The sequence below is a fragment of the Pseudomonas botevensis genome, assembly GCF_019145475.1.
GTDB classification, from domain to species: domain Bacteria; phylum Pseudomonadota; class Gammaproteobacteria; order Pseudomonadales; family Pseudomonadaceae; genus Aquipseudomonas; species Aquipseudomonas botevensis.
This window is the reverse complement of record NZ_JAHTKI010000008.1, coordinates 113,166-166,098: the sequence shown is the minus strand read 5'-3', so window position 1 is coordinate 166,098 and position 52,933 is coordinate 113,166. Positions and strand designations below refer to the sequence as shown.

Annotated in this window: 60 protein-coding genes and 2 tRNA genes (2 of these 62 only partly in view); 36 read left to right on the top strand and 26 right to left on the bottom strand. The window is 60.2% G+C overall.

Annotated features, from left to right (window positions below):
* Nucleotides 1-1,328 carry the 3' portion of a right-handed parallel beta-helix repeat-containing protein gene (locus KVQ74_RS12900; RefSeq protein ID WP_217831460.1) on the top strand. 532 nt of this gene lie to the left of the window's left edge, so 1,328 of the gene's 1,860 nt are visible here — the last part of the coding sequence; its start codon lies beyond the left edge, outside the window; its stop codon occupies nt 1,326-1,328.
* 10 nt (nt 1,329-1,338) lie between these two features.
* Here the strand turns inward: KVQ74_RS12900 and KVQ74_RS12895 are convergent, their stop codons facing one another.
* Nucleotides 1,339-2,358 (bottom strand): DUF4917 family protein, encoded by a 1,020-nt coding sequence (locus KVQ74_RS12895; protein WP_217831459.1) that lies wholly within the window; start codon nt 2,356-2,358, stop codon nt 1,339-1,341.
* 155 nt (nt 2,359-2,513) lie between these two features.
* Between KVQ74_RS12895 and yiaY the strand changes: the two genes are divergently transcribed.
* The 5 genes from yiaY (at nt 2,514) to KVQ74_RS12870 (ending at nt 8,358) form a co-directional block, all read left to right on the top strand.
* Nucleotides 2,514-3,662, top strand: a complete 1,149-nt coding sequence (gene yiaY, locus KVQ74_RS12890) for an L-threonine dehydrogenase (RefSeq protein ID WP_217831458.1) — start codon at nt 2,514-2,516, stop codon at nt 3,660-3,662.
* 68 nt (nt 3,663-3,730) lie between these two features.
* Entirely contained in the window at nt 3,731-4,639 is a 909-nt protein-coding gene (locus tag KVQ74_RS12885; RefSeq protein WP_217831457.1) for a LysR family transcriptional regulator, read from the top strand.
* Nucleotides 4,640-4,824: 185 nt separating this feature from the next.
* Nucleotides 4,825-6,018 carry a CaiB/BaiF CoA transferase family protein gene (locus KVQ74_RS12880; protein WP_217831456.1) on the top strand — a complete coding sequence of 398 codons (1,194 nt, stop codon included), beginning with the start codon at nt 4,825-4,827 and terminating at the stop codon, nt 6,016-6,018.
* Nucleotides 6,015-6,941, top strand: a complete 927-nt coding sequence (locus KVQ74_RS12875) for a hydroxymethylglutaryl-CoA lyase (protein WP_217831455.1) — start codon at nt 6,015-6,017, stop codon at nt 6,939-6,941. Before KVQ74_RS12880 ends, KVQ74_RS12875 begins: the two co-directional genes overlap by 4 nt.
* An 85-nt stretch (nt 6,942-7,026) precedes the next feature.
* A complete protein-coding gene (locus KVQ74_RS12870) occupies nt 7,027-8,358 on the top strand; it encodes an MFS transporter (RefSeq protein WP_217831454.1) in 1,332 nt (443 codons plus the stop codon).
* 67 nt (nt 8,359-8,425) lie between these two features.
* Here KVQ74_RS12870 and KVQ74_RS12865 read toward each other — a convergent pair whose 3' ends face one another.
* The gene (locus KVQ74_RS12865; protein ID WP_217831453.1) at nt 8,426-8,911 is read right to left on the bottom strand and encodes a DMT family transporter; all 486 of its coding nucleotides are present in this window, start codon (nt 8,909-8,911) and stop codon (nt 8,426-8,428) included.
* Nucleotides 8,912-8,989: 78 nt separating this feature from the next.
* Here KVQ74_RS12865 and KVQ74_RS12860 point away from each other — a divergent pair, with 78 nt between their 5' ends.
* The 8 genes from KVQ74_RS12860 to KVQ74_RS12825 all read left to right on the top strand — a co-directional run bounded on the left by KVQ74_RS12860 (nt 8,990) and on the right by KVQ74_RS12825 (nt 14,789).
* Nucleotides 8,990-9,901, top strand: a complete 912-nt coding sequence (locus tag KVQ74_RS12860; protein ID WP_217831452.1) for a LysR substrate-binding domain-containing protein — start codon at nt 8,990-8,992, stop codon at nt 9,899-9,901.
* 20 nt (nt 9,902-9,921) lie between these two features.
* Entirely contained in the window at nt 9,922-10,632 is a 711-nt protein-coding gene (locus KVQ74_RS12855; protein WP_217831451.1) for a PA3715 family protein, read from the top strand.
* 36 nt (nt 10,633-10,668) lie between these two features.
* Complete coding sequence (locus tag KVQ74_RS12850; protein WP_217831450.1) at nt 10,669-11,385, top strand: PA3715 family protein; 717 nt, start codon at nt 10,669-10,671, stop codon at nt 11,383-11,385.
* Nucleotides 11,386-11,389: 4 nt separating this feature from the next.
* Entirely contained in the window at nt 11,390-11,806 is a 417-nt protein-coding gene (gene fos, locus KVQ74_RS12845) for a fosfomycin resistance glutathione transferase (RefSeq protein ID WP_217831449.1), read from the top strand.
* Between the two features lie 61 nt (nt 11,807-11,867).
* Entirely contained in the window at nt 11,868-12,506 is a 639-nt protein-coding gene (locus KVQ74_RS12840) for a LysE family translocator (protein WP_217831448.1), read from the top strand.
* A 78-nt stretch (nt 12,507-12,584) separates the two neighbouring features.
* Nucleotides 12,585-13,934: a sensor domain-containing protein gene (locus KVQ74_RS12835; RefSeq protein ID WP_217831447.1), complete on the top strand. Its 1,350-nt coding sequence runs from the start codon at nt 12,585-12,587 to the stop codon at nt 13,932-13,934.
* Between the two features lie 117 nt (nt 13,935-14,051).
* A complete protein-coding gene (locus KVQ74_RS12830) occupies nt 14,052-14,210 on the top strand; it encodes a KGG domain-containing protein (protein ID WP_108590648.1) in 159 nt (52 codons plus the stop codon).
* 75 nt (nt 14,211-14,285) lie between these two features.
* Nucleotides 14,286-14,789: a DUF4142 domain-containing protein gene (locus tag KVQ74_RS12825; RefSeq protein ID WP_217831446.1), complete on the top strand. Its 504-nt coding sequence runs from the start codon at nt 14,286-14,288 to the stop codon at nt 14,787-14,789.
* A 59-nt stretch (nt 14,790-14,848) separates the two neighbouring features.
* Here the strand turns inward: KVQ74_RS12825 and KVQ74_RS12820 are convergent, their stop codons facing one another.
* The 3 genes from KVQ74_RS12820 to KVQ74_RS12810 all read right to left on the bottom strand — a co-directional run bounded on the left by KVQ74_RS12820 (nt 14,849) and on the right by KVQ74_RS12810 (nt 16,565).
* Nucleotides 14,849-15,259, bottom strand: coding sequence for a low affinity iron permease family protein (locus tag KVQ74_RS12820; RefSeq protein ID WP_217831445.1), 411 nt, complete (start codon nt 15,257-15,259; stop codon nt 14,849-14,851).
* A 138-nt stretch (nt 15,260-15,397) separates the two neighbouring features.
* Nucleotides 15,398-15,937, bottom strand: a complete 540-nt coding sequence (locus tag KVQ74_RS12815) for an AidA/PixA family protein (protein ID WP_217831444.1) — start codon at nt 15,935-15,937, stop codon at nt 15,398-15,400.
* Nucleotides 15,938-16,061: 124 nt separating this feature from the next.
* Nucleotides 16,062-16,565, bottom strand: a complete 504-nt coding sequence (locus KVQ74_RS12810) for an inclusion body family protein (RefSeq protein ID WP_217831443.1) — start codon at nt 16,563-16,565, stop codon at nt 16,062-16,064.
* A gap of 369 nt (nt 16,566-16,934) precedes the next feature.
* On the opposite strand from KVQ74_RS12810, the gene tam reads away from it, so the two are divergent.
* Nucleotides 16,935-17,705, top strand: coding sequence for a trans-aconitate 2-methyltransferase (gene tam, locus KVQ74_RS12805; protein WP_217831442.1), 771 nt, complete (start codon nt 16,935-16,937; stop codon nt 17,703-17,705).
* A 546-nt stretch (nt 17,706-18,251) separates the two neighbouring features.
* On the top strand, nt 18,252-18,620 hold the full coding sequence (locus tag KVQ74_RS12800) for a DUF6124 family protein (RefSeq protein WP_217831441.1): 369 nt from the start codon (nt 18,252-18,254) through the stop codon (nt 18,618-18,620).
* Between the two features lie 55 nt (nt 18,621-18,675).
* Here the strand turns inward: KVQ74_RS12800 and KVQ74_RS12795 are convergent, their stop codons facing one another.
* The 7 genes from KVQ74_RS12795 to KVQ74_RS12765 form a co-directional block, all read right to left on the bottom strand.
* Nucleotides 18,676-19,083 (bottom strand): type II toxin-antitoxin system HicB family antitoxin, encoded by a 408-nt coding sequence (locus KVQ74_RS12795; RefSeq protein WP_217831440.1) that lies wholly within the window; start codon nt 19,081-19,083, stop codon nt 18,676-18,678.
* A 32-nt stretch (nt 19,084-19,115) separates the two neighbouring features.
* Complete coding sequence (locus KVQ74_RS12790) at nt 19,116-19,295, bottom strand: type II toxin-antitoxin system HicA family toxin (protein WP_085710214.1); 180 nt, start codon at nt 19,293-19,295, stop codon at nt 19,116-19,118.
* A gap of 281 nt (nt 19,296-19,576) precedes the next feature.
* Nucleotides 19,577-19,650, bottom strand: a tRNA-Gly gene (locus tag KVQ74_RS12785).
* A gap of 170 nt (nt 19,651-19,820) precedes the next feature.
* On the bottom strand, nt 19,821-20,705 hold the full coding sequence (locus KVQ74_RS12780) for an alpha/beta fold hydrolase (RefSeq protein ID WP_217831439.1): 885 nt from the start codon (nt 20,703-20,705) through the stop codon (nt 19,821-19,823).
* A 310-nt stretch (nt 20,706-21,015) separates the two neighbouring features.
* Nucleotides 21,016-21,708, bottom strand: a complete 693-nt coding sequence (locus KVQ74_RS12775; RefSeq protein WP_217831438.1) for a pseudouridine synthase — start codon at nt 21,706-21,708, stop codon at nt 21,016-21,018.
* 33 nt (nt 21,709-21,741) lie between these two features.
* Nucleotides 21,742-21,960 carry a cysteine-rich CWC family protein gene (locus KVQ74_RS12770; RefSeq protein ID WP_217831437.1) on the bottom strand — a complete coding sequence of 73 codons (219 nt, stop codon included), beginning with the start codon at nt 21,958-21,960 and terminating at the stop codon, nt 21,742-21,744.
* Nucleotide 21,961: 1 nt separating this feature from the next.
* Nucleotides 21,962-23,449 carry a sensor domain-containing diguanylate cyclase gene (locus tag KVQ74_RS12765; protein ID WP_217831436.1) on the bottom strand — a complete coding sequence of 496 codons (1,488 nt, stop codon included), beginning with the start codon at nt 23,447-23,449 and terminating at the stop codon, nt 21,962-21,964.
* A 272-nt stretch (nt 23,450-23,721) separates the two neighbouring features.
* On the opposite strand from KVQ74_RS12765, the gene KVQ74_RS12760 reads away from it, so the two are divergent.
* Nucleotides 23,722-23,988 carry a hypothetical protein gene (locus tag KVQ74_RS12760; protein ID WP_217831435.1) on the top strand — a complete coding sequence of 89 codons (267 nt, stop codon included), beginning with the start codon at nt 23,722-23,724 and terminating at the stop codon, nt 23,986-23,988.
* Nucleotides 23,989-24,166: 178 nt separating this feature from the next.
* Nucleotides 24,167-24,568, top strand: coding sequence for a hypothetical protein (locus KVQ74_RS12755; protein ID WP_217831434.1), 402 nt, complete (start codon nt 24,167-24,169; stop codon nt 24,566-24,568).
* A 64-nt stretch (nt 24,569-24,632) separates the two neighbouring features.
* On the opposite strand, the gene KVQ74_RS12750 is transcribed toward KVQ74_RS12755, so the two are convergent.
* Complete coding sequence (locus KVQ74_RS12750) at nt 24,633-25,745, bottom strand: enoyl-CoA hydratase/isomerase family protein (protein WP_217831433.1); 1,113 nt, start codon at nt 25,743-25,745, stop codon at nt 24,633-24,635.
* 132 nt (nt 25,746-25,877) lie between these two features.
* Between KVQ74_RS12750 and ung the strand changes: the two genes are divergently transcribed.
* Nucleotides 25,878-26,570, top strand: a complete 693-nt coding sequence (gene ung / locus KVQ74_RS12745; RefSeq protein WP_217831432.1) for a uracil-DNA glycosylase — start codon at nt 25,878-25,880, stop codon at nt 26,568-26,570.
* Between the two features lie 100 nt (nt 26,571-26,670).
* Here the strand turns inward: ung and KVQ74_RS12740 are convergent, their stop codons facing one another.
* The 5 genes from KVQ74_RS12740 to KVQ74_RS12720 are packed head-to-tail and all read right to left on the bottom strand — an operon-like array spanning nt 26,671 to nt 32,043.
* Nucleotides 26,671-27,708 carry an AbrB family transcriptional regulator gene (locus tag KVQ74_RS12740; protein ID WP_217831431.1) on the bottom strand — a complete coding sequence of 346 codons (1,038 nt, stop codon included), beginning with the start codon at nt 27,706-27,708 and terminating at the stop codon, nt 26,671-26,673.
* Nucleotides 27,701-29,215: a tripartite tricarboxylate transporter permease gene (locus KVQ74_RS12735; protein ID WP_217831430.1), complete on the bottom strand. Its 1,515-nt coding sequence runs from the start codon at nt 29,213-29,215 to the stop codon at nt 27,701-27,703. The genes KVQ74_RS12740 and KVQ74_RS12735 overlap by 8 nt, the downstream gene beginning before the upstream one ends.
* 1 nt (nt 29,216) lies before the next feature.
* Nucleotides 29,217-29,675, bottom strand: coding sequence for a tripartite tricarboxylate transporter TctB family protein (locus KVQ74_RS12730; protein ID WP_217831429.1), 459 nt, complete (start codon nt 29,673-29,675; stop codon nt 29,217-29,219).
* A 58-nt stretch (nt 29,676-29,733) separates the two neighbouring features.
* Nucleotides 29,734-30,711 carry a Bug family tripartite tricarboxylate transporter substrate binding protein gene (locus KVQ74_RS12725; protein WP_217831428.1) on the bottom strand — a complete coding sequence of 326 codons (978 nt, stop codon included), beginning with the start codon at nt 30,709-30,711 and terminating at the stop codon, nt 29,734-29,736.
* 39 nt (nt 30,712-30,750) lie between these two features.
* Nucleotides 30,751-32,043: an OprD family porin gene (locus KVQ74_RS12720; protein ID WP_217831427.1), complete on the bottom strand. Its 1,293-nt coding sequence runs from the start codon at nt 32,041-32,043 to the stop codon at nt 30,751-30,753.
* A 236-nt stretch (nt 32,044-32,279) separates the two neighbouring features.
* Between KVQ74_RS12720 and KVQ74_RS12715 the strand changes: the two genes are divergently transcribed.
* Both KVQ74_RS12715 and KVQ74_RS12710 read left to right on the top strand, forming a co-directional pair.
* Nucleotides 32,280-32,951, top strand: a complete 672-nt coding sequence (locus KVQ74_RS12715; protein WP_217831426.1) for a response regulator — start codon at nt 32,280-32,282, stop codon at nt 32,949-32,951.
* On the top strand, nt 32,944-34,329 hold the full coding sequence (locus KVQ74_RS12710) for a sensor histidine kinase (RefSeq protein ID WP_217831425.1): 1,386 nt from the start codon (nt 32,944-32,946) through the stop codon (nt 34,327-34,329). Before KVQ74_RS12715 ends, KVQ74_RS12710 begins: the two co-directional genes overlap by 8 nt.
* 45 nt (nt 34,330-34,374) lie before the next feature.
* Here the strand turns inward: KVQ74_RS12710 and KVQ74_RS12705 are convergent, their stop codons facing one another.
* Complete coding sequence (locus KVQ74_RS12705) at nt 34,375-35,196, bottom strand: HDOD domain-containing protein (RefSeq protein WP_217831424.1); 822 nt, start codon at nt 35,194-35,196, stop codon at nt 34,375-34,377.
* Nucleotides 35,197-35,231: 35 nt separating this feature from the next.
* On the bottom strand, nt 35,232-36,173 hold the full coding sequence (gene ygfZ / locus KVQ74_RS12700; RefSeq protein ID WP_217831423.1) for a CAF17-like 4Fe-4S cluster assembly/insertion protein YgfZ: 942 nt from the start codon (nt 36,171-36,173) through the stop codon (nt 35,232-35,234).
* Between the two features lie 150 nt (nt 36,174-36,323).
* Between ygfZ and KVQ74_RS12695 the strand changes: the two genes are divergently transcribed.
* A complete protein-coding gene (locus KVQ74_RS12695) occupies nt 36,324-36,578 on the top strand; it encodes an FAD assembly factor SdhE (RefSeq protein WP_217831422.1) in 255 nt (84 codons plus the stop codon).
* The gene (locus KVQ74_RS12690) at nt 36,562-37,014 is read left to right on the top strand and encodes a protein YgfX (protein WP_217831421.1); all 453 of its coding nucleotides are present in this window, start codon (nt 36,562-36,564) and stop codon (nt 37,012-37,014) included. Before KVQ74_RS12695 ends, KVQ74_RS12690 begins: the two co-directional genes overlap by 17 nt.
* On the opposite strand, the gene nadB is transcribed toward KVQ74_RS12690, so the two are convergent.
* Nucleotides 36,983-38,599 carry an L-aspartate oxidase gene (gene nadB / locus KVQ74_RS12685; RefSeq protein WP_217831420.1) on the bottom strand — a complete coding sequence of 539 codons (1,617 nt, stop codon included), beginning with the start codon at nt 38,597-38,599 and terminating at the stop codon, nt 36,983-36,985. The two genes, KVQ74_RS12690 and nadB, sit on opposite strands and share 32 nt — an antisense overlap.
* Nucleotides 38,600-39,157: 558 nt before the next feature.
* Here nadB and rpoE point away from each other — a divergent pair.
* The 4 genes from rpoE to KVQ74_RS12665 all read left to right on the top strand — a co-directional run bounded on the left by rpoE (nt 39,158) and on the right by KVQ74_RS12665 (nt 42,967).
* Nucleotides 39,158-39,739 carry an RNA polymerase sigma factor RpoE gene (rpoE, locus tag KVQ74_RS12680; RefSeq protein WP_003172477.1) on the top strand — a complete coding sequence of 194 codons (582 nt, stop codon included), beginning with the start codon at nt 39,158-39,160 and terminating at the stop codon, nt 39,737-39,739.
* A 31-nt stretch (nt 39,740-39,770) separates the two neighbouring features.
* Nucleotides 39,771-40,358, top strand: a complete 588-nt coding sequence (locus KVQ74_RS12675) for a sigma-E factor negative regulatory protein (RefSeq protein WP_217831419.1) — start codon at nt 39,771-39,773, stop codon at nt 40,356-40,358.
* Nucleotides 40,359-40,366: 8 nt separating this feature from the next.
* The gene (locus tag KVQ74_RS12670; protein WP_217831418.1) at nt 40,367-41,329 is read left to right on the top strand and encodes a MucB/RseB C-terminal domain-containing protein; all 963 of its coding nucleotides are present in this window, start codon (nt 40,367-40,369) and stop codon (nt 41,327-41,329) included.
* 207 nt (nt 41,330-41,536) lie between these two features.
* Nucleotides 41,537-42,967, top strand: a complete 1,431-nt coding sequence (locus KVQ74_RS12665) for a DegQ family serine endoprotease (protein WP_217831417.1) — start codon at nt 41,537-41,539, stop codon at nt 42,965-42,967.
* An 82-nt stretch (nt 42,968-43,049) separates the two neighbouring features.
* Here KVQ74_RS12665 and KVQ74_RS12660 read toward each other — a convergent pair whose 3' ends face one another.
* Complete coding sequence (locus KVQ74_RS12660; protein ID WP_217831416.1) at nt 43,050-44,483, bottom strand: M48 family metalloprotease; 1,434 nt, start codon at nt 44,481-44,483, stop codon at nt 43,050-43,052.
* A 98-nt stretch (nt 44,484-44,581) separates the two neighbouring features.
* On the opposite strand from KVQ74_RS12660, the gene KVQ74_RS12655 reads away from it, so the two are divergent.
* Nucleotides 44,582-44,821, top strand: coding sequence for a sulfurtransferase TusA family protein (locus KVQ74_RS12655; protein WP_007963279.1), 240 nt, complete (start codon nt 44,582-44,584; stop codon nt 44,819-44,821).
* A 33-nt stretch (nt 44,822-44,854) separates the two neighbouring features.
* The gene (locus KVQ74_RS12650; protein ID WP_217831415.1) at nt 44,855-45,925 is read left to right on the top strand and encodes an AI-2E family transporter; all 1,071 of its coding nucleotides are present in this window, start codon (nt 44,855-44,857) and stop codon (nt 45,923-45,925) included.
* Between the two features lie 34 nt (nt 45,926-45,959).
* Here KVQ74_RS12650 and KVQ74_RS12645 read toward each other — a convergent pair whose 3' ends face one another.
* Together KVQ74_RS12645 and KVQ74_RS12640 are read right to left on the bottom strand one after the other, a co-directional pair.
* Nucleotides 45,960-46,433: a peroxiredoxin gene (locus KVQ74_RS12645; RefSeq protein ID WP_217831414.1), complete on the bottom strand. Its 474-nt coding sequence runs from the start codon at nt 46,431-46,433 to the stop codon at nt 45,960-45,962.
* 10 nt (nt 46,434-46,443) lie between these two features.
* Complete coding sequence (locus tag KVQ74_RS12640; protein WP_217831413.1) at nt 46,444-47,004, bottom strand: glycine cleavage system protein R; 561 nt, start codon at nt 47,002-47,004, stop codon at nt 46,444-46,446.
* Between the two features lie 328 nt (nt 47,005-47,332).
* Here KVQ74_RS12640 and dapA point away from each other — a divergent pair, with 328 nt between their 5' ends.
* From dapA to KVQ74_RS12615, 5 genes are all read left to right on the top strand, one after another.
* Nucleotides 47,333-48,211 (top strand): 4-hydroxy-tetrahydrodipicolinate synthase, encoded by an 879-nt coding sequence (gene dapA, locus KVQ74_RS12635; protein ID WP_217831412.1) that lies wholly within the window; start codon nt 47,333-47,335, stop codon nt 48,209-48,211.
* 17 nt (nt 48,212-48,228) lie between these two features.
* The gene (gene bamC, locus KVQ74_RS12630) at nt 48,229-49,344 is read left to right on the top strand and encodes an outer membrane protein assembly factor BamC (protein WP_217831411.1); all 1,116 of its coding nucleotides are present in this window, start codon (nt 48,229-48,231) and stop codon (nt 49,342-49,344) included.
* A 4-nt stretch (nt 49,345-49,348) separates the two neighbouring features.
* Nucleotides 49,349-50,110: an MBL fold metallo-hydrolase gene (locus tag KVQ74_RS12625; RefSeq protein WP_217831410.1), complete on the top strand. Its 762-nt coding sequence runs from the start codon at nt 49,349-49,351 to the stop codon at nt 50,108-50,110.
* Between the two features lie 28 nt (nt 50,111-50,138).
* Nucleotides 50,139-50,852: a phosphoribosylaminoimidazolesuccinocarboxamide synthase gene (gene purC, locus KVQ74_RS12620; RefSeq protein ID WP_007958019.1), complete on the top strand. Its 714-nt coding sequence runs from the start codon at nt 50,139-50,141 to the stop codon at nt 50,850-50,852.
* An 84-nt stretch (nt 50,853-50,936) separates the two neighbouring features.
* Nucleotides 50,937-51,026 (top strand) — tRNA-Ser (locus KVQ74_RS12615).
* Nucleotides 51,027-51,097: 71 nt separating this feature from the next.
* Here KVQ74_RS12615 and KVQ74_RS12610 read toward each other — a convergent pair.
* The gene (locus tag KVQ74_RS12610; protein ID WP_217831409.1) at nt 51,098-51,388 is read right to left on the bottom strand and encodes a DUF3077 domain-containing protein; all 291 of its coding nucleotides are present in this window, start codon (nt 51,386-51,388) and stop codon (nt 51,098-51,100) included.
* A 517-nt stretch (nt 51,389-51,905) separates the two neighbouring features.
* On the opposite strand from KVQ74_RS12610, the gene KVQ74_RS12605 reads away from it, so the two are divergent.
* Both KVQ74_RS12605 and KVQ74_RS12600 read left to right on the top strand, forming a co-directional pair.
* The gene (locus KVQ74_RS12605; RefSeq protein WP_217831408.1) at nt 51,906-52,160 is read left to right on the top strand and encodes a type II toxin-antitoxin system HicA family toxin; all 255 of its coding nucleotides are present in this window, start codon (nt 51,906-51,908) and stop codon (nt 52,158-52,160) included.
* Complete coding sequence (locus KVQ74_RS12600; protein ID WP_217831407.1) at nt 52,157-52,489, top strand: type II toxin-antitoxin system HicB family antitoxin; 333 nt, start codon at nt 52,157-52,159, stop codon at nt 52,487-52,489. Before KVQ74_RS12605 ends, KVQ74_RS12600 begins: the two co-directional genes overlap by 4 nt.
* A gap of 144 nt (nt 52,490-52,633) precedes the next feature.
* On the opposite strand, the gene KVQ74_RS12595 is transcribed toward KVQ74_RS12600, so the two are convergent.
* Nucleotides 52,634-52,933, bottom strand: partial view of a DUF2950 domain-containing protein gene (locus KVQ74_RS12595; protein ID WP_217831406.1) — the 3' portion only. It continues 597 nt past the right edge of the window; only the last 300 of its 897 coding nucleotides appear in the window; its start codon lies beyond the right edge, outside the window; its stop codon occupies nt 52,634-52,636.

Genomic DNA, 52,933 nt, shown 5'->3' with positions numbered 1-52,933 from the left:
CTGCTGTAAATGAAGTAGGTACGCAGGTTCCTCCTGAGCCAGTCAGTGAAGCAAGCGGGGCTCAAATCGCTCAGAGGAATCAGGTCCGATCATTATCAGCTCCCAGAAGTCATGTTGTTGATTCATTTCACCGCGGCGATTTCCTCAGCATTAGCGAAGCCGTTTGCGCTGCATCGCCGGGTGATCGGGTTTTGGTCCGTCCCGGCCTGTATCGTGAAGGGTTAGTAATAGAGAAGCCGATCGAGATCATTGGCGAAGGTGCGATGGGCGAGGTTGTCATTGAAGCGGAGGACAGAAATGCTGTTCGGTTCATGGCGAGCATGGGGCGTATTGCAAATCTGACATTCCGTCAGACCGGAAAGAGCAAGCTATTTTGTATTGATATCGGCCAGGGGCGCTTGGATATCGAGGACTGTGATATTACGGGGCACAATTTATCCTGCATTGGCATTCACGACGGAGCCGATCCCCGACTACGTCGCAACCGTATCCACGGTAGTAAGCAAAGCGGTGTGCTCATATACAAAAACGGATTTGGCACGCTAGAGGATAATGAAATTTTTGACAACGCCGCCTCGGGTGTGGCCGTCCGAGAGCAGGCTAATCCGACCTTGAGGCGAAACCGTATACATGATTGCGGTAAACATGGGCTTCACTTGTCAGATGATTGCCGCGGAGTAATTGAAGATAATGAGATTTTTTCCAATAATAAATCGGCAATTCTCATCTGGAAGGCTAGTCCATCTGTACGCCGTAACCGAATTTATGGGTGCAAAGGTAATGGGGTTTTTGTGCATGACGGCGGTGCCGGAGTAATTGAAGATAATGAGATATTCAAAAACACTTTGGCAGGAGTGGGCGTAGATAAGCTAAGCAATCCGATTGTGCGTCGTTGTCATGTACATAGCAATGTAGAAGGTGGCTTTATGATTTATGACAAAGGCGCTGGTTTATATGAAGAAAATCTAATTGTTGGAAATGGTTTTGCTGGTCTCGAGGTCCGTACAGGAGCAACACCGCTGTTCAGGCGTAATACCATTCGTGACGGAAAGCAGTCAGGCGTTTATGTTCATAATCGTGGAAAGGGACGGTTTGAAGGGAATATTATCACTGAAAACGAGCATTCCGGGGCACTAGTTACTGGATTCAGCTCCCCGGAAATGTTTGGCAATCAGTTCATCAATAACAAAAGTTATGGTGTAAAAATTATGACCAAAGGACGCGGCGACTTTCAAAAGAATGAGTTGCGTGGCAACGGCAGGGGCTCATGGGAAATCCCTCAGGATTGCCTCGCCGCTGTGAAAAGGAAGGATAACCTCGCAGACTGACTCGCGTAGCCTAGCTCTCGACAGGTACTGATAACATCGGTCTACCGAGCGCATGACTCTTGGAATCAAAGAACCGCAGCTCGACCCCGGTCCCGTCGAACAGCTTGGTGTAGTAGCGTTTCTGGTGCTGAATGAACGCTGCGCTGCGTGGATAGATCGAGATCGCCACGGCCTTCGGCTTCGCCAGGCGCAAGGCACGGACGATGTGGCTGTCCTGCTCACCGAGGGCATGGCCGAAGATGCACAGATTGTCGCCATGGCTCAGTAGCTGGTCGTGGCAGAACGACAGGTAGTCCGAGCTGCGAATGGTCTTGAGTTTGTCCGCGCTCGGCCCTTCGTTGACTAACAGCGGTACGTCGTCGAGGGTCTTGAGGGTGTTGTTGATCGCGAAATTGCCCAGCAGCGTGCCCTCGGTGGAGGTCAGCTTGCGCGCGGTGCCGTCCTGATTGCGCACCAGATGCAGGCCGCCGTGCAGGTACAGCAGACGGGTTTTTTCGCTGGCGCTTTCGCACAGGTCGAAACTCGCATCCGGGCCGTTGAACAGATCGTCGACGGCGTTGCCGTTGTGTTGCACGGCCCAGTAATTGAGCAGGTCGTAATTGGTGGTGAACACCGTGCGATAGCGCGCCAGTTCTTCGTTCAGCGTCGCCAGGGTCGACGCTGCGATCAGCCGCCACGGAATGTGTACCGCATGCACTGTGTTGATCAGCGCTTCCTTGATCGCGTAGTAACGGTTGCGCGGTGCCGCCGAGCTGACGGCCAGTGCCTTGTTGACCCGGCTGGTGACTTTCAGCGCGCCGAGCACCTGCTCGAAACTGCGCGTCTGCATCGCGTCGAACACGCTCAGTTCCGACGGGCTCAGCGGTTTCTCTTCCACTGTGCGGGCATTTTCGAACAGCGAGTCGTAGCCGAAATCGTCCCACACCGCACGGCTGGCGCCGTTGCCCACCAGCAAGCCACTGAAGGCGATGGCCGCGCGCAGGGCGCTCCAGTCTTCAAGTGTGGCGTCGACATCCAGAAAATCGGTCATGCGCGGCAAGTCTCAAAACAAAGGGGCTGATGGGCGGCGACTTTATCACGAGCGGGCATTGAGCCAGATCAACATCCGCCGTGACCGATCGGTCGATGCTGTGTGCATCCGCCGGATCGCGGTAGTCGAAACGGCCTCAGTCAGGAGACGCGCGCATGAGCAGCACCTTTTTCATTCCCGCCGTAAACATCATGGGCAGCGGCTGCCTGGACGAAGCCATGGATGCGATTCGCAACTACGGATTTCGCAAGGCGCTGATCGTCACTGACGCCGGTCTGGCCAAGGCCGGCGTGGCGACCCTGATCGCCGAGAAACTGGCGATGCAGGACATCGACTCGGTGGTGTTCGACGGCGCCAAGCCGAACCCGAGCATCGCCAATGTCGAGGCCGGCCTGGAGATGCTGCGCCTGCATCGCTGCGATTTTGTGGTGTCCCTGGGCGGCGGTTCGCCCCACGACTGTGCCAAGGGCATTGCCCTGTGTGCGACCAACGGCGGGCAGATCCGCGACTACGAAGGTGTCGATCGATCGGCCAAGGCGCAATTGCCGCTGATCGCGATCAACACCACCGCCGGCACCGCCAGCGAGATGACTCGCTTTTGCATCATCACCGACGAGAGCCGCCATGTGAAAATGGCCATCGTCGACCGCAACGTCACGCCGCTGCTGTCGGTGAATGACCCGGCGCTGATGGTGGCGATGCCGAAAGGTCTGACAGCGGCGACCGGCATGGACGCACTGACCCACGCCATCGAAGCCTACGTGTCCACCGCCGCCAATCCGATCACCGACGCCTGCGCATTGAAGGCGATGACCCTGATCAGCAACAACCTGCGTCTGGCGGTGCGTGACGGTCACGACATCGCCGCGCGGGAAAACATGGCCTACGCGCAGTTCCTCGCCGGCATGGCGTTCAACAATGCGTCCCTCGGGTATGTCCATGCGATGGCGCACCAGTTGGGCGGTTTCTACGACTTGCCCCACGGCGTCTGCAACGCGGTGTTGCTGCCCCATGTGCAGACGTTCAACGCGCTGGTGTGTGCGGATCGGCTCACCGATGTGGCGCATGCGATGGGCGCCGACATCCGTGGTTTCAGCGCGGAGGAGGGCGCGCAAGCGGCCATCGGCGCGATTCGTTGCCTGGCCAGGGACGTCGATATTCCCGGCGGCCTGCGCGACCTCGGCGCCAAGCTCACCGACATCCCGGTGCTCGCCGCCAACGCCCTGAAAGACGCCTGCGGGCTGACCAATCCACGGGCGGCGGATCAGCGCCAGATCGAAGAGATTTTCCGCAGCGCGTTTTGAAGCGGGCAGGGTTTGGATGAACGGGTTTATGCTGCGCGTTCGTCCGAGCTGCCATTGCCGAGTCCTGCATGCTGCAAAGAAGCCTGATCCGCCGCCTCGACCTGATTACCCTGCAACTGTTCGTCGCCGTCCACGAAGAGGGCACGCTGACCCGCGCGGCCGCCCGCGAGGCCATCGCGGTGTCGGCGGCCAGCAAACGCCTGATGGAGCTGGAAGAGGCGCTGGGCATCAGCCTGTTCATGCGTCAGGCCAAGGGCATGACTCTGACGCCGGCCGGCGAAACCCTGTTGCACCATGCCCGGCAGATGCTGTTCAACGTCGAGAAAATGGGCCTGGAACTGGGCGAACACAGCCACGGCGTGCGCGGTTACGTGCGGATGCTGGCGAACCTGTCGGCGATCATTCAGTTTCTCCCCGAAGACCTGCGCGACTTCTCCGCCCGTCATCCGCAGGTCAAGACCGACCTTGAAGAACGGCCCAGTGACGGGGTCATCAAGGGTGTGCTCGATGGCGTCGCGGACTTCGGTATCTGCTCCAGCGACAGCGACATCAAGGGCCTGCACAGCGTGCTCTATCGCCAGGACAAACTGGTGGTGGTGATGTTGCCGGAACACCCGTTGGCCCTGCGCGAGTCGCTGGCCTTCAGCGAAACCCTCGACAGCGATTACGTCGGCCTGCACGCCGCCAGTTCGATCAACATGCGCACCCACGCCGCCGCGCGCCAGGCCGGCAAAGTCCTGCGCATCCGCATCCATGTGCCGGGTTTCGACGCGGTGTGCCGGATGGTCCAGGCCAACATGGGCATCGGCATCCTGCCGCAACGGGCCTATGAATTGTTCGGCCGTGCGCTGGGGCTGACGGCGGTGCCGTTGACCGATGACTGGTCGGATCGTGCGTTGATCATGGTGGTGCGCGACGAGGCCGGGTTATCGCCGGTGAGCCGGGTGTTGTTCGAGCATTTGCGCGGGCAGGATTGAGGGCCGTTCTGTGTTCGCCGCGAACCGTGTGGGAATGAGCTTGCCCACGAAGGCGACCGTCTGTTCTGCGCATCTCCGGCGGGCGTTCGCATTTCGCGAACGCCCGTTGCCGAGTGAAGGTTGGATTGCTTCGCTGACGCTCCTCTAGCCTTGGCAGCAATTCCAAGAACAAGAGGTACGCTGCAATGACTGCCCCCTTGAGTGCGATCAAAGTGATCGAGATCGGCACCCTGATTGCCGCGCCGTTTGCCGCGCGCATGCTCGCCGAATTCGGCGCCGAGGTGATCAAGATCGAAGCCATGGGTCAGGGCGACCCGCTGCGCAAATGGCGCAAGCTGCACGAAGGAACGTCGCTGTGGTGGTACTTGCAATCGCGTAACAAGAAATCCCTGGCACTGAATCTCAAGTCCGCCGAAGGCATCGAACTGGTCAAGCAACTGGCGCGCGATGCCGACGTGATCATCGAGAACCTGCGCCCCGGCGCCCTGGAAAAACTCGGCCTCGGCTGGGAGGTGTTACACGCGCTGAATCCCGACCTGACCCTCGTGCGCATCTCCGGCTACGGCCAGACCGGCCCCTACCGCGACCGCCCCGGTTTCGGCGCCATCGGCGAGGCCATGGGCGGCATTCGCTACACCACCGGCACTCCCGGTTCGCCACCGGCGCGGGTCGGGGTGAGTCTCGGTGATTCGCTGGCCTCGCTGCATGCGGTGATCGGCGCGCTGATGTCGCTGCTGCGGGTCAAGACCGGGCAGGGCGGTGGTCAGATCGTCGATGTGTCGCTGGCCGAAAGCGTGTTCAACGTCATGGAAAGCCTGGTGCCGGAATACGACATGCTCGGGCATGTCCGTGAACGCAGCGGCGGCGCACTGCCGGGCATCGCCCCCTCCAACACCTACCTCACGGCGGACGGCGCCTATGTGGTGATCGCCGGTAACAGCGACCCGATCTACAAGCGCCTGATGCAAGTGATTGGCCGCAACGATCTGGCCGAAGCCGAAGAATTCGCCCACAACGATGGCCGCGCGGCCAAGAGTGGTCTGCTCGATGCCGCCATCACCCACTGGACCAGCAGCCTGCCGATCGATGATGTACTCGCCGCGCTGGAGGCCGCCGAAGTGCCGGCCGGGCGGATCTACTCGGTGGCCGACATCGTCGCCGATCCGCACTATCAGGCACGCGGCATGCTGCTCGACGCCGCACTGCCGGACGGGGCGACAGTAAAAATGCCGGGCATCGTGCCCAAACTTTCAGAAACCCCCGGCGGCGTTAACTGGTCGGGACCCGGACTGGGCCAACACACCGATGGCATCCTCGGCGACCTCGGCCTGACTGCGTCGGACATTCAACGTCTGAAAACCCAGGGAGTGGTGCAATGATCACCGATTACTCGCAAGCCTTGATCGTCCAGGAAGTCTCCCCCCGGGACGGCTTGCAAATCGAACCGACCTGGGTCGAGACCGAAGACAAGATCGCCCTCATCGATCAACTGTCGCTGGCCGGATTCAGCCGCATCGAGGCTGGCTCGTTCGTCTCGCCCAAAGCCATTCCGGCGCTGCGCGACGGCGAGCAGGTGTTCACCGGTATTCAGCGGCAACCGGGGCTGATTTACGTGGCGTTGATTCCCAACCTCAAGGGCGCGCAGCGCGCGCTGGAGGCCGAGGCGGATGAGCTGAACCTGGTGATGTCCGCCAGCCAGAGCCACAACCTGGCGAACATGCGCATGAGCTGCGAAGCCTCGCTTTCGGCGTTCGCGCAAATCGTCGAGTTCACCCGCGGCACCGGTGTGCGGCTCAACGGCAGCATCGCCACGACGTTTGGTTGTCCGTTCGAAGGCTGGATCGACGAGGATCGGGTGCTGCAAATCGTCGATGCCTATCAGCAACTTGGCATTCCGGGGATCACCCTGGCCGACACCACCGGCATGGCCAATCCGCGACAGGTCGATCGGCTGGTACGACGGGTGTTGCAGCGTGTCTCGCCGGCTGACCTGACCCTGCACTTTCACAACACCCGTGGCCTGGGGTTGTGCAACGTGCTGGCGGCCTACGAGGCGGGCGCCCGGCGTTTCGACGCGGCGCTCGGCGGCCTCGGTGGTTGCCCGTTTGCACCGGGCGCATCGGGAAATATCTGCACCGAAGACCTGGTGAACCTCTGCGATGAAGTCGGCATCCACACCGGCATCGATCTACCGCTGCTGCTGAAACTGTCCCGAGGGTTGCCGGCACTGCTGGGGCACGAGGTCCCCGGACAACTGGCGAAGGCCGGGCGCAATTGCGATCTGCACCCGATCCCTGGCTGAGGCCTGGCCGCCACGGAAAACCTGCTCCACCACCAGACAACAAAAACAATCGGACGCCCCTGGCAGTCCGCCTGGAGAAAACGCTATGAGCCTCAATGTAATGGAGGCGGGCGTGAGCCCGTCCGTCGATCTCGACGCCGAAAAAGCCCTGGTCAGCAAAGTCGCCTGGCGCCTGATGCCGTTGATCATGGTCTGCTACCTGTTCGCGTTTTTCGACCGCATCAACATCAGCTTTGCCAAGTTCCAGTTGCAGGCTGATCTGAGCCTGAGTGACACCGCCTACGGCCTTGGCGCGGGGCTGTTCGTGGTCGGTTACGTGTTGTTCGAAGTGCCGAGCAACATGATGCTGTACAAGGTCGGCGCCCGGCGCTGGATCGCCCGGATCATGATGTCCTGGGGCGTGGCGACCGCGCTGATGGTGTTCGTCAACACTGAATGGCAGTTCTACGTGCTGCGTTTTCTCATCGGCGCGATGGAGGCCGGTTTTGCCCCCGGCGTGCTGTATTACCTGACGCTGTGGTTTCCGCAGCACTTCCGTGGGCGCATCACTTCGATGCTGTTCCTCGCTTCGGCGTTTGCCGGGCTGGTCGGCGCGCCGTTCTCCGGGCTGGTGCTGGAACACCTCGACGGCGTGCTGCAAATGCGTGGCTGGCACTGGCTGTTCCTGCTGGGTGGCGTGCCGTGTGTCGGCCTCGGTTTCCTGGTGCTGACCCTGCTCAAGGATCGGATTGAGGACGCCCACTGGCTGACCCCGGACGAGAAAAAACTGCTGTCCAGCCGCATCGCCCATCACGAACCCCACAAGAGCGGCGGCTCGTTGCTGGCGGCGCTGAAAATCCCGGGATTCCTGACTCTGGGGCTGATCTACTTCCTGATCCAGGTGGCGTCCTATGGCCTCAACTTCTGGGCGCCGCAGCTGATCCGCAGCGCCGGCACCGAGAGCCCGGTGATGATCGGTTTGCTGACTTCGATCCCGTACATCTGTGGTGCCATCAGCATGGTGGTGATCGGTCGGTTGTCCGACGCTACCGGCGAGCGGCGCAAGTTTGTCGCCGGGCTGGTGGTCGTCGGCGCCATCGGTTTCTTCAGCGCCGGGATCTTCGCCAGCCACACCACGTTCCTGATCGTCGCCCTTGGCCTGCTCGGCGCCGGCATCATCGCTTCGATCCCGAGCTTCTGGACCCTGCCACCGAAATTGCTGGCCGGAGCGGGCGCCGGCGCGGCGGGCGGGATCGCGGTCATCAACACCCTGGGCCAGTTCGGCGGGATCGTCAGCCCGGTGATGGTGGGCCGGATCAAGGACCTGACCGGCAGTACCACGCCAGCGCTGTATGTCATCGGCGTGGCGGCGCTGATTGCGGCGGCGTTGCTGCTGTGGGGGGTGCCGCAGAAACTGCGCACGCTCGACAAGGGTTGAACCATTGAAAAGATCGCAGCCGGCGACAGCTCCGTGTAGTTGTCGCTGGCTGTGATCTTTTTGCCTTTCATTGCGCTGACAAGGCTCTCGCCCCGGAATTGCCAAACTGAATCAACATCACCCCGGCAATCAGCAGCACAGCCCCGAACACCCGAGGCAACGTCAGTTGTTTCTCCACCAGCCCGAACAAGCCGAAGTGGTCCAGCACTATCGACGTCAGCACTTGCCCGGCCAACGCCAATGCCACAAAACCCGAAGCCCCCAGCTTCGGCAGCAGCACCACGGCCAGCGCCACGAAACACACGCCGAACGCGCCACCGGTCCACATCCACAAGGGTGCCTTGGCCATCATCGCCAGGGAGGGCAATGGCAGACGTAACGCGACCATCACCGGCAGCAACACCAGCACACTCATCACCAGCGAGGCGAACGTCGCCCACAGCGGATGCCCTACGCTGCGAGCCAGGTTGGCGTTGATCGCACTCTGAAACGGCACCACCGCGCCGGCCAACGCCGCCAGCAACAACAGACCAGTCCAATGCAAGGTACTCATGATCGTTCTCCAGCAAGGTTTTGCTGGACTCTAGGTCATTCGTCGAGCAGATTTAAATTCCGTTTTTTCATCAGGAACATGCATTGGATGAATGACCTGCGCCGCATCGACCTCAACCTGCTGGTGATCCTCGACGCCTTGCTCAACGAACAGCACGTCACCCGCGCGGCGGAGCGTCTGCACCTGAGTCAGCCGGCGGTCAGCCACGCCCTGGCGCGACTGCGCGATCTGCTCGGCGATCCGTTGTTGGTACGCGCCGGCTCAAGTCTGGCGCCCACGGCCCGGGCGCTGGAGCTGGTGGCGCCCCTGGCCGAAGCGCTGGCTCAGGTGCAATCACTGCTGGCGCCCAACACCTTCGATCCGGCCAGCGCCCGCCGCACTTTTCGCATCGCGATGTCCGACTATGGCGCGGCGATCATCCTGCCCGGCCTGATCGGCACACTGCGTCGAGAAGCGCCGGGCATCGACCTGCAAATCAGCCACGCCAGCCGTGAGGGCATGCTCGAAGGCGTGCTCAACGGTGACATCGATATCGCTGCTGGTGTATTCCCCGACCTGCCCCACGAACTGCGCAGCACACCGCTGTTCGAGGAACACTACGTCTGCCTCGTCGACCGCCAGAGCATGCCCGCCAACGGTATTCTCGACCTGCCGACCTACCTGTCGCGGCCTCACGTTTTGCTGGAAATGCGCGGCAGCGGCACCCCGGAAATCGAACGCACCCTGACCGCCCTGCGTGAACGCCGCCGCGTTGCCATCAGCCTGCCGCACTGGAGCGTCGCGCCGCAGATCATCAGCGGCACCGACCTGATCCTGACTGTCGCCTCCCGTGCACTGGACGACATCGACCCACAGACGCTGGTCGTCGTACCGCCACCGTTTGTCATCCCGCCGTTCAGCTTCGTGCTGACGTGGCACAAACGACGGGGTGGCGATCAGGCGTTGAATTGGTTGAATCAGCGGATCGGGGAGGGGATAGTGCGCGGCTGAAGTTCATCAAGGAGTGGGACGTGACAGTGAAGTCTGGATTGGTGTTTTGCGCAGTGTTGCTCGCAGGGCAGGCATCGGCTGATTGCACGCCAATGCCGGTGAAAGGGGATCAGGATTATTCGGTTTGCAAAGAATGGCCGGCGTATGAGGGATTGACTCTCAGTGCCTACGCTCATCTCAATCCCGCAGTTGCTGACGCGTTCGGCACCTATGATTTGGACGTGTCCGTTTTGAGTGAGGGCCATTCGGCTCCGATTGTGGCTTACCACCAAGCCGCTGCTTACACGCTTGAGGGTGTTGGATTGCAAGAGATAGCGCTGGATACCGCGCGCTACAAACTGGCTCCCGATCTACGGGCCTTTGGGGTTCGAGCCAGATTTAACAATGCATCTCGCCTCAACCCGGTGGAAGAAAACCAGCTCTCGCTCTATGTGAGAGAGGGCGCCAAACTGCGATCCGTTCTGAGTAAATTACTGGTCTATCAGTACGGCGGCGAGTGGGACGGCAATTGCGCAGGTGAGCGATTCGAGATCACGCGCACCGTTGAAATCGCCAAAACCAATTCTCACGGCTATGCGGACTTGATTGTCAAAACCCAGCAAACCCGTACGACAAGTGTGGGCGAAGGCGACGCCTGTGAAGATAAAACCATCATGGACAAACCCGTGTTGACAACCTTGCGCTACGACGGCGACTCCTACGCCGTGCCCATCGAGTTCAAGGGCCTGTAGCCGCGCCGGCAACATCATTTTTATCAAGGAAGAACCATGCTCACCCCAACCCGGCTTTTCATCGCCCTCAGCCTTTTCGCCTTCACTGCTCAAGCTCAGGCTGCGTGTGTGGTGAAGTCCTTTGACGGTCATTCCCTCTCACGCTGCAAGGGATGGCCGGCGTTCAAGGATCAGGCGATTTTCGTCAAATCGACCTTTGTCCCTGACTCCAGTGGTGACGATGCCGGGGTGTTCGATCTGGAACTTTCGCTTCTCAATTCCACCAACTGGAAGCCGATGGCGACTTACCTCAAGCCCGGTGCCTACAACTCCGACGCCATCAGTTTTGATGACCTGGTGATCGATACGGCGCGCTACCGGCTCGCCCCGGACGTCCGTGCGTTCGGCCTGCGGTCGCAGTTCGAGCACAGCTCCCGCGTCAATCCCTACTCGAAAACCGATCTGGCGCTGTATGTTCGTGAAGGCAATAAATTGCGCCCGGTGCTCGAAGGTCTGGTGGTCTACAAAAACAATGGCGAGTGGATGGATGACTGCGAAGGCGAAGGCCAGACCATTCGCCGAACCGTCGAAATCGGTCCGTTGAGCCACAACGGTTTCGCCGACCTTGTTGTCACTTCGAGCGGTTCGGCGCTTAAAACCTATGCGTCCGGCAAGGAATGCCTGTCCAAAACCACCGACCTGAAGAAAACCCAGCTGACCCTGACCTATGACGGCAAGCAATACACCGTTCCCGAAGACCTTAGAGGGTACTGATCCGATGCTCACCGGCCTCAACCACCTGACCCTCGCCGTCACTGACCTGGACCGCAGCCTCGCGTTCTACCGCGAGCTGCTGGGGTTGCGCGTTGACGCAACCTGGGACGCTGGTGCCTATCTGTCGCTACCCGGTCTTTGGTTGTGCCTGTCGCTCGATCCGCAACGCCGAGAGGAATCCGCCGCCGACTACACCCATTACGCGTTCAGCCTGAGCGCATCGGACTTCCCGGTTTTTGTGCAAACGCTGAAAACCGCGAACGTTCGTGAATGGCGTGACAACCGCAGCGAAGGGGCGTCGTTCTATTTCCTCGACCCGGACGGGCACAAGCTCGAAGCCCATGTCGGCGACCAGGCCTCGCGGCTGGCCGCGTGTCGGCTGAAGCCTTACACCGGAATGCGATTTTTCAGCGAGTCATGAACATCCAGCCATCGCTGGGATAGACTGACGGCCACGTTTTATGGCGCTTGCAGGTTTTTCCATGACTCCATCGTTGCTTATGGCCGTGCTGGCCTCGGGATTCATCTACGGCATCACACCGGGGCCGGGTGTGCTGGCGGTGTTCGGCATCGGCGCGGCGCGTGGGCGCCGGGCGGGCGCGGGATTTCTCTGTGGTCATCTGCTGGGGGACGTGGTCTGGTGCAGCACCGCGTTGGTCGCGATTGTCGGCGCCCGGGAAATCGGCAGCACCGCCTTCGACGTCCTCGGTGTGCTCAGCGGTCTGTACCTGTTCTGGCTCGGCTGGCGTGCGGTGCGGGCCAAGCGCAGCAACGGCGATCAGCCTCAGGGCGCGGCGCGCCAGCCGTTCTGGCACGGGATTCTGTTCGGCCTGACCAACCCCAAGGCCTACCCGGTGGCGGTGGCGACTTTCACCGCGTTGCTGTCGAGCCGTGCCGAGTTGCTCAACTGGTCGATGCTGCCGATGTTGATTGCCTTGAGTTTCCTCGGCGGATTGCTGGCCTACGCTATTCTCATTGGCATCGTCGGTGCCCGGCAGGTGCGTACCCTGTACCAGCGCCATGAACTGGCGATTACCCGGTTGTGCGGGGTGATGTTTATCGGTTTCGCCATCAATGCGTTGGTGCATGCGTTGCCGGGGCTGATGCCGAACAAGGCTTGAAGTCGATCGCAGGACGCGAAGTTGCCAGGTCAGGGATGGTTGATCAGTGCTGCATTGTCCGGATTCTCACGCTGAACCATGGAAAGCCGAAACTCCGCGCCGTTGGCGAGCTACATCGATCTGTTGCTGGATGCCGTCTGCGCGGTGGACAAACAGGGCCGCTTCGTTTTCGTCAGCGCGGCCTGTGAGCGTATTCTCGGGTACACGCCTGACGAGTTGATCGGTCAGGCGATGATCGATTTCGTTCACCCCGCCGACCGCGAGCGCACCCTGACGGCCGCCCGCGACATCATGGGCGGCGAGCCGAAAAACAATTTCGAGAACCGCTACGTGCGCAAGGATGGTAGCGTCGTCCACATCCTGTGGTCGGCGCGCTGGTCCGAGGTCGATCAACTGCGCATTGCCGTCGCCCGGGACATCACCGAGCGCAAACTGGCTGAGTCGCGCCAGGCGGCGTTGTATGCGATTTCCGAAGCGGCGCATGCGGCGGAAGATTTGCTGGCGCTGTTCAAGCGCATCCACCAGATCATCGGCGAGTGGCTGCCGGCGCTGAATTTTTCCGTGGCGCTGTACGACGAGCATTGCGCGCAACTGAACTTCCCGTATCACGTCGACGATAACGAGTTGCAGCCCGAACAACCCGGAACGGTGACCGGACGGCTGTGCGCCGAAGTGATCCGCAGTGGCCAGCCGATCCTGCTGACCCCGGACAGCCCCAACGCGCCCGCCGATTTCGCCGCGTTGGTGGCGGGGCAGTATTCGCCTTGCTGGCTCGGTGTACCGCTTAACTCGAAGAACGGCACCATCGGCGCGCTGATCGTCAAAAGCCTGGCCGGCGGCGAGCGCTACACCGAACAGGACAAAGAGTTGCTGCAATACGTCTGCGCCCAGGTCGCCACCGCCATCGAGCGTCAGCAATTGCACGCGCGCCTGCGACGCATGGCCCAGTACGACCAGTTGACCCAATTGCCCAACCGCGAACTGCTGCGCGAGCGACTCAAGGCTGCGCTGAACTGCGCCCGGGAACAGTCGGGACATATGGCGCTGCTGTATGTCGATCTGGATCGCTTCAAACAGGTCAACGACACTTTTGGTCATGCGGTGGGCGACATGTTGCTGCAGACCGTCGCCAATCGGCTCAAGGGCTGCGTGCGTGAAACCGACACCGTAGCCCGGATCGGCGGCGACGAATTCGTGATTCTGTTGCACAGCGTTCATGTCGCCGACGATGCCGACAGCGTGGCCGAGAAGATCCGTCAGGTGCTGATGCAGCCGATGCGCCTGGACGGTCACAACCTGCACATCGAGCCGAGCATTGGCGTTGCCCGCTATCCCGAACATGGCAACCATGAGCAGGAATTGTTCCGTCATGCCGACCAGGCGATGTACACCGCCAAACGGCAGAATCACCGGGCGCTGGATAGCTGATGTGAGGTCGCCGTTCGTCGCGGCGACCGCAACTTTTCTAAACCTTTATCGTCGGCAAAATTCTCAATCTAGGCGGGCATCTTGCTCGCTACGATCATTACCAAGAGGTAGAGAATCATGCCTAACTCAAGAAACTCGAACTCGGGAAACTTCGCCAACGATCGAACCAAGGCGTCTGAAGCCGGTCGCAAAGGTGGGAAAACCACCACAACGACGGTCGACAAAGAGCCTGCAAAAGCAGAAACAGGCCGCAAGCCTGCTCAGAAATCGAAATAGTCGGTGAAGGTCGTTTTGATTGAGAGGCGGGAGCGCAAGCTCCCGCTTGAATGTGCCGAGAAGGAGGGCGCGACCATGAGCCGGATGGCCACCCGATTACGCAACGCCAGTTTTGTCACCCTGCTGGGCCTGTGCGCCAGCAGCGCTTTCGCCCAGTCGCCCGCCGACTTCATCAACGATGCCTCGGCCAAAGGCATGGCCGACATCGAAGCCAGTCGCCTGGCGCATCAAAAGTCCGAGTCCAAGGAGATCAAGGACTACACCATCGTCGTCATCAATGACCGCACCACCGCCAATCAGCACCTGGCGAAGATCGCGAGGAAACTCGACCTGCCCGTCGCCCCGCGTGAGGAGGTCATGGACAAGGCCAAGGCGCTGATTCCGGAGGTCAAGGACGGCGCGACTTTCGATCAGGCCTACGCGGCGAGTCAGGTCAAGGCGACCGAAGAAGCGATCCAGCAGATCCAGCAGGAAGCCCAGACCACCGACGTACCGGAGATCAAGGCCTTCGCCGATGAGACACTGCCCAAACTGCAAAACCATCTGGAAATGGCCCGGGCACTGCAGGCCAGTCGCTGACCCCGGACAAACCATAAAACAGTGGCGAGGGAGCAACTACCCTCGCCACTGTTTTGCTGTCAGCACTCATTCAGATCCTGTTTTGGCTTGCTCTTTTCCCCCAGCCCGTCAAGGTTGAACACCTCGCCTTCGCCCAATGCCCGGTAGTGCTTGCGCAGCGCCTCCAATTGCTTGAGATCCAGTGCTTCCAGCCCGAGCATCGCGTTCTGCGCCTCCTTGGTCACCAGCAACAGCTCGTCGATCTTCAAATGCAGAATGTCGGTGTCGCGGTTCTGCGTGTTCTGGATCAGGAACACCATCAGGAACGTGATGATCGTGGTCGAGGTGTTGATGATCAGTTGCCAGGTGTCGTTGTAATCGAAAATCGGCCCGCTCAACCCCCACAGCCCAATCAGAATCAAAGCGCCCATGAACGTCTTCGGACTACCCGCCCACAGGGCGAGCTTCTGGGAAAGTTTCGCGAATTTCATTGCCGTGTTCCTTATGGGAGGGGCCTGAAATTCTGACAGCGGGGGAGTGGGGAAAATTCTACTTATAAATGCTTGTTGGCTCCGCGAGCTCCTGGCTCTGCATCTGCTGAGAAAACCGGCTCATTGGCCGGATTTCCGCTAAACCGCAACCTCGACTTCAACCACCCACTTGAAATACCCCGCAGCCTCACATCGCTGATTGACCAGCATCAGGCACAACTCGAATTCGACCTTGCCTGGAGCCTTGGGCGTACTCGCCCAGTAATGGTCATGGGCCTTCTGGTTGCCCGGCTCGCTCGGGGCGTCGGGTTGCGGGGCGGGGATCGTGAGGTCCGGGTGGACTTCCAGATGAGGGGCTGAAAGTACCGTGTCGGTATCGACTGTCATGCCGTAGATCACAACGCTGTGTTCGGCGATGAGGCTGACGGTTCTGCCGCGAAAATGAATGTCGCGGCCCATTGTGCCGGGTAGTCTGATTTTGCTGTCATTAGTAACAATTTCTTTCGGAATATCACCCACAACAAAAAGGATGAATCCGTCGCTGATGCTCGTGGGGTTTTCGGCATCGAGGCTGGGCTCTGGGTAGCGCGAAAGCAGGGATTCGGCATCGACGACCAACAGGACATTGTGGGCATTCGTGTCGTCGGGGGACGGTGGCGGGATCGGTTCGGAAGTCATCATGGATTCCTTTCATGATGTTGACACAAGACGGCAACCGCTTCGGTCGAGGTAAGACATCCTGTTCCGACCGGGCAGCAATGGAGCGGTCCGGCCCCTCGCTGACAAGGGGCCAGAAGCGTCGTCAGTTGTGAATCGAAATGAACGGATCCCACGAGCAGCAGCCGACGATCTGGCAGTTGCGATCGACGATCAGAAAGTGGAAGTGGTAAGTCACGCGACCGCAGGACAGGGTTTCCGAGGACCAGTAATGGTTATCGACTTTCTGGCAGCTGGGCACTGAAGGGTTGCTGGTGTTTGGCACTGCAACGCACGCCGTAGCCTTGCGCGGTGAGGGCGGGGAGATCAGATCGTTGCCCTGGTTACCGATGAACTTGTAGAAAATCACCGCGTTTTCGAAGCTCTGCGACAGGCTGGTTTCACGCCAGCGAATCAGGTCGCCGACCTGTGCCTTCAGATCCAGTTCACCACCGGCCTGGCCGCTGACCACGTTGTCCTGATTGGTCACCATGTAGACATGTTTCCAATCGATCAGCGTTGGCGAAGCAGGATTTTTACTGATGCCAGGATAGTTTTTCAGAATGGTTTCGGTGTCGATAGAGACAAGTACATCCGTGACTCGAGACATGGTAAAGCTCCTTTTTCAAAGTGGGCACCTGATTGCAATTCAGGTGCGACAACGTTGCTTGCCAAACTGGCCGTTGCGAACACACTACTGACGGAACCCACCGGTCACGAGAGATGAGCAGAATCTGCTCCCTGCAGGACAGCTGATGGGGCGGTTCCTTCCGCCTGCCGCAAATTGACTATAGGTAGATTTTTCATGCTGTCAAAACCGAGCTTATGTGGTTCGACGAACGGTCAGTCTGGTGATAAGCACCGAAGAATGGGTAATAAGGCCGGGCGGACATCGTTTGAAATGTGTCGGTCTGGAGCTGAGGCCTGCCCGGCCTGTATCGTAATGAACCTCTGGAACGCACCGTGTCAGGAGAACGCAATGAGTTGGTCCGCCAAACAATACGTCGCTTTCGAAGATGAACGCACCCGCCCGGCCCGTGATCTGCTCGCGGCGATTCCCCCGGCCCTGGCGCAGTCGGTGGTGGATATCGGTTGTGGTCCCGGCAACTCGACGGAGCTGCTGGTCGAGGCTTTTCCACAGGCCAGGGTGCAAGGGCTGGACAGTTCACCGGACATGATCGACGCGGCACGCAAGCGTCTGCCGCAGTTGCAGTTTGAGGTCGCAGATATTGATGCATGGAGCGATGAAGGTCCGTTCGATGTGATCTTCGCCAACGCGGTGTTGCAGTGGGTGCCTGAGCACGAGACGTTGCTGCCGGCGCTGGCGGGCAAATTGGCGTCGGGTGGCAGTCTGGCGATCCAGATGCCGGATAACCTCAATGAGCCGTCTCATCGCCTGATGCGTGAAGTCGCCGCCAATGGCCCATGGGCAGGGAAACTCGCCGGGGCTGCCGGGCAGCGCACCGAGATGGCAGATGCCAGCGGTTACTTCTCGATGCTGCGGCCGCATTGTTCGCGGGTCGATGTGTGGCGCACGACTTATCACCATCAGTTGTCGGGCGGCGCGGCAGGGGTGGTGGAGTGGTTCAAGGGCAGTGGGTTGATTCCGTTTCTCAGCCCTTTGACCGAGGCCGAGCGAGAGGATTATCTGAAACAATATCTGGCGGCGGTTGCGCGGGCCTATCCGGCGTTGCCCGATGGTTCGGTGCTGTTGCCGTTTCCACGGTTATTCATTGTGGCGACGCGTTGAGATGGGGTTGTGTGGTGCGGCCTCAATCCCTGCCCCTCACCCCGGCCCTCTTTCGGGGGATAGGACGCTGATCTTCATGCAGTTCAGATTCTGGTTTCGACGCGATATCCCGGGCCTACGTAACTCGTACGATCGACACGGTCAGCCCCCTCTCCCTCCGGGAGAGGGTTAGGGTGAGGGGCTTTTGAAGGTACGGCCCTGCCGGATGAACCCAAAACAGGTCCCATGTTTAAAGGTTGTGTCGAATTTGCCGAACTTTCCCACGCTCTTTTCAGGTTGTCCGTCGGAAGTCCGATCTCTAGCCTTTAGTCGTCGCTGTTGATTCAGCGATCGGGATTGGAACCCCGAGGATAATCGGAAGTAAAAGCACCTTTCGTGACGTATGCTTGCGCACGTTTTATGTGAGCACTCCGTTATGGTGGCTGTGCGCGGGAGGCCTTCGAGTCTGCCGGGTTTTCCGTTTCCCCGGGTTCCAACCTGCGTACAGCTGCCACCCTTCGCGTGGAACCGAATGGTCAGCACTCACGAAATAAACGGGATGACACTATGAAAAAACCAACACCCAACCCACCCGAAGTCGAAACCGATCCAACCTCGCCCTACGAATCCATCGACTCCAGAAAACTCCACGACGCGGCTGAGCGCGCCCTCGATCACTACCTCGTCTCGTCCGCGTCCATCATGCACTGCGCCCATGAACCCGAGCCCATGTACCTCGCCAACCCGAAGTACAACGCCGAATCCCTGTTGGCCAACGCCAGCGAGACCCTGGGTTCAGCGACCGAGATGCTCAACAACTTTGCCGCGACGCTGGACAGCTCCTGCCGAAAGACTGCGCTGGGCATTGCCCAGGTAGTGATGGTGGCGGAGTTGGCGGTGAACCAGGCGCTGGATCACGTTGAGCTGAACGAGTAGCTTTCGGCTGGCCTGAAAAAAACCGGTCATGACGACCGGTTTTTTCGCTCTGAAATCAACCCTTCTGCAAAACCTTGAGCGCGGCAGATGCCAGAAACCCCGAGCGGCTTTTTTCCTCCGGGTGATGCAGCACGTATTCATCAATACGATTAAGCAAATAACCCGGCAACGTGATGTTGAGTTTCTGCGCCTTCCCCAGGTACTTGGTCACGTCGATGTCCACCACTGCCCAAGTGCAACCGGCGTACTTCGGATTGGCAGCATGCAGTGTGACCTTGCTGGCGGGTGGAATCGGCGCGCCGTCTTCGGCGAGAATCTCGAAGTGACCTTCAATGGCTTCCCGCGCCATGGCCATCGCATCGTCCAGATCGTCTCCGGCGGAGTAGCAGCCAGGAATGTCCGGCACCTCCACTCCCCAGGCGTGTTCTTCATCACCTATTGAAATCGCAATTGGGTAGAGCATCTGTTGTTCTCCATGGCTGCTGTTCAAACCCGTCAAAGCAGCGCCTGTTGCAAAATGCTGATGGCCGTCTTCTTGAGCAAATCCTTTTTCGGATGAGGCACCGTCACCAGACCGGGTTTGGTCGGGTGTTTGAAGTGATGGTGGCTGCCTCTGATCCGTACCAGATACCAACCGTCCGCGACGAGTTGGCCGATTAAAAAACGGCTGTTCACAACACCTCCTTGTGATGTGATTGGTGGGTACTATACCTACTGATTTGCGGCGATCAACACTATAACCACCAAGCGGTCACTGTCCATGGTTGGCTTTAGTGATCTAAGCAGTCTAGACAGGGCAAAAAAACGCGGGGCCGGGGAGTGTGTTGCAGGCCGTTGCTGCAACACCTCGGAGACTTTGCATCCCGAATTTCAGGCACAAAAAAACCGGCTCATTGGCCGGTTTTTTCATTTCTGCATCCCTCGTCACAAAACACAACGCGAGACATGAATTTGATTGGAGCGGGTGAAGGGAATCGAACCCTCGTTATCAGCTTGGGAAGCTGGAGTAATGCCATTATACGACACCCGCTCAGAGCGGCTGACTTTGTACCAGACTCGGGCGCGGATTAGAAGTTTTCTTTGCGCTTGATCTGTTGAAAGCCTTGAAGCAGACCGGCAGTCGGTCATTCGCGGGCAAGCGCAGCGGCCTCAAAAACCCAAAAGCATCAGGTCCGCTGGCTTGCTCGCGATGACACTTTTTCAAATGGCCAGCGCATGGTGATCCTGAGTGAACTGATAGCGCGTCCGGCTCATCTGCTCGGTCGGCTTAAGGAAGCCGAGCAGTGCGTTCTGGCTATCCCGGCAGGCGGATTTGTGTTCCATGTCGAGAAAGTGCCCTGTGGCTTGCAGGGTGGTGAACGTGCTTTGCGCCACATGGTTGCCGAACAGGCGGGCATCCTCGGCGGAGGTGTACTCGTCCCATTCGCCGTTCATGAACAGCACCGGCACGTTGATTTTCTTCGCCGCGTTCAAGTAGCACTGGCGATCGCTGTGCAGCACATTGTTGATGTGAAAGTGCATCTGCCCGTATTCGTGTTCGGCCAGGCTGCTGACGTGGCGATAGTTGAAACGCTTGAACAATGAGGGCAGGTGTTTGCCGATGGTGTTGTTGACCAGATGCCCGACCCGGTCGCGATCCAGGTTGCCGAGGTGTTCGACGCCGCGCTCGAGGTAGTCGAGCATGTGCGCGTTGATCACCGGGGAGAACGAGCTGATCACGGCTTTTTCGATGCGCCGTGGCTGGTGCGCGAGGGCGACCATGGTCGCGGCACCGCCCCAGGAAAACGACAGAACGTGCTCGGCGGCGAAGTGATCGATGAGCTCCAGCAGGATCTGCCCTTCGATTTCCTTCGTCAGCATTTTCTCGTGGCGGTTGTGGATTTTTGACTTGCCCGCGTAGGGCTGGTCATAGCAAACCACATTGAATTGTGGGTGCAGATTTTTCACGGTTTGAGCAAACGACGCCGTCGTGGCCATTGAGCCGTTGACCAGAATAATGGTCTTTTGCGCAGCGTCTGTGCGATAGAACTCCGTGTAAACCCGATACTGACCTTGTATATCCAGCACAGCGATTTCTGGCCTCATGTCATAAGACTCCTGGCAAGCGGGTAGGCGCGCAAACAGATTGCACGAGCTTTGTGACAGGTAGGCATACGCCTGGAATTTGCAGGCCCATGTCGATCCGGAAACGGCTGGTCGACGGGTATTGTTATTGGCGGGCAATCTGTCGGCTGAGGCGGAGCCTTGAGGCTCTCTACCGACAAAAAGTTTCTTAGAAGTATGTTGTGACTCGTCGGTCACAATTCGGCCGACGTCCTGATTCAAGCAGGGGGATCAGGATCGCGCAAGTGCCGTTGGTAAATTGTTCGACAACTTCTGCTGAGCGGTCGCCGGCTTAGAACAAATGAATCTCTTCGGTGCGCAAAGCGCGATACTCGCCCGGTTTTAGCGCGTCATCGAGCCGCAATTCGCCCATGGATTCACGGTGCAGGCGCAGCACCTTGTTGTTGAAGTAACCGAACATGCGCTTCACCTGGTGGTAGCGACCTTCGACGATGCTCAGCCGTGCCGCCTTCGGGCCAAGCACTTCAAGCAGCGCCGGTTGGGTGGTCAGGCTCTCGAAGGCGAAGTAGATCCCCTCGGCGAACTTGATCGCATATTCCGGGCCGATGTCCTGCTCGGTTTCGACGTAGTAGACCTTCGGCAATTTGGTCTGCGGCTGGGTCAGACGTCGCGACCAACTGCCGTCGTTGGTGATCAGCATCAGCCCGGTGGTGTTGAAGTCCAGGCGTCCGGCAATGTGCAGGTCGTCCTTGTCCGGTTCGTCGATCAGGTCGAGCACGGTTCGATGTTGCGGGTCGCGGGTGGCGCTGACGCAGCCCTGGGGCTTGTGCAGCATGAAGTAGCGCGCGGGTTTGCCGCTTTGCAGCACCTCGTCGTCGACTTCGACGCGGCTGAATTCCAGCACTTCGCTGTGGGGATCGCTGACGACTTTTCCGTCAATGCGCACGCGCTTTTCCACCAGCAACAGACGAACCTGCTGACGGTTGTAGCGGGGCAAGTTGCTGAGGAAACGGTCGACGCGCATGGTCAGGAATCGGCAGACAAAGGGGCGCGCATCTTACGGGATCGGCCGTTTGGCCGCTTGCAGTTGCGCCTCGACCTGAGCGCAGCGCGGGCACAGGCAGGATTTGTCGCGCAGTGTTGGCGGCAACGCTTCGAGTACCGCCGGATCGATGCTGACGCCATAGCACCAGCACGCGTGATCGGCGGTGCGGGGATCGGCCAGGGTGCAGTCGTTGCGGGCACCACAGGCCGGGCAGAGGTCAGGTCGGGTCATGTCAGGCATAGGTCGAGTGAGGCATTTCCACGCAGGTGCGGTTGCGACCGGTTTGCTTGGCCCGGTACATCGCATGATCGGCCCGGGACAGCAGGCTGTGCAAGGTGTCGTCCCGTTGCAGGGTGGTGGCGCCGATACTGACAGTCAGATTCAGGGTGTGACCGTTGTAGGCATAGTCCTGTTGTTCGACGTGTTGCCGGATCTTCTCGGCAATTTTCTGACCGGTGTCGCCGTCAGTGTCCTTCAGCAAAACGATGAATTCCTCACCGCCCCAGCGGCAAACGATGTCGGAATGGCGCAGGCAGCTTTGCAGATCCCGGGCGAACCCGATCAGCACCTGATCGCCGGCCATGTGCCCATAGGTATCGTTCAGCGCCTTGAAGTGATCCAGATCCAGCAGCAGGGCGGTCAGCGGTTTCGGCTCGCGCTGCGCTTCATGCAGGGCTTGCACGGCGAGCAGGTCAAAGCCGCGACGGTTGGGCAGTTCGGTCAGGCTGTCGAGGGTCGCCTGAGCCTGGATCTTTTCCTGGAAGCGCTTGATCACCCGGTTGAGCAGGGCCAGGACAATCAGCGTCACCAGCAGGCAAATCAGCAGGTTGAGGTACAGCGACTGACGGATTTCACTTAGGGCGCCGTCCTCGCGCTTGTCGACGAACAGATACCAGTTCAGCTCAGGAATGAACCGGACGTTGAGGAAATGTCCCTGGCCGTGGGCGGAATATTCGTAGCTGCCGCTATGGGGTTTGGGCAACTGGCTGACCAGGCTTTTCATGCTGTCGAGGTCGTTGAGGCTTTTGCCGACCCGCGCCCCTTCCGGCCCGCCCTCGGCGCCGGTCAGCACCAGTCGGCCGAAGGTGTCGACGAAATAAACGCTGCGTTGATAGCGCTGTTGATACTTGTCGATCAGCTTGATCACCGCATCCACCGTCAGGCCCACGCCGGCCGCGCCGATGAACCGGTTGTGGTAGTCGTAGACCTTGTAGTTGATGAAGAAGGTCATGTTGTCTTTGTTGGCAAGATCCGGGTCGACGTTGATCTCGTAGGGGTCCTGCATGTCACGCACGCGGAAGTACCAGGCATCGCGCGGCTCGTCGATTTTCACCCGCTTGAGTACGCCCTTGGCATGGTAATAGGTGAGGGTGGCGTTGGAGACGAAGAACGCGGTGTAGGCGCCGTAATGGGTCATGACCTCGTCGAGGTAACGGGTCATCTGCTGGGTGTCCTGTTCGCCGTTGACCACCCAGTCGCGCATGAAGGTGTCGCGGGACATCATCGAGGAAATCAGGATCGGTCTGACGAGGTCTTTCTGGATTTCCGAGTACACCGTATCGGACGTCAGCGGCAGTTCGGTGTTGACGATGCTGTCGCGGATTGACGCTCGCGAGGCGTAGTAACTGAGCAACGACGTGGCGAGGAAACCGGCGCCGAGCAGGGCGATCAGGGTCAACACCAATGAACGTTGGGAGTACAGCGCAGATCTGAGCGGCATTGGCAGTTCCGTTGGCGGTGGCCCGATGGCAAGCATTCTAGTGGGAGCGACGAGAAATAACTGCTTCGCGATGACGGTGGTTCAACTTTGATGGATGTTTCGTCTGATATGGCCTCTTGGCGGGCAAGCCCGCTTCCACCAGGGCTGTGGCAGCGCACCGGCACCGCCGATCCGAAGCCTGACGGGGGCAGGCACTTGATCGGGTTGCATCAGTCAAAAGAGGTGTCGGCTGCGCTGTCCTGTAGCGGCCGCTGGTCTTTCAGGAGGCCGCCATGCGTATTCCAAAACTGTTGCGTCAAACGCTTTTCGCTGCGGTATTCGGTCTGGGGCTTTCCGGCTGTTATTACTACGCCGGGCCGTACGATACCTACTCCACTCCTTACTACTATCCCGGCTATTACTCGCCTTATTACTACGGTGGCTACTACGGCCCGCGCTACTACGGCGGCGCCCGTTATTACTATTACGGTGGACACGGATATCGCGGCGGGTACGGCCGCGGTTATCACGGCGGCGGATACCACGGTGGGCACCATTAATCAGCGGCTGAATAGGGCGTCGGCGGATGAACAAGGTTTCATTAATCACTTGTTTCAACTTGTTACAGGAACGCACCAGATTCTGAAAACGCTGTCAGATAGTTCGTCAGTCACCGAATAAATGACTGACGCCTGCCAGCGTCGCTGGTGTGGCTCACCCGCGGTCCAGGAGGCCGCCATGTATCGCCGAATCGTACTGTTCACTGTGATGCTTTTTACCCTTGGCGGCTGTGCTCCGTATTCCTACGCAGACAGCTATTACAGTTCAGAGGTCTACACATCACCCGCGCCGGCGTACTACGGCGGTGGCGGCACTTATTACAGCGGCGGCACCTACTACTCGGCACCGCGTTACTACCAGCCAGCGCCGCGCTATTACCAACCCGCGCCACGTTATTACTCGGCGCCCCGTTACTACCAACCGGCCCCACGCTACTACGAAAGCCGTCGCTGGCACGGCAATGATCGCGGACGCTGGGACGGCCACCGCCGGGGTGGCTGGGACGATCATCGCGGTCGCGGCGACTATGACCGACACAGCGGCAGGGGCGACCACAACGGTCGTGGCAACCGCTGGTAACCACCCGCAAAAAAGCGGCGCATTGAGCGCCGCTTTTTTTGTGCCTGCAAAACGTGGCGGTGGGTCAATAGGGCGACAAATCCGCCAACGGATGCCGCCCCTCCCAGACCTTGTGAAAGTGCGCCTCGACCACCGCTTCCGGTACGCGGGCGATGTCCGGCCAATGCCAGTGCGGCTTCTGATCCTTGTCGAGCAACCGTGCCCGCACCCCTTCGCTGAACTCCGGATGACGGCAGCAATTGAGGCTCAGGGTGTATTCCATCTGGAAGACTTCAGCCAGGGACAGGTGACGGGCACGGATGATCTGTTCCCAGACCAGGTGTGCCGTCAGCGGACAGCCTTCGCTCATTGTCTTCGCGGCGCGGGCAATCAGCAGGTCGTTGCTGTCGCGTTGCAGGCTGATGGCTTTCCAGGCGCAGGTCACGTCGCTGACATCCAGCCATTCGTCGATCTGCTGGCGCCTTGGCAACCACTGCGCGTCCGGCATCTGCGCCACGGCTTCTTGCTGCAGAGCCTTCAACAGACTGTTGAGTTGCATCGCGGTCTGTTCCTGCCAGTTCAATTGCAGCAGGCCGTCGATCAACTCCTGCTGTTGCTCGTCGAGCAGGAAACGGTCGGCCAGATCCAGGTCGATCGCATCGCGACCGTTCATCTGCGCGCCGGTCAGGCCGAGAAACAAGCCGAGCTTGCCCGGTAACCGGGACAGAAACCAACTGGCGCCGACATCCGGGTACAGGCCGATGCTGATTTCCGGCATCGCCAGTCGGCTGCTCGGCGTGACGATACGTATATTCGCCCCTTGCAACAGGCCCATGCCACCGCCCAACACATAACCGTGGCCCCAGCAGATCAAGGGTTTCGGGTAGGTGTGCAGGCTGTAATCCAAGCGGTATTCCGCGTTGAAAAACTGTGCGGCCAGCGGCGGCACTTCCCCCGGATGAGCGCGACAGGCTTCCACCAGGCTGCGCACCTCGCCGCCGGCGCAGAAGGCTTTGGCGCCGTTGCCGCGCAGCAGGACGCAGACGATTTGCGCGTCCCTGGCCCAGGCGCTCAGTTTGTCGCTCAGGGCGTGGATCATCGGCAGGGACAGGGCGTTCAGGGACTTTTCGGCATCCAGGCTGGCGATGCCGATGCGGGCGCCGTCGGTGCCGGTGAGTTCTTCGAAGTGCAGATTCATCGTGACCTCGATCGGGAATTTGAACGATCAGTATGATCGCTGTGTGGGAAAGTGCCGGATCTGTGTCAGATCAATTGACAAGCGTGGTCGGCTTTCCTAGGGTTCGCCCCATTGTTTTTGCCGGATATGACCATGACTGCTGACGACCGTATCAAACTCGAACCGAGCTGGAAGGAGGCACTGCGTGCTGAGTTCGACCAGCCCTACATGGCAGAGTTGCGCACTTTTCTGCAGCAGGAGCGGGCGGCCGGCAAGGAAATCTATCCGCCGGGTCCGCTGATTTTCAACGCGCTGAATTCGACGCCGCTGGACAAGGTGAAAGTGGTCATCCTCGGCCAGGACCCGTACCACGGCCCGGGCCAGGCCCATGGCCTGTGCTTCTCGGTGCAACCGGGCGTGCCGGCGCCGCCGTCACTGGTCAACATCTATAAAGAGTTGAAACGCGACCTGAACATCGACATCCCCAACCACGGTTACTTGCAGAGCTGGGCCGACCAGGGCGTGTTGATGCTCAACACCACCATGACCGTCGAGCGTGCCAACGCCAATGCCCACAAGGACAAGGGTTGGCAGTTCTTCACCGACCGGATCATTGAAGTGGTCAGCCAGCGCCAGCCGCATCTGGTGTTCATGCTCTGGGGCTCCCATGCGCAGAGCAAGCAGAAGCTGATCGACGCGACCAAACATCTGGTGCTGACGTCGGTGCATCCGTCGCCGCTCTCGGCTTATCGCGGGTTTCTGGGGTGCGGGCATTTCAGCCGCACCAACAAGTTTCTCGAGCAGAATGGCGAAGCGCCGATTCAGTGGCAGTTGCCGTCGATCTGATGCTGGCCTGAAAGACCTCTTCGCGAACAAGCCCGCTTCCACAGGGAAATACATCCCAATGTGGGAGCGGGCTTGTTCGTGAAGAAGGCCAGTCGGTCTCTCAGCCTTGCTCGGGATTGCGATTCCAGTACTTGAACAACGGCTCCGCCAGAAACAGCACGAACAACAGCCGCATCACCTGCATCGCCGTCACCAGCGGCACCGACAGTTGCAGGGTTTCCGCCGTCAGGCTCATTTCGGCGATCCCGCCGGGCATCATGCCCAGTGTCAGCGAGCGCAGGTCCAGGTGGGTCAGCGCACTCAGGCCCAGCGCCGCCAGGGTGGCGATCAACATGGTCAGCGCCGTGCCGATCAGCGTCCGGCCCATGAACGACGGGGCGCGGCGGAAGAACTGGCGATTGAAGTGACAACCCAGGCCGCTGCCGATCAACCATTGGCCAATCTGACTGCCGCCATTGGGCAGACCGATGTGCAGATCCCAGGCAATGCTCACCGTCGCGCTGACCAACAGCGGCCCGAACAGCCAAGGGTTGGGCTGGCGCAGACGCTGCCAGATCCAGGCGAGCAGGGCGCCCGCCGGAAACAGAATCGCCAGCCAGCGCCAATCGACGCTGCCGGCATGGGAAATCGGCGTGCCGTCACCCAGCAGGTACTTGAACGCCGCCGGTACGCACAACACCACCACCAACACCCGCAGGCTCTGGCCCGCCGCGACATGGCTGAGCATCGCGCCATTGCGCGCGCCGAGGTTGACCATCTCGCCCGAGCCGCCGGGCATGCTGGAGAAAAACGCGGTGGCGCGATCCTCGCCGGTGCGGCGCATCAGCCACACGCCGACCACCGCCGACAGGCTGGTGACCAGCGCTCCGAAGAAGATCAGGCCGAAGTGACTCAACACCTGCTCCATCACCAGCGGGGTGAAGTGCAGGCCGATGCCGATCCCGACGATCCACTGGCCGCATTTGCGCCCGCCAGGGATTTCCGTCAGTTGCCACGGGGTCAGGCAGCGCACCAGGATGATCGCCAGCAACGAGCCGACCATCCACGGCAGTGGCCAGCCGATCTGGCTGGCGAGGTAACCGCCAAGCAGACCGACCAGCGGGGTTCCCCACCAGGTTTTGAAGGACCGATCAGACATCGGCGATGGCTTGGCGGGCGGCGGAGCGGCGACGCCAGATGCGCAACAGCGGGAAGGCCAGCATCAGCGCGGTCAGAACCCAGACACCGAAGGTGATCGGGCTCGACCAGAGGATGTCCAGCGCGCCGTTGGAAATCGACAGCGCACGACGCAGGTTCTGCTCCATCAGACCGCCGAGGATGAAGCCCAGCAGCACCGGCGACAACGGGAAATCGAGCTTGCGCAGGATGTAGCCGAAGATGCCGATGCCGACCATCAGGAACAGGTCGAACGTGGTGGCGTGCACCGCGTAGACGCCGATCCCGGTGATGATCGCGATCACCGGCACCAGTGCCCAGTTCGGCACGGCGAGGATGCGGGTGAAGATGCGGATCATCGGGATGTTCAGGATTACCAGCATGATGTTGGCGATGAACAGCGACGCGATCAGCCCCCAGACAATGTCCGGTTGTTGCTGGAACAGCAGCGGGCCTGGGGTGATGTTGTACAGCGACAGAGCGCCGATCATCACCGCCGTGGTGCCTGAACCCGGAACGCCGAGGGTCAGCATCGGCACCAGCGCGCCGCAGGCCGAAGCGCCGATGGCGGTTTCCGGTGCGGCGAGACCGCGCTTGTCGCCCTGGCCGAACTTGCCGCCGGCACCGGCGATGCGTTTTTCGGTCATGTAGGCCACGGCGCTCGCCAACGTCGCGCCGGCACCCGGCAGTACGCCCATGATGAAGCCGAGCAGGCCGCAACGGATGTTCACCACGAACACCGACGCCGCTTCCTTGAAGTTGAACATCATCCGCCCGGTGGCTTTCACCGCTTCCTGGCCGCGATGGGTTTTCTCCAGCAGCAGAAGGATTTCGCTGATCGAGAACAGGCCCAGCACCAGCACCACGAACTGAATGCCGTCGGTGAGGTGAATGTTGTCGCCGGTGAAACGGTACACACCGCTGTTGGCGTCGATGCCGACGCTGGACAGGAACAGACCGATCAGCGCCGCGATAAAGGTCTTCAGCGGTCGGTCGCCGGCCATGCCGCCGAGGCAGACAATCGCGAACACCATCAGCACGAAGTATTCCGCCGGCCCGAAGGCGATCGCCCATTTCGCCAGCAGCGGGGCGAACAGCACCATGCCGCAGGTCGCGATAAAGGCGCCGATGAACGAACTCCACGCCGACAGCGACAATGCCACACCGGCCAGACCCTGGCGGGCCATCGGGTAACCGTCCAGGGTGGTCATCACGGTAGAGGCTTCGCCGGGAATGTTCAGCAGGATCGAGCTGATCCGCCCGCCGTATTCACAACCCAGGTACACCGCCGCCAAGAGAATCAGCGCCGATTCCGGCGGCAGGCCGAGGGCGAAAGCAATCGGGATCAGCAGTGCCACGCCGTTGATCGGGCCAAGGCCCGGCAGCAGGCCGACCACGGTGCCGATCAGGGTGCCGGTCAGGGCCGTGACCAGGTTGTACGGGCTCAGCGCGACGCCGAAGCCCTGACCCAAATATCCGAGAGTATCCATATCAGTTCTCCAGAACGTCGAGCAGGCCGAGCGGCAGTGGCACGTCCATCAAGCGGTCGAACAGCAGGTACAGACCGATGGCCATCAAGGTTGTGACCACCACGCTAGGCAACCAGCGACCGCCGTACAGGCGCGCCATCGGAATGCCGATCAGCATGCTGCTGAGAATGAAACCCAGGGGTTCGAACAGACCGGCGAACACCAACAGCAGCACCACGCAGATGCTGATCTTGGTCAGGGTTTCGCGATCCAGCGGCGGTTCGTCTTCGCTGTGTTTGATCGGCGCCGGGCGGAACACCATGTACAGCAGCGCCGCGCTCATCAGGCCGAGCATCAGCAGCGGAAAGGCGCGCGGGCCGACCGGTTCGTAGGAAAAAGCCGCTTGGTACGGCCATGCCATCAGGGCCAGGCCGGCGCAGGCCAGCAACAGCACCGAGGCGAAAATGCGTTGTAAGAGCATGGGAAACTCCTGTGCCGCCGCCCCGCAAACGGGGGCAGCGGCCGCTAGACAGAGAGGATCACTGAATCAGGCCGAACTCTTTGGCCAGCACTTTGTAATCCGCGACTTGCTTCTTCACGTAGGTGTCCAGTTCCTGGCCGGTCATGGCGAACGGGAACAGTTCACGCTGATCGCGCAGCTTGGCGAACTCGTCGGAAGCCAGCAGTTTGTCGAAGGAGTCTTTCCACCAGGCGTAGTCTTCATCGCTGACTTTTGGCCCCAGGTAGAAGCCGCGCACCACCGGCCAGACGATGTCATAGCCTTGCTCTTTGGCGGTCGGGATGTCTTTCATTTCCGGCTCGTCGAGACGCTTGTCGGCGAACACCGCCAGCAGGCGCATGTCGCCGCTCTGGATGTGCGGCATGGAGTCGGAGATGTCAGTGGAGCCGACCTGGATGTGACCACCCAGCAATGCCGTGGCGATTTCGCCGCCGCCTTCGAGGGCGACGTAACGCAGGTCGCGCGGGTTGATCCCGGCGGCCTTGGCGATCAGCGCGGTCTGCATCCAGTCCTGGCTGCCGACGGTGCCGCCGGAACCGATCACCACGGAGCTTGGATCTTTCTTCAGCGCCTGTACCAGATCATCGAGGTTCTTGTAGGGCGAATCGCTTTTCACCGCGATGGCGCCGTAACTGGTGCCGACCGCCGCCAGCCAGCGCACGTTGGTTTCATCGAAGCGGCCGAACTTGCCCTGTGCCAGGTTCAGCAGCGAACCGCTCGACCACGCCACCAGCGTGCCGGCGTCCGCCGGACGTTGCGCGACCACCGCGTTGTACGCCACCGCGCCGACACCGCCGGGCATGTAGGTGACGCGCATCGGTTTGGTCAGCAGTTTTTCGTTGACCAGCGCGCTTTGCGCCAGTTTGCAGGTCAGGTCGAAACCGCCGCCGGGGGAGGCCGGTGCGATGCATTCCGGACGTTTCGGTTCGGCCATCAGTTGGCCGGCGAACAGCATGACGCCAGCGGCTAGAGCAACTTTACGCAGTGATAAGTTCATCTAAGTCTCCTTGGGAGTTGTTGTTATGGACGTACTGAATTACCAAAGGGCAACGCTATAGCTCACCAGCAGACGCACTTCATCGGCATCGCGAGCGGAGTAGTTGGAACGGTAAGTGGCATTACGCAGGCGCACGGCGACATCCTTGAGGGCGCCGCTTTGTACTACATATTTGATCTCGGTGTTGCGCTCCCACTCTTTGCCTTCGTCGCCGTTCTTGAGCTTGATGTTGTCGCCGCTCAGGTAACGGGTCATGAAGCTCAGGCCGGGAATGCCGAGTTTGGCGAAGTCGAAGTCGTAGCGTGCCTGCCAGGAGCGTTCTTCGGCGCCGGCGAAGTCGTTGATCTGCACGAAGTTGACCAGGTACGGGTCGCTGCCATCGACATACGGGAATGCGCTGTCGCCAGACATGTGTTGATAGCCGGCGCTGAACTTGTGGCCGCTCAGGGCATAGCTGACCAGACCGTTGAGCGAGCGGTTGTCGATCTTGCCGCCACGGGCCGCGCCCTGATCGTCACTGACCGCGAAGCGCAGGTCGCTGGCGAACGTGCCGGGACCCATCGGCCGCGAGGCGACCAGACCGAAAAAGTGCTGGTTGTAGACTTCATCGAGTTGGGCGAAGTGGTAGCTGCCGGTGATCTTGTCGGTGAACTTGTAGTCCACGCCGCCGAAGTCGAAGTGCTTGCCGGCGGCGGTGCCGGCGAAACGGCTGTTCTTGTTGTTGAGGGCAATGTCCTCGAAATCGGTGCTGTCGCGATCCTTGGCTTTCTCCAGGCGGCCGCCGGTGAAGGTCAGGTTCTTGATCTCCTTGGAGGTCAACAGGCCGCCTTCGAAGGTCTGCGGCAGGATGCGTCCGTCGTTCGGTTTCAGGATGGGCAGTTCGGGAATCAGGCTGCCGATCTTCAACTCGGTGGCGGAAATCTTCACTTTGCCGGTCAGGCCGAGCTTGGAGTATTCATCGGCTGCACGCCCGTCATCGTGGGTCGGCAGCAGGCCGGTGCCGGTGCGATCCGGGCTCGAATCGAGCTTGACCCCCATCATCCCCAACGCATCGACACCGAACCCCACGGTGCCATCGGTGTAACCCGACTGCAGATTGAGCATGAAGCCCTGCGCCCATTCATCGCGCTTGGACTGCTGGGCACTGGTGCCATCGCGGAAGTCGCGGTTGAAATACATGTTGCGGGTTTCGAACGTGGCGGAGCTGTCTTCGATGAAGTCGGCGTAGCTCAGCGGTGAAAAACCGGCAAGGGCGGCGGCGCTGGCGAGGGCGGTGTGGCTGAAACGGGAAGGACGGGCAGGCGTGAGAGCCTTGGTCTGCAAAGACGGCATGCGGGGTACTCCGTTTATTGTTCTTATTGGTCGAAAACGCTTCGAGGCGTTTTTCGGATCGCTGTGTGGCAGCAGCGACGGCAGTCGGAACTGTCCGTGGGCCGACTCTAACGGGCTAACCTTTCGCTAACCTTTCAGCTGACTTTCACGGTTTTCGGGGCTTCACAGCGGCGGTTGCGGCTGTAAACTCCGCCGCAAAGAGTGGCGTCGGCCATCCCTGAATGAGGTAACGATCCATGCGTGTTCTGCTCGTCGAAGACCATTTGCAACTGGCCGAAAGCGTCGCCCAGGCGCTCAAGAGCAGCGGTCTGACCGTGGATGTGTTGCACGACGGCGTGGCCGCCGACCTGGCGCTGGGCAGTGAGGAGTACGCCGCGGCGATCCTCGATGTCGGCCTGCCACGCATGGACGGTTTCGAAGTGCTGGCGCGCCTGCGTGCCCGGGGCAAAAACCTGCCGGTGCTGATGCTGACCGCGCGCAGCGACGTGAAGGATCGGGTGCATGGCCTCAATCTTGGCGCCGACGACTACCTGGCCAAACCGTTCGAACTGACTGAACTCGAAGCCCGGGTCAAAGCCCTGTTGCGCCGCAGCGTGCTCGGCGGCGAGCGCCAGCAGCGTTGCGGCGTGCTGGCCTACGACCTCGATACCCGGCGCTTCACCCTTGGCGAAGAACTGCTCACGCTGACCTCTCGCGAACAGGCCGTGCTCGAAGCGCTGATTGCGCGACCGGGTCGGGTGATGAGCAAGGAGCAACTGGCTTCCCAGGTGTTCGGCCTCGACGAAGAGGCCAGCCCGGATGCGATCGAGATCTACGTCCATCGCCTGCGCAAGAAACTCGACGGCCAGCCGGTGGCGATCGTGACGTTCCGGGGCCTCGGTTATCTGCTGGAAAGCCGCGATGCATAAGCCCAGCAGTCTGCGCTGGCGGTTGCTGTGGAACCTCGCCTTGCTGCTGGTGGTGTTGATGCTCGCCAGCGGCTTGAGTGCCTACTGGAACGGTCGCGAAGCCGCCGACACCGCTTACGACCGCACATTGCTGGCCTCGGCGCGAACCATCGCCGCCGGGCTCTCGCAGCGTGACGGCACGCTGAGTGCCGATGTCCCTTACGTCGCCCTCGACACCTTTGCCTACGACAGCGCCGGACGCATTTATTACCAGGTCAACGACATTCACCAGAAGCTGATTTCCGGCTACGAAAACCTCCCTGGCCCGCCACCCGGTACGCCACGCACAGACAGCTATCCGGCGTTGGCGCGCTTCTACAACGCCACGTACAAGGGCCAGAACGTGCGGGTGGTCAGCCTGCTCAAAGCGGTCACCGAACCGAACATGAACGGCATGGCGGAAATCCGCGTCGCCGAAACCGATGAGGCGCGGGTCAGCATGGCCCGCAGCCTGGCGGCCGATACGCTGTTGCGTCTGGGCATGCTGGCGATTGGTGCGTTGTTGCTGGTGTGGTTTGCGGTCAGTGCCGCGTTGCGCCCGATCGAGCGCTTGCGTACGGCGGTGGAGGAACGTCAGCCCGACGACTTGCGGCCGTTGCCGCTGGTGGAAGTACAGCACGAGTTGTGGCCGCTGGTGCGCGCGCTCAACCATTTCACCGAACGGCTGCGCGGGCAGTTCGAGCGTCAGGCGCAATTTATCGCCGACGCCGCCCATGAACTGCGCACGCCGCTGGCGGCACTCAAGGCGCGTCTGGAATTGGGTTTGCGTTCGAGCGAACCGCCAACCTGGCGCGAGACCCTGGAGTCTTCCGCGCAAAGCACCGATCGCCTGACCCACCTCGCCAATCAGTTGCTGTCCCTGGCTCGGGTCGAAAACGGCGCCCGGGCGATTGCCGAGGGCGGGGCGCAGTTGCTCGATCTGAGTCAGTTGGCCCGAGAACTGGGCATGGCCATGGCCCCGCTGGCCCACGCACGCGGAGTGGCGCTGGCGCTGGAGGCGGACGAGCCGGTGTGGATGCGTGGCGAGCCGACACTGCTCAACGAATTGCTGAGCAATCTGGTGGACAACGCCCTGGCGCACACACCGCCGGGGGGCAACGTGATTCTGCGGGTGGCCGCGCCAGCGGTGCTGGAGGTCGAAGACGACGGACCGGGAATCCCGCTGGAGGAGCGGGATCGGGTGTTCGAGCGGTTTTACCGGCGTAATCAGCAGGTGGCGGGGTCAGGCCTGGGGCTGGCGATTGTCGGGGAAATCTGCCGCGCGCATCTGGCGCAGATCACGCTGCACGACGGCAAACAGGCGGGGTTAAAGGTGCGGGTGAGCTTTATTGCCGGATAGTGTTGTCGATGCAGCCCCCTCGCGGGCGAGCCTGCGAGGGGCGGATCAGTAAAACATCGTCCGCGACTCTTCCAGATCGGCGCACAGGACCTTGTTTTCCGGGTCGATCCCGAGTTTGCGGAAGGCCGGAACGCTGAACGGGTCGATGCGTGAAAACGGATGGCTGGTGTCCTTGTGGCAATACAGACTCGCCACTTGCACCAGATCCACGTAGTCGATTGCCGACGAGTCGCGCTTGAAGTCCTGGTACAGCCCCGGCAATTGCACCAGCCGTTCCGGAAACTCCCAGACCCGCAGCAGTTTGTCGCCCAGCAGCGGATGGATGCGGTCGATCACATGGTTGAGGCTGACCGGGTCGGACAGCAGTTCGTAGTGATCTTCGGCGTAGGTCAGGATCGGCAGCACGCCGATCTGATGCACCAGTCCGCCCAGCGCCGCCTGATCGGGTTTGAGCTGGGTGTAGCGCCGGCACAGCGCATAACTGACCCCGGCGATCTCCAGACTCTTGCGCCAGACTTCACGCATCTTCTGTTCGACCACGTCGGAGCGGGCGTGGAAAATCTGCTCCATCACCAGACCGATGGCCAGGTTGCTGCTGTAGTTGACGCCCAGCCGGGTGATGGCCGTGTGCAGGTCGGTGACTTCCTGGGTGGCGCGCAGCAGCGGGCTGTTGACCACTTTGATCAGGCGCGCCGAGAGCGCCGTGTCCCGACCGATCACTTTGCTCAGGTCGCTGACGCTGATTTCCGGGTCTTCGGCGGCCTTGCGAATGTCCAGGGCCACTTCCGGTAACGTTGGCAGAACCAGGTCATCGTTATCGATGGCCTCAACCAAATCCTGTTGGACCTTATCCGCCAGCTCACTCATGTCGTTTCTCTAGGGTGTTGCAACAAATACTGCGATCAGCGCTGGATTTCGCGGTCGCGATCCAGTTCGTAAGGCAGGTCGAGCAAATGCAGCGCCGGACCTTCGAGGGCGCCCAGATGCAAAACGCCTTCTTCGGCAGCTTCGGCCTGCAACACCGCCAGCAGTTCAATTTTTTGCCCGGCGCGGGCGGCCAGCACCACTTCACCGATGGAACTGTTGTGGCTCGGGGCGAACAATTGGGTGCCGGGTTCCGGCAGCTCGCTCGCGTCCAGTTGCACGCGATACAGGCGACGCTTGAGTTTGCCGAGGTATTGCATGCGCGCGACGATTTCCTGGCCGGTGTAGCAGCCTTTCTTGAAACTCACGCCGCCCACGGCTTGCAGATTGAGCATCTGCGGGATGAACAGCTCGCGGGTGGCGGGCATGACCTGACCGATGCCGGCGCGGATCTGGCCGAGCAGCCACTGGTTCAGTTCCGCTTCCGCCAACTGCGCGGACAGTCGGGTCTTGAGGCTTTCAGCCTGATCGGCCGGCGCCCAGAGTTCGGCGCGCTGCGGCGAGACACGAATGGCAATTAGCCCGTCATGGCGTGCCACGCTGTCAGTCTCGGCCGGCAGATCCAGGCCCAGGCCGGCCAGTGCGGCATCGCCATGATCCACACCGAAACGCACCCACGCGGCACTCTCGTCCGTCAGTTTGGATTTGGAGAAAACGGCATACTTTTTCAGGTCGGCCAGTTGCGGCTCCAGCAGTTCACCGGCCATGGCCAGCAACACGCCGTCACCTTCGAGCAGGATGCGGAAGCTCGACTGCATCCGGCCCTTCTGCGTGCAACGGGCACCCAGGCTGGCGCGGGTGTCGCTCAAGTAATTGATATTGCAGGTCAACTGGCCTTGCAGGAATTTTCCGGCATCCGCGCCGCGAACCGCGAGAACGCCTTCATGAGACAGGGTGCAGAAAAAAGCAGAATCGGCCATGGGTCATCGCAGGGTAAAAAAGACTGGGGCACATCATAAGGGGGCAGTGTTGAAATGGGTAGTTGATAAAGGATCGGTGGCGCCCGACCAAAGCCGACTGTTCGACCCGCCTCGGGTCTGTATACTTGCGGCCTATTTGAGGAGCGCTCCATGGTCGAACAAGTTGAACTGAATCGCCTCTTTTGGCACAGCCGTCGCGGCATGCTCGAGCTGGACGTGCTGCTGGTGCCGTTCGTGAAAGAGGTCTACGCGAACCTGAACGAGGTGGATCGTGCGTTGTACGTCCGTCTGCTGGAGTGCGAGGATCAGGACATGTTCGGCTGGTTCATGGAGCGCAGCGAGTCCGATGATCCCGAGCTGCAGCGCATGGTCCGGATGATTCTGGATCGTGTCCAGCCCAAGTAATTCGTTCGAATGCCGCTGGCAGGCCTCACGGCAACTGCTGGCGGCGTATCTGTTGGCCCAGGCGTTCGCTCTGGGTTCGTTAAGCCTGCTTTCCCTTCCGTTCTGGGCCAGTCTGCTCGGGGTGTTCGCCTGCCTGCTGCATGCCGCCTGGACACTGCCCCGGCAGATTCTTTTGAGTCATCCCAAGGCATTTCGCGGTTTGCGTCGTGAGGGTGACGGCTGGCAACTGTGGAATCAGGCCGACGGCTGGCAGGCGGTGCAACTGCGGCCGGACAGCCTGGCGCTGCCCTTGATCGTGGTGCTGCGTTTTCGTTTGCGCGGCGAGCGGCGGGTGAGGTCGATCTGCGTACCGCGCGATGCGCAGGCGGCGGATCTGCACCGACGCCTGCGGGTACGCCTCAAGTTCAGCCGGCGTAGGTGGGCGGCACCAGAATAGTGTCGAGCGCTTCGGGCAGCAGTCCGGGATAGTCGAGCGTGTAATGCAGGCCCCGGCTTTCCTTGCGTTCCATGGCCGAGCGAATCATCAGTTCGGCAACCTGGGCCAGGTTGCGCAACTCGATCAGGTCGCGGCTGACTTTATAGTTGCTGTAGAACTCGTCGATTTCGTCCAGCAACAACCGGACACGGTGCTGCGCTCGTTGCAGGCGCTTGTTGGTGCGCACGATGCCGACGTAGTCCCACATGAAACGCCGCAGTTCATCCCAGTTGTGGGCGATGATCACGTCTTCGTCCGAGTCGGTCACCTGGCTCGCATCCCAGGCGGGCAGGGCGCTGGGGACTGCCACGTCGGACAACTGCCCGAGAATGTCCGCCGCCGCCGAACGGGCATAGACGAAGCATTCCAGCAGCGAGTTGCTGGCCATGCGGTTGGCGCCGTGCAGGCCGGTGAAGCTGGTTTCGCCGATCGCGTACAGGCCCGGCACGTCGGTGCGGCCGTGCTGGTCGACCATCACACCGCCGCAGGTGTAGTGCGCGGCCGGCACGACCGGGATGGGCTGTTTGGTGATGTCGATGCCGAAGCCGAGGCAGCGCTCATAGACAGTGGGGAAGTGACTCTTGATAAAGGCTTCGGGCTTGTGGCTGATGTCGAGATAGACGCAATCGACACCCAGGCGCTTCATTTCATGGTCGATGGCCCGGGCGACAATGTCCCTCGGGGCCAGTTCGGCGCGGGAGTCGAAGCGCGGCATGAAGCGTTCGCCATTCGGCAGCTTCAGATGCGCGCCTTCGCCGCGCAGCGCCTCGGTAACCAGGAAACTCTTGGCTTGCGGGTGATAGAGGCAGGTGGGGTGGAACTGGTTGAATTCCAGGTTTGCCACCCGGCAGCCCGACCGCCAGGCCATGGCGATGCCGTCACCGCAGGCGCCGTCGGGGTTGCTGGTATAGAGGTAGACCTTGGCGGCGCCGCCTGAGGCCAGAATCACGAAGCGCGCGCCGTAGGTGTCGACTTCACCGGTTTTCCGATTGAGGACATAGGCGCCGAGACAGCGGTCGCCGTCCAGCCCCAGACGGCGTTCGGTGATCAGGTCGACGGCGACCCGCTGCTCCAGCAGTTCGATGTTCGAACGCTGTTTGGCCTGGGCCAGCAGGGTTGTGAAAATGGCGGCACCGGTGGCATCGGCGGCGTGAATGATGCGCCGATGACTGTGCCCGCCCTCGCGGGTCAGATGGAATTCGAAACCGCCGTCCTCATTGCCGGAGTGTTCGTCGCGGGTGAAGGGCACGCCCTGGTCAATCAGCCACTGGATGGCTTCGCGGCTGTGTTCGACCGTGAACCGCACGGCATCCGCATGGCACAAGCCACCGCCGGCATTGAGGGTGTCATCGACGTGGGACTCGATGGTATCGGTATCGTCCAGCACGGCCGCGACGCCGCCCTGAGCCCAATAAGTGGAACCGTTGGCCAGATCGCCCTTGCTCAAGACCGCAATGCGCAAGTGGCCCGGCAGGGTCAGCGCGAGACTCAAACCGGCAGCGCCGCTGCCAATCACCAGAACATCGTGTTGAAACTGTTGGCTCATTTCAGGATTCCGCTCAAAGCGACCCGGGTCGGGGGTAGCGCAGGACAGCTGGATTGTTGCGTCGAGGCAGTCACGCAGCCCACTAGTATATAGAGGGGTGGGGCGGCACAATAGCCGGGCAGATATGGCATTGTGAAACTACGGTGACCGAAAAAGCCCCACGCTTCGTCGGAAGGATTTTTTCCAGGTTTTTGGAAAAAGCGACTGTATCGAAGATGAAACAGGCTTTTTCCGTCCACGGTCGCCCAATGTCGGACTTGTGCAGCTATAAATATTTGGAACTTTTGCCAAAGGCTCAAGATCAATAGACAGTTGCCTGAAACACGGGACAGTGTCGGCTTCAACGCGGAACCTGCGATTGGGGTTACGCCGGCGAGCCGATGACAAGATTATTCGCGCAGCCGGTTCACATCGCGCTGCGTTTTTCGTGCGTGCCAAATCAGAGCCCGCAGGAAACTTGCTTGGAGGGGGAGAACTTTTGCGAAAAGGCCGAGTCTATGTTTGCAAGTCTGGTCGATTGGTCATGCAAGCTTCCTCCGAGTTTATCGAGGAGTGTTCATGCTAACCCAGGAAGAGGATCAGCAGCTGGTCGAACGCGTTCAGCGCGGTGACAAGCGAGCTTTCGATCTGCTGGTGCTGAAATATCAGCACAAAATTCTCGGGTTGATCGTGCGTTTCGTGCACGACACCCATGAAGCCCAGGACGTCGCGCAAGAGGCCTTTATCAAGGCGTATCGAGCGCTAGGTAATTTTCGCGGAGACAGCGCGTTTTATACGTGGCTTTACCGTATCGCCATCAACACGGCGAAAAACTATCTGGTTTCACGCGGCCGTCGGCCGCCGGATAGCGATGTAAGTTCCGAAGATGCAGAGTTCTACGACGGCGATCATGGCCTCAAGGATCTCGAATCCCCTGAACGCGCATTGCTGCGGGATGAGATCGAAGGCACCGTCCATCGAACCATCCAGCAACTGCCAGAGGATTTGCGTACCGCTTTAACTTTACGTGAATTCGATGGTCTGAGTTACGAAGACATTGCGAGTGTCATGCAATGTCCGGTTGGTACCGTGCGCTCCCGGATTTTCCGCGCCCGGGAGGCCATCGATAAAGCCCTGCAACCGCTGTTGCAGGAAAACTAAAGACAGCGGCGATAGCCAAGAGAGGAACGCCATGAGTCGTGAAGCCCTGCAGGAATCGCTGTCCGCAGTGATGGATAACGAAGCGGACGAACTGGAATTGCGTCGAGTGCTCAATGCACTGGACGATGTTGAAACCCGTGAAACCTGGGCTCGTTACCAGATCGCTCGGGCAGCCATGCACAAGGACCTGCTGCTTCCGCGTCTGGATCTCGCTGCGGCAGTGTCTGCTGCGCTGGAAGACGAAACGACTCCGGCCAAAGTGTCCCGTGGCCCATGGCGTAACCTCGGTCGTCTGGCCGTGGCCGCTTCGGTGACCCTGGCGGTTCTGGCGGGTGTTCGTCTCTATAATCAGGATGAAATTGCCGGCGTCGAACTTGCCCAGCAATCCAATCAGCCAACCCTGGCCACTCCTCAGGTTAAAGGTCCGGCTGTTCTGGCAGGCTATAGTGAAGGTTCGGAAGCTACTGGCCCAATGGCCAACGGCGTATTGCAAGGTCAGCCAGGCTGGCACGATCAGCGTCTGCCAGGCTACCTGCGCCAGCACGCTCAGCAGGCCGCGCTGAAAGGAACTGAAAGCGCCTTGCCTTATGCACGTGCAGCAAGCCTGGAAAACCGTTAAGGAGGATCATGCGCTCCATACCTTTACTTTCGCTTCTGCTGAGCGGCTGGTTCATTGTTCCAGCCCACGCCGATGACGCCCAGGACTGGTTGACCCGCCTGGGCCAGGCTGAACAGCAGCAGAGCTTTAACGGTACTTTCGTCTACGAGCGTAACGGCAGCTTTTCCACCCATAACATCTGGCATCGTGTCCAGAATGGTCAGGTTCGCGAGCGATTGCTCCAGCTTGACGGTTCGGCTCAGGAAGTCGTGCGCGTTGACGGGCATACCCAATGCGTCAGCGGTACCCTGATTGCCGGGCTGGGGGATTCTCCCAACTCTGCCGCTCGTCCTCTCGATCCGCAAAAGCTGAAAAACTGGTATGACCTTGCCGTCGTCGGCAAGTCGCGCGTGGCCGGGCGCGAAGCGGTGATCGTATCGCTGACGCCCCGGGATCAACATCGCTACGGTTTTGAACTGCACCTGGACAAGCAAACCGGTCTGCCGCTGAAGTCGCTGTTGTTGAACGACAAGGGGCAACTGCTGGAGCGCTTCCAGTTCACTCGTCTGGAAACCGACGAAGTTCCGTCCGACAAAGACCTGCAAGCCAATTCCGACTGCAAGCCTGTCAACCTCGACAGCGACAAGGCTTCCGCCGTGAAAACCGCTCAGGTCTGGCGTTCGGACTGGCTGCCGCCGGGGTTCGAACTGACCAGCAGCTCGTCGCACAAGGATCCGGAAACCAAGACGCAGGTCAACAGCCTGCTGTATGACGATGGCCTTGCGCGCTTCTCCGTATTTCTCGAGCCGTTGAACGGCGCGACCGTCACCGACACGCGCACACAGCTCGGCCCTACCGTCGCCGTATCCCGTCGCCTGACAACGCCTGAGGGCGAGATGATGGTGACCGTGGTCGGTGAAATCCCGATCGGCACCGCTGAACGCATTGCCTTGTCGATCCGAAATGATGGTGCTGCAACCAGCAAGCAGTGAGCTGATTCCAGCTGTGTCCCAATCGTCGTCGAGACGTAGAAATGTTTGCTGAGCATTTTCATTTGCAAATCACCCGGAAATTTTTTATAGGTCAGAGCCTCTCGGCTCTGGCCTTGTTTGTTGTTCCCGGAACAAAAATGCCGGCCTGCGGTTTCCGGTGTTCCTTGCTCCATATCGCTTAACCCTGCTCGTCGTAACGGGAGCTGTATGTCGATACCAAGCTTGAAGTCTTATCTCTCCATTATCGCCACCGTGCTGGTGCTCGGTCAGGCGGTGCCGGCCGTTCAAGCGGCTGAACTGCCCGATTTCACCCAACTGGTCGAACAGGCTTCGCCTGCGGTGGTGAACATCAGTACCACGCAGAAACTGCCGGACCGCAAAGTGAACCAGCAGATGCCGGATCTGGAAGGCTTGCCGCCGATGCTGCGCGAGTTCTTCGAACGTGGCATGCCGCCGCAGTCGCGTTCCCCGCGTGGCGATCGCCAGCGTGAAGCGCAATCGCTGGGTTCGGGCTTCATCATTTCGGCGGATGGCTACATCCTGACCAACAACCATGTGATTGCCGATGCCGACGAAATCCTTGTTCGTCTGGCTGATCGCAGTGAGATGAAGGCCAAACTGGTCGGCACCGACCCGCGTTCCGACGTAGCCCTGCTGAAAATCGAAGGCAAGGACCTGCCGGTGCTGAAACTGGGCAAATCCCAGGATCTGAAAGCCGGCCAATGGGTCGTGGCGATCGGTTCGCCGTTCGGCTTCGACCATACCGTCACCCAAGGCATCGTCAGTGCCGTCGGCCGCAGCCTGCCGAACGAAAACTACGTGCCGTTCATCCAGACCGACGTGCCGATCAACCCGGGCAACTCCGGTGGCCCGCTGTTCAACCTGAACGGTGAAGTGGTCGGCATCAACTCGCAGATCTACACCCGCTCTGGTGGCTTCATGGGCGTGTCGTTCGCGATTCCGATCGATGTGGCCATGGACGTTTCCAACCAGCTGAAAAGCGGAGGCAAGGTCAGCCGTGGCTGGTTGGGCGTCGTCATTCAGGAAGTGAACAAGGATCTGGCCGAGTCGTTCGGTCTGGAGAAACCGGCCGGTGCGCTGGTGGCGCAGATTCAGGATGACGGTCCGGCGGCCAAGGGCGGCCTGCAAGTGGGCGACGTGATCCTGAGCATGAACGGCCAGCCGATTGTCATGTCCGCTGACCTGCCGCATCTGGTCGGCGCGCTGAAGGCGGGTGCCAAAGCCAATCTCGAAGTCATTCGTGAAGGCAAACGCAAAAACATCGAGTTGACGGTTGGCGCGATTCCGGACGAGGACAAAGAGCTGGATGCCCTGCCGAAGTCCAGCGCCGAAACCAGCAGCAATCGTCTGGGCGTTTCGGTCGGCGAGCTGAGCGCCGAGCAGAAGAAAACCTACGACCTCAAGGGCGGTGTGGTGATCAAGGAAGTCCAGGACGGTCCGGCTGCCCTGATCGGTCTGCAACCGGGTGACATCATCACTCACCTGAACAACCAGGCGATCGGCTCTTCCAAAGAGTTCGCGGAAATCGCCAAGGCGCTGCCGAAGAACCGCTCGGTGTCGATGCGTGTCCTGCGCCAGGGTCGCGCCAGCTTCATCACCTTCAAACTGGCTGAATGATCCGGTTGTCGGTTGAGTAAATGAAAACCGCCTCGAAAGAGGCGGTTTTTTTATGCCTGGAGCTTTTGGCTCCGGCTCTGGTTCAGCCCATCATGTCCTTGATCATCCGTTCCTGCTCCATCAATTCGCGCTGACGGGCATCGATACGCGACGACAGCGGGAAGTTGCCGCTGGCCTTGCGCTTGGCGAAATCCAATTGCTGGATGGCCTGTTTGTAGTCGCCAACCAGCGCAAAGTATTCCGCTCGCGCCTGATGCAGGCCGATGATGTTGCCGGACAGGCCACGGGTTTCCGCCACCTGATACCACACGTCCGGGTCGTCCGGGCGCGACTTGAGCAGGGCATCCAGCGCCTTTTCGGCGTCCGCAGTGCGGTTCTGCTTCAGCAGCAGGTCGACCCGTACCTGGTTCAGCGGATAGTTCCCCGGATACTGCGTGAGCATCCGGTCGACCCGCGATTGGGCGTCCGCCAGGCGATTGTTGGTGATGTCCAGATCGACCTGAGCGAGGTTGTAGATGATTTCGTTCGGTGACTTCGCCAGCAGTGGCTTGAGGTTTTCCCGAGCTTCGTTCAACTGGCCACCCTTGATCTGGGCGATCGCCAGGCCGTAGCGGGCCACATCGTTTTTCGGGTTTTCGTCGAGTTGCGCACGGAAGCGCTTGGCGCCCAGGCCCGGGGTTTCTTCGTAGGTCAATTGCACCCGCGCGCGGATCAGTTGATAGCGCATGCTGTCTTCGATACCGCCCGGTGGCGCCTGTTCGGCGCGGTTGCGGGTGTCGGCGATCCGCGATTCGGTGACCGGGTGAGTCAACAGGAATTCCGGCGGTTTGGCGTCGAAGCGATATTGACGCATCAAGCGTTCGAACATGGTCGGCATCGAACGCGGGTCATACCCGGCCTTTTCCAGGTTGAGGATGCCGATACGGTCGGCTTCCTGTTCGTTCTGGCGCGAGAAGGTTCGTTGCGACTGGATTGCCGCCGCCTGGGTGCCGGCGATGGTCGCGATCCCGGCATCGCCGCCACCGGCCGCCGCAATGACGATCCCGGCCAGCAGCGCCGCCATCATCGGCACCTGCATCCGCTGCGAAGCCTCGACTCCACGTGCGAAATGTCGCTGCGACAAGTGCGCCAATTCGTGAGCGAGTACCGAGGCGTATTCGCCTTCGGTCTGTGCGTTGAGGAACAGTCCACCGTTGACCCCGACAATCCCGCCCGGTGCGGCGAAGGCGTTGAGTTGCGGGCTGTTGATCAGGATGAACTCAAGACGCCGGTCGGTGACCTGGCTGGTTTCCACCAGCTTGTAGACACTGGACTCGACGTAGTCCTTGAGTTGCGGGTCGTTGAGTTGCGAGACCTGGCTGCGCAGCATGGCCAGCCAGGCGCGGCCCAGCTGGTATTCCTGCTGCGGGGAGACGATGGCAGAGCTGGCGTCACCGAGTGACGGCAGGTCGTCGGCGAAGCCCGGTGAGGCGAGCAGGCAAGCGAGCGTCAGCAGGGTAGGGCGCAAAAAAGTCATGCACAAAGCCTTAGTCGACAAAGACCTTACTGTAGCCGGACACCGGGCTTGCGACCAGATATTCTAGGCAGCCCGACCACCTGCCCCGGAGTGATGCAATGACTGACGCTGTAGCCCATGACTGTGAACTGGACGCCAGTGGCTTGAATTGCCCGTTGCCGTTGCTCAAGGCCAAGATGGAGCTCAACAAGCTGCCCAGCGGTGCCGTACTCAAGGTGATCGCCACGGATGCCGGGTCGCAGCGCGACTTCCGCACCTTTGCCCGATTGGCCGGTCATACGCTGCTGCGTGAGGAAGACGAGGCGGGCGTCTACCGTTACTGGTTGAAAAAAGCCTGAACCCGACTGCGTGAAAAGCCCTAAGGATTATTAATGTTCAAAGTGTTACGCGACTGGTTTCAGCGCTACTTCTCCGACGAAGAAGCCGTGGTGCTGGCGGTCCTGTTGTTCCTCGCGTTCACCGCCGTGCTGACGCTCGGCGGCATGCTCGCGCCAGTGCTGGCAGGCATGGTACTGGCCTACCTGATGCAGGGGCTGGTGGTGACGCTCGAGCGTTGGCGGATGCCTGGCGGTGCGGCGGTCGGTCTGGTGTTCGCGCTGTTCATGGGCGTACTGATGCTGTTTATCGTGGTGGTGTTGCCGCTGCTCTGGCATCAGTTGACCACGCTGTTCAACGAATTGCCGGGCATGCTCGCCAAGTGGCAATCGTTGCTGCTGCTGTTGCCAGAGCGCTACCCACATCTGGTGTCCGATGAGCAGGTGCTGCAAGCCATCGAAGCGGCGCGTGGCGAGATCGGCAAGTTCGGCCAGTGGGCGCTGACCTTCTCGTTATCGAGCCTGCCGCTGCTGGTGAACATCATGATCTATCTGGTTCTGGTGCCGATCCTGGTGTTCTTCTTTCTCAAGGATCGGGTGATGATCGGTGAGTGGGTGCGCGGCTATTTGCCGCGTGAGCGGGCGCTGATTACCCGGGTCGCCGAGGAAATGAACCGGCAGATCGCCAACTACATTCGCGGCAAAGTCATCGAGATCGTGATCTGTGGCGGTGTGACCTATATCGCCTTCGTCGCCCTCGGGCTGAACTACGCAGCCTTGCTGGCGTTGCTGGTCGGGGTTTCGGTGGTCGTGCCCTACGTCGGGGCGGTTGTGGTGACGGTGCCGGTGACGCTGATTGCCCTGTTCCAGTGGGGCTGGAGCGATCAGTTCATCTACTTGATGGCGGTCTACGGGATTATCCAGACCCTGGACGGCAACGTGCTGGTGCCGTTGCTGTTTTCCGAAGCGGTCAACCTGCACCCGGTGGCAATTATCTGCGCGGTGCTGTTGTTTGGCGGGTTGTGGGGATTCTGGGGCGTGTTCTTTGCGATACCCCTGGCGACGCTGTTCAAGGCTGTACTGGATGCCTGGCCGCGCAAGGAGCCGGTGGTGGCGCCGCTGCTTTGAGGGAAGGCGGCGCCCCGCAAGGGCGCCGATAGCGTCAGGCCTTGTTCAGCGCCTGAGCCGCCGCCAGAACCGCGTCCACATGGCCCGGCACTTTCACGCCACGCCATTCCTGGCGCAGTACGCCGTTCTTGTCGATCAGGAACGTGCTGCGATCCACGCCCAGGTATTCCTTGCCGTAGAGTTTTTTCAGCTTGATCACGTCGAACAATTGGCAGACGGCTTCGTCCTTGTCGCTGATCAGCTCGAACGGAAACTCCTGCTTGCACTTGAAGTTCTCATGGGACTTCAGGCTGTCGCGGGAGATGCCGAAGATTTCCGTGTTGGCAGCCTTGAACGCCGCGTACTGGTCACGAAAGCCCTGGCCTTCGGTGGTGCAGCCGGGGGTGCTGTCCTTCGGGTAGAAGTAGATCACCACTTGCTGGCCCTTGAGGGCGGAAAGGCTGACGGTCTGCCCGCTGGTGGCAGGTGCTTGGAAGTCGGCAACCGGTTGATCGATAGCTACGGCCATGAAAGCTTCCTTACATTGGGTTCTGTGGGCGCCACGGTTCGATCAGGGCATCCAGGTTCATTGCATCGGCGAAGTCCAGGAACTGATCGCGCAGCCAGCTGATCTGGGTGCCGGCCGGCAGAGTCACGGTAAACGTGGCGTTGAGCATGGTGCCGCCGGTCTGCGGTGCCTGATAGGTGTCGCAGGTCAGGTTTTCCAGCTCGACGCTGTGATCCATGAAGAACTGGCACAGTTCATTGATGATGTCCGGACGGTACGCGGCGCTGACGTAAGCCACGTACGGCAACGCGTGCGGGCGATTCTCCAGGGCGGCGCTGCGCACCACGTTGACCGTGAACGCATGACGTTTGGCCAGGGTCGGCAGGCTGCCTTCGAGGCGCGCCAGGGCGTCCCAGCTGCCGGAGACTTCGAGTACCAGCGCGCTGCATTCGCCGTGACGGGTCAGGCGAGAGGTGACCACGGCGCAGCGGTTTTCATGGCTGGCGCGGCACAGGACGTTGGTCAGCTCCATGGGGTTGGCGCCGAGGGCACTGATGACAAGGAATTGTTCGCGAACTGTGGGGGTGGACATGCAGCATTCCTAAAGCGATGAGCGGTCGGTAGGTTGACGGGCGTTGGCCGTCGGGAGGCGCCTGTGCGTGCCCGTTCAGAAAACCCCGGCTCGCGGCTCGCAACTGCTCCAATAATAGCGGGAGCGCGCGAAAGCAACGCTGGAACGGGGCCTGGAAGGCCGAAAGGGGAGGCTGGAACCCGGCGTACAAGCTGATCGATACCGATCAAAGTCTGAAGGGTAGCGAAAAGCGGCGCCAAGGGGAATGCCGACGGCGCAGTACTTCGCTTGTGCAAGCATCTTGGCGCCAGTACCATTACCGCTCTCTTTTTCCGGCAGGAGCGGTTTCATGATTGCGGGCAGTATGGTGGCACTGGTCACACCCATGGATGCACAAGGGCGTCTTGACTGGGACAGCCTCAGCAAACTCGTGGACTTCCATCTCAAGAACGGCACCCATGCCATTGTCGCGGTCGGTACTACCGGCGAGTCGGCCACGCTTGATGTAGAAGAACACATTGCCGTCATCAAAGCCGTGGTCAAACAGGTCAATGGCCGCATTCCGGTCATCGCCGGCACCGGCGCCAACTCGACCCGCGAAGCCGTCGAGCTGACCCGCAATGCCAAGGAAGCCGGCGCCGATGCCTGCCTGCTGGTGGTCCCGTACTACAACAAGCCGACCCAGGAAGGCCTGTACCAGCACTTCAAGCACATCGCCGAAGCGGTCGACATCCCGCAGATTCTCTACAACGTTCCTGGCCGCACGTCCTGCGACATGCAGGCCGAGACCGTGATTCGCCTGTCCACCGTGCCGAACATCATCGGCATCAAGGAAGCCACCGGCGACCTGAAACGCGCCAAGGCGATCATCGACGGCGTGAGCAAGGACTTCATCGTGCTGTCCGGCGATGATCCGACCGCAGTCGAGCTGATCCTGCTCGGCGGTAAAGGCAACATCTCCGTCACCGCCAACGTCGCCCCGCGCGAAATGGCCGACCTGTGCGAGGCCGCGCTCAAGGGCGACGCCGAAACCGCACGGGCCATCAACGAAAAACTGATGCCGCTGCACAAGGACCTGTTCATCGAAGCCAACCCGATTCCGGTGAAGTGGGCTTTGGTCGAAATGGGCCTGATGCACCAAGGCATCCGCCTGCCGCTGACCTGGCTGAGCGCTCCTTGTCATGAAACGCTGCGCTCGGCCCTGCGCCAGTGCAGCGTCCTGGTTTAATTGAGGAAGTACAACGCATGAAGCGAATGGCCGGACTTTCCGCACTTGCCTTGATTATCTCCAGCACCAGTGGCTGCGGATGGATCTGGGGTCCGGAAGGCTATTTCCGTGATCGTGGCAGCGATTATCTGGAAGCGAAACAGACCGCACCGATGCAACTGCCGCCGGATGTCAGCACCTCCAAGCGTCTGGATCCGCTGCTGCCGATCCCGCGCAACGTAGCCGACGATACCGCTACCGGCGAGTACGTGGTTCCGCGTCCGCAACCGTTGTCGGCCATCGCCGATGCCAGCGACTACTCGCTGCAGAAGAGCGGTGATTCGCGTTGGGTCATGGCCCAGCATCCGCCGGCCGAAGTCTGGCCAGTGGCTTTGCAGTTCTTCCAGGACAACGGTTTCCGTCTGGATGAACAGCGTCCGCAAACCGGCGAGTTCACCACCACCTGGCAGCGTTCGGACGAATTGTCCGCCGCCGTCGCCAAGCGCCTGAGCGCTGCCGGCGTCAGCAGCGACAGCGAAACCCGCGTGCGCGTGCGCATCGAGCCAGGCGTGCAGCGCAACACCAGTGAAGTCTACGTGGTCAGCGCCGAGCGTCCTGCAGGCAGCACCGCCGATGTGGCCTTCACCAACCGTTCGGTCAATACCGGCCTGGACGCGACACTGGTCGACGACATGCTCGCGAGCATGAGCCGTAACGCCGAGAAGGGCGGTTCGGTGTCGATGCTGGCTTCGCGTGATTTCGATGCCCCGAGCCGCGTCAGCCTGAGCGAAGACGGCAGCGGCAACCCGGTGTTGAACGTCGGTTCCGATCTGGATCGTGCCTGGTCGAGCGTCGGTCGCGCACTGGAGCAAGGCGAGTGGCGCGTTGAAGACATCAACCGCAGCCTGGGCCTGTACTACATCAACTTGTCCGAAAAGGCCGAGAAGAAAGACGAGAAGCCTGGTTTCTTCAGCAGCCTGTTCGGCAGCGCGCCGAGCAAGGAAGAAGTTGAAGCCCGTGCCGAGCGTTATCAGGTTCGCCTGAGCAAGGTGGGCGAGAACGTTCAGGTTACCGTCGAGAAAAACATCAACACCGTCGCGCCGGCCGAAGTGGCCCGCAAAGTGTTGAGCGTGATTCAGGACAACCTGGGCTGATCCCATGCGTTTTGCCGTTCTCGGCAGCGGTAGCCAAGGGAACGGCACGCTGATCGCCAGTGCTGATACGTATGTGCTGGTGGATTGTGGTTTTTCCCTGCGGGAAACCGAAAAACGCCTGTTGCGCCTGGGTGTGAACCCGGCGCAACTGAGCGCGATACTTGTGACCCACGAACATGCCGACCACGTGCATGGCGTGGGTTTGCTGTCTCGGCGCTACAATCTGCCGGTCTACCTCAGTCGCGGCACACTGCGCGGGATGCGCAAACCGATTGAACCCACAGGTTTTCTGGCCGGTGGCGAGCAACTGCGAATCGGCGCACTGGATATCGAGGTCATTGCCGTGGCCCACGATGCACAGGAGCCGACCCAGTACGTGTTCAGTGATCGCGAGCAGCGGCGCTTCGGCCTGCTGACTGACCTGGGCTCCTACTGCGAGCGGGTGCTGGAAGGTTATCGGGATCTCGATGCATTGATGATCGAGTCCAACCATTGCCGGGACATGCTGGCGCGCGGTCATTACCCGTACTTTCTCAAGCAGCGGGTGGGCGGTGAGCTGGGACATTTGAACAACCATCAGGCGGCATTCCTGGTGGCCGAGTTGGGCTGGCAGGGGCTGCAACATCTGGTCCTGGCCCATCTGAGCAGCAAGAACAACCTGCCGCAGCTGGCCCGGCAATGTTTTGTCGACACCCTCGGGTGCGACCCGGACTGGCTGCAACTGGCCGATCAAGATTCAGGGCTCGACTGGCGCCACATCGCCTAGCCCATCTACTTAGCAAGCGGAGCCCATCATGGAAAAACGTGAAGAACTCTACCGCGGCAAAGCCAAATCGGTTTACAAGACCGACGACGCCGACCGTCTGATCCTGCTGTTTCGCAACGACACGTCGGCGTTCGACGGCAAGCGCATCGAGCAGCTCGACCGCAAAGGCATGGTGAACAACAAGTTCAACGCCTTCATCATGCAGAAACTCGAAGCGGCCGGCATTCCGACCCAATTCGACAAACTGCTGGCCGACAACGAAGTGCTGGTGAAAAAACTCGACATGATCCCGGTCGAGTGCGTCGTGCGTAACTACGCCGCTGGCAGCCTGGTCAAGCGTCTGGGCGTCGAGGAGGGCATGAAGCTCAACCCGTACACCTTCGAACTGTTCCTGAAGGACGACGCCAAGGGCGACCCGTTCATCAACGAATCCCACGTCGTGGCATTCGGCTGGGGCACCGCCGAGCAACTGGCGCGCATGAAAGAACTGTCGCTCAAGGTCAACGAAGTCCTGAGCAAACTGTTCGATGACGCTGGCCTGCTGCTGGTGGACTTCAAGCTTGAATTCGGCGTGTTCAGCGACGGCTCCATCGTCCTGGGCGACGAGTTCAGCCCGGACGGCTGCCGTCTGTGGGACAAGGACACCAAGAAGAAGATGGACAAGGATCGCTTCCGCCAGGGCCTCGGTGACGTCATCGAAGCCTACGAAGAAGTCGCCAACCGTCTGGGCGTACCGCTGTAATCGACGCAAGCATCTGATAGCACGGAAAAAATTTCGCTTGGGGGGTTCGCAACCAGCGAAAGTGTTGTTATGATGCGCGCCGTTGGAGAGATGCCAGAGTGGCCGAATGGGACGGATTCGAAATCCGTTGTACCTTCACCGGTACCTAGGGTTCGAATCCCTATCTCTCCGCCATTATTTGAAAAGCCCCGTAGCTAAGAAGCTACGGGGCTTTTTCGTTTGCGCTGCGCGTAGAGGGCGACCGCTTATGTCGTTGTGTCCGGCATTCTGTTGGGCCTCGGTGAAACCGCCTTCATCACATCATCAATAACCGCCTTCCCCATCGCCGTCAGGAAATGCGCAGCCCAGGCGTATCGGTCGGTATTTCTGATGAACGCTGCATCTTCGGTAAGTGCCTTGGCGAGCGCCAACAGATCGGAAGCCTGAGCCAGTGCTTGGCTGACAGGTACGCCCGCGCTGACGTGGAACAGCGGCTGGTCGGAGCAGTAGATGAAGGGGGTGAAGCCGATGGTTTTTTCTTCGGGTGCATCGTGCATGCGTAACTCCTTGACTGTGAGGAGCTGCGACGTTCGTTTCCAAGCGAATGGGTGGTAGCTGTACGCAGGTTGGAAACCGGGAGTCAAGGAGACCGGCACGCCCGAGGGCGTCCCACGCACAGCCGCCATGATGCAAATTTATGGACGTATGAAGACGCCAGCATTTGTCAGGGGCGCTGTTGCATGACTCGACGGGTTTCCAAGCCCGGTCGCTGAATTTGCAGCGACGTCTGGAGGGTATCCCGACGAAATGAGGGGCAACAAGGCAGCAATCGCCTGTTTTGCACAGCTATCGCCCGTTCGCACGCAACTCGCGGATTTTGCCTACAACCTCCTGGAGAGTCACCCGATTATTCTGTTGACCGTGCCAAACAGACTCTGAATAGCTGCTATATAAACGCCGCTTTCCTGGCTCAGGATATGTGGCGTTTTTGCAGGTTTTTGAGGGTTTCACTTCACGCATCAGCGGTATGAAACGCCGTCGCTGTGCCCTTGCGCGGTATCATGATTTAATACTATGAATAATAAACAGCTGAACACTCTCAAAGCCGTATTTTCAAGACCGACACCAGCCACATTGGAGTGGGCCCGGATTGAGTCTCTGTTCGGTGCCTTAGGCGCGAGAGCGATAGAAGGCAATGGATCGCGCGTACGTTTTGAATTGAATGGTGTGGTCGCAACTTTTCACCGACCCCACCCAGATAAAGAAGCAAAGCCCTATCAGGTTCGTGATGCCCGGGCTTTTCTCGAACAAGCAGGAGTCGCACCGTGAACGTGATGAACTACAACGGTTACGCCGCCCGTATTGAATACAGTGATGAAGACGGCCTGTTTGTTGGCCATATCGCGGGAATAAAGGATGTCGTGGGGTTTCATGGCGAGTCGGTCAAAGAGCTCCGACAGGCATTTGAAGAGGCTGTCACCGATTATCTGGAAACCTGCGTAAAGCTCGGGCGTGCGCCGCAGAAACCTTATTCGGGCAATCTCAGTCTCCGTTTGGCACCCGCGCTCCATGCGACTGTCGCCGTAAAGGCGCAGTTGGCTCGAAAGAGTATCAATCAGTGGGTCGCGGAAGTGCTGGATCGCGAGGCCCATGCCTGAATCCTGTCGCGAGATCTAAGGATCATGCACTGGCAGAGTCAGCAAAAATGGTTCAAGTTGTTGAAAGGGAAGTAAAAGAAAGCCCCGTAGCTGAGAAGCTACGGGGCTTTTTCGTTTCTGATCCTGCGCAGTTCGATACACCTGTTATTTCTTCTCCACACTCACCACCTCCCAACTATCATCTGGATCAAACCGTTTCATCGCTTTCGCCACTTTCTCCCCGCCTGGCCCCAGATCCTTCTGAAACACCTGCCCCTCATGGCTGATCATGAAGCTCATCACGCCGGTGTCGTCGTACTTCGCCGGCCAGGCGATCAGCGCGAAGCCGCGACTCATCTTTTCACCAATCAGGTAGCTGTAAGCGCCGCCCGGTGCCGAGGGGCCTTGGGCTTCGAGGATGCGGAAGTGGTAGCCGTGCCAGTCTTCGTCGTTGATGGCCTGGCC

What these genes read in the sequence shown, in the direction of transcription:
- KVQ74_RS12760 (WP_217831435.1), top strand. Translation starts at nt 23,722, where the DNA reads ATGCGTATTCCAAAACTGTTGCGTCAAACGCTTTTCGCTGCGGTATTC.
- KVQ74_RS12710 (WP_217831425.1), top strand. Translation starts at nt 32,944, where the DNA reads ATGCATAAGCCCAGCAGTCTGCGCTGGCGGTTGCTGTGGAACCTCGCC.
- KVQ74_RS12735 (WP_217831430.1), bottom strand. Translation starts at nt 29,215, where the DNA reads ATGGATACTCTCGGATATTTGGGTCAGGGCTTCGGCGTCGCGCTGAGC.
- fos (WP_217831449.1), top strand. Translation starts at nt 11,390, where the DNA reads ATGCTCACCGGCCTCAACCACCTGACCCTCGCCGTCACTGACCTGGAC.
- KVQ74_RS12810 (WP_217831443.1), bottom strand. Translation starts at nt 16,565, where the DNA reads ATGTCTCGAGTCACGGATGTACTTGTCTCTATCGACACCGAAACCATT.
- KVQ74_RS12875 (WP_217831455.1), top strand. Translation starts at nt 6,015, where the DNA reads ATGATCACCGATTACTCGCAAGCCTTGATCGTCCAGGAAGTCTCCCCC.
- KVQ74_RS12645 (WP_217831414.1), bottom strand. Translation starts at nt 46,433, where the DNA reads ATGGCCGTAGCTATCGATCAACCGGTTGCCGACTTCCAAGCACCTGCC.
- KVQ74_RS12720 (WP_217831427.1), bottom strand. Translation starts at nt 32,043, where the DNA reads ATGCCGTCTTTGCAGACCAAGGCTCTCACGCCTGCCCGTCCTTCCCGT.
- ung (WP_217831432.1), top strand. Translation starts at nt 25,878, where the DNA reads ATGACTGCTGACGACCGTATCAAACTCGAACCGAGCTGGAAGGAGGCA.
- yiaY (WP_217831458.1), top strand. Translation starts at nt 2,514, where the DNA reads ATGAGCAGCACCTTTTTCATTCCCGCCGTAAACATCATGGGCAGCGGC.
- tam (WP_217831442.1), top strand. Translation starts at nt 16,935, where the DNA reads ATGAGTTGGTCCGCCAAACAATACGTCGCTTTCGAAGATGAACGCACC.
- KVQ74_RS12830 (WP_108590648.1), top strand. Translation starts at nt 14,052, where the DNA reads ATGCCTAACTCAAGAAACTCGAACTCGGGAAACTTCGCCAACGATCGA.
- KVQ74_RS12770 (WP_217831437.1), bottom strand. Translation starts at nt 21,960, where the DNA reads ATGACCCGACCTGACCTCTGCCCGGCCTGTGGTGCCCGCAACGACTGC.
- rpoE (WP_003172477.1), top strand. Translation starts at nt 39,158, where the DNA reads ATGCTAACCCAGGAAGAGGATCAGCAGCTGGTCGAACGCGTTCAGCGC.
- ygfZ (WP_217831423.1), bottom strand. Translation starts at nt 36,173, where the DNA reads ATGGCCGATTCTGCTTTTTTCTGCACCCTGTCTCATGAAGGCGTTCTC.
- KVQ74_RS12820 (WP_217831445.1), bottom strand. Translation starts at nt 15,259, where the DNA reads ATGAAATTCGCGAAACTTTCCCAGAAGCTCGCCCTGTGGGCGGGTAGT.
- KVQ74_RS12840 (WP_217831448.1), top strand. Translation starts at nt 11,868, where the DNA reads ATGACTCCATCGTTGCTTATGGCCGTGCTGGCCTCGGGATTCATCTAC.
- KVQ74_RS12660 (WP_217831416.1), bottom strand. Translation starts at nt 44,483, where the DNA reads ATGACTTTTTTGCGCCCTACCCTGCTGACGCTCGCTTGCCTGCTCGCC.
- KVQ74_RS12835 (WP_217831447.1), top strand. Translation starts at nt 12,585, where the DNA reads ATGGAAAGCCGAAACTCCGCGCCGTTGGCGAGCTACATCGATCTGTTG.
- KVQ74_RS12730 (WP_217831429.1), bottom strand. Translation starts at nt 29,675, where the DNA reads ATGCTCTTACAACGCATTTTCGCCTCGGTGCTGTTGCTGGCCTGCGCC.
- KVQ74_RS12880 (WP_217831456.1), top strand. Translation starts at nt 4,825, where the DNA reads ATGACTGCCCCCTTGAGTGCGATCAAAGTGATCGAGATCGGCACCCTG.
- KVQ74_RS12800 (WP_217831441.1), top strand. Translation starts at nt 18,252, where the DNA reads ATGAAAAAACCAACACCCAACCCACCCGAAGTCGAAACCGATCCAACC.
- KVQ74_RS12815 (WP_217831444.1), bottom strand. Translation starts at nt 15,937, where the DNA reads ATGACTTCCGAACCGATCCCGCCACCGTCCCCCGACGACACGAATGCC.
- KVQ74_RS12695 (WP_217831422.1), top strand. Translation starts at nt 36,324, where the DNA reads ATGGTCGAACAAGTTGAACTGAATCGCCTCTTTTGGCACAGCCGTCGC.
- KVQ74_RS12850 (WP_217831450.1), top strand. Translation starts at nt 10,669, where the DNA reads ATGCTCACCCCAACCCGGCTTTTCATCGCCCTCAGCCTTTTCGCCTTC.
- KVQ74_RS12640 (WP_217831413.1), bottom strand. Translation starts at nt 47,004, where the DNA reads ATGTCCACCCCCACAGTTCGCGAACAATTCCTTGTCATCAGTGCCCTC.
- bamC (WP_217831411.1), top strand. Translation starts at nt 48,229, where the DNA reads ATGAAGCGAATGGCCGGACTTTCCGCACTTGCCTTGATTATCTCCAGC.
- KVQ74_RS12895 (WP_217831459.1), bottom strand. Translation starts at nt 2,358, where the DNA reads ATGACCGATTTTCTGGATGTCGACGCCACACTTGAAGACTGGAGCGCC.
- KVQ74_RS12670 (WP_217831418.1), top strand. Translation starts at nt 40,367, where the DNA reads ATGCGCTCCATACCTTTACTTTCGCTTCTGCTGAGCGGCTGGTTCATT.
- purC (WP_007958019.1), top strand. Translation starts at nt 50,139, where the DNA reads ATGGAAAAACGTGAAGAACTCTACCGCGGCAAAGCCAAATCGGTTTAC.
- KVQ74_RS12705 (WP_217831424.1), bottom strand. Translation starts at nt 35,196, where the DNA reads ATGAGTGAGCTGGCGGATAAGGTCCAACAGGATTTGGTTGAGGCCATC.
- KVQ74_RS12655 (WP_007963279.1), top strand. Translation starts at nt 44,582, where the DNA reads ATGACTGACGCTGTAGCCCATGACTGTGAACTGGACGCCAGTGGCTTG.
- KVQ74_RS12725 (WP_217831428.1), bottom strand. Translation starts at nt 30,711, where the DNA reads ATGAACTTATCACTGCGTAAAGTTGCTCTAGCCGCTGGCGTCATGCTG.
- KVQ74_RS12885 (WP_217831457.1), top strand. Translation starts at nt 3,731, where the DNA reads ATGCTGCAAAGAAGCCTGATCCGCCGCCTCGACCTGATTACCCTGCAA.
- KVQ74_RS12795 (WP_217831440.1), bottom strand. Translation starts at nt 19,083, where the DNA reads ATGCTCTACCCAATTGCGATTTCAATAGGTGATGAAGAACACGCCTGG.
- KVQ74_RS12750 (WP_217831433.1), bottom strand. Translation starts at nt 25,745, where the DNA reads ATGAATCTGCACTTCGAAGAACTCACCGGCACCGACGGCGCCCGCATC.
- nadB (WP_217831420.1), bottom strand. Translation starts at nt 38,599, where the DNA reads ATGAGCCAACAGTTTCAACACGATGTTCTGGTGATTGGCAGCGGCGCT.
- KVQ74_RS12825 (WP_217831446.1), top strand. Translation starts at nt 14,286, where the DNA reads ATGAGCCGGATGGCCACCCGATTACGCAACGCCAGTTTTGTCACCCTG.
- dapA (WP_217831412.1), top strand. Translation starts at nt 47,333, where the DNA reads ATGATTGCGGGCAGTATGGTGGCACTGGTCACACCCATGGATGCACAA.
- KVQ74_RS12675 (WP_217831419.1), top strand. Translation starts at nt 39,771, where the DNA reads ATGAGTCGTGAAGCCCTGCAGGAATCGCTGTCCGCAGTGATGGATAAC.
- KVQ74_RS12780 (WP_217831439.1), bottom strand. Translation starts at nt 20,705, where the DNA reads ATGAGGCCAGAAATCGCTGTGCTGGATATACAAGGTCAGTATCGGGTT.
- KVQ74_RS12610 (WP_217831409.1), bottom strand. Translation starts at nt 51,388, where the DNA reads ATGCACGATGCACCCGAAGAAAAAACCATCGGCTTCACCCCCTTCATC.
- KVQ74_RS12765 (WP_217831436.1), bottom strand. Translation starts at nt 23,449, where the DNA reads ATGCCGCTCAGATCTGCGCTGTACTCCCAACGTTCATTGGTGTTGACC.
- KVQ74_RS12870 (WP_217831454.1), top strand. Translation starts at nt 7,027, where the DNA reads ATGAGCCTCAATGTAATGGAGGCGGGCGTGAGCCCGTCCGTCGATCTC.
- KVQ74_RS12650 (WP_217831415.1), top strand. Translation starts at nt 44,855, where the DNA reads ATGTTCAAAGTGTTACGCGACTGGTTTCAGCGCTACTTCTCCGACGAA.
- KVQ74_RS12625 (WP_217831410.1), top strand. Translation starts at nt 49,349, where the DNA reads ATGCGTTTTGCCGTTCTCGGCAGCGGTAGCCAAGGGAACGGCACGCTG.
- KVQ74_RS12755 (WP_217831434.1), top strand. Translation starts at nt 24,167, where the DNA reads ATGTATCGCCGAATCGTACTGTTCACTGTGATGCTTTTTACCCTTGGC.
- KVQ74_RS12775 (WP_217831438.1), bottom strand. Translation starts at nt 21,708, where the DNA reads ATGCGCGTCGACCGTTTCCTCAGCAACTTGCCCCGCTACAACCGTCAG.
- KVQ74_RS12715 (WP_217831426.1), top strand. Translation starts at nt 32,280, where the DNA reads ATGCGTGTTCTGCTCGTCGAAGACCATTTGCAACTGGCCGAAAGCGTC.
- KVQ74_RS12665 (WP_217831417.1), top strand. Translation starts at nt 41,537, where the DNA reads ATGTCGATACCAAGCTTGAAGTCTTATCTCTCCATTATCGCCACCGTG.
- KVQ74_RS12605 (WP_217831408.1), top strand. Translation starts at nt 51,906, where the DNA reads ATGAATAATAAACAGCTGAACACTCTCAAAGCCGTATTTTCAAGACCG.
- KVQ74_RS12865 (WP_217831453.1), bottom strand. Translation starts at nt 8,911, where the DNA reads ATGAGTACCTTGCATTGGACTGGTCTGTTGTTGCTGGCGGCGTTGGCC.
- KVQ74_RS12740 (WP_217831431.1), bottom strand. Translation starts at nt 27,708, where the DNA reads ATGTCTGATCGGTCCTTCAAAACCTGGTGGGGAACCCCGCTGGTCGGT.
- KVQ74_RS12860 (WP_217831452.1), top strand. Translation starts at nt 8,990, where the DNA reads ATGCATTGGATGAATGACCTGCGCCGCATCGACCTCAACCTGCTGGTG.